We start from the raw sequence: 57,671 nt of genomic DNA on the forward strand, positions 1-57,671 counted from the left end.
AGATTGCTCATGTCACCGCTCCGTTTTCGGATCCGTGAATCACGCAGCGCTCGGAAAATCAATGCATCCTGACCCTAATATGGAAAGGCACGGTAAGCGCGAGGACGCCAGCGGCCAGCGTCGCCGGGTGCGAGATGAAGCTCCCCTGGTATTTGGCTCGCTTGACCTCGTAGAAGCTCGCAAGATGCACATGCAGGGAGTCAAGCAATCGGGCCGGTCGGCATGTCTCCATGCGCTCGTTCAATTCCCGACAGGCCTATTGGATGGTGCCAGTCAAAAAGATCAACGGGCGATGCTCGATCACGCCGTCGAGTTCCTCAACGGGTTTCACGGTGGAGATGCGGTTTTTGCCGCACGCCTGGATCGTGATGAGAAGGGCCGACACACAGTCGATGCTTTCCTGCTCCCGCGATACGAATTTCGATACAAAGACGGGCGCACGGCGAGGAAGGCAAGTGTATCGAAGTTCACGAAGGCTGAAGCAGTGCGGCGTTTCGGCAGAGATGATCGGCGCTCGCAAGGATCAGCGCTGCAGGATGCGTTCTACGAGCATCTGCGCGACAGGATGGGCCTTGAAGGTGTCTTGCCTCCAGAGCGCAAGAAGACAACCACTAAAGACAGGCTGGAGCCAGAAGTGCTTGCCCTGCGGAGAGACCGCAAAAGGCTGCAAGATAACGCCAGAAGCCTCCTCAAGGCAGATCAGGCTGCGCGGAGACGCAATGACGCCAAGGCTGCGAAACTCGCCCAAGACCTGAAGGCATTTGCCGTCGAAAGAGCGGAAGCGACACCGGTTCTCATCGAGGCGCAGCGGCTCGCAGGGCGGCAGGGTGATCAGGCAAGGGCAGAGAAGCTGAAGGGGCTGTTGGGCATTCTGAAGCGCCCCAGCGGTGCGCCCTCCAGCCCGAAACTGGCGCGGGCGGCAAAGACGCTACGGATCGTAGACGAAGCATTCAAAGCAGCAGAAGGAGATGAAAGCAGATGAGAGGCAGGAAAATCGACCCGGTGACATATACTGCGGAGATGAAATTAGCATTGGAAGTCATACTGAAGGAGAGAGACCCAAAGAAATCGTCATCGCAAAGAGCAGCGTTGGCGCTCTATCGTGAAATCCGGAAACTCATGCCGAACGCTCGGGCGAAGGAGGTCGGGGCAGAAGCTATCTGGATTGGCCGTGAAGAATACCCGGCACAGGATGAAGAACTGGCTTGGCTCCGGGATCGTGCCATACGAAAGGCAATTTCGGTTCCGCTGGCGATTGATCGAGAGAAGAAGGTGAGCGCCCTGGTCAAATAGACCAAGGCGCAGGAACGATCAGATAACGGTATCTTCTGCGATCGGCTTTCCAAAAGCCATGAATTGCTCAAACGCTTCGGCATGTGCAGTGTTGCCTGGAGGGATCAGAGCGAATTCCGCCGTCAGATCATGTATCACCTGCGCGGCCCGATCACGGTCAACACGATCAAGGTCCTTCCACTTTGGCGAGCTCAGACCTGCCGAAGTGACTACATAGGCTGCCGCCAGCTGCTTACCATCTGTTTCTCGCACCACACGCACCGCTCCTACCGCTCCCTCTCCATCCAGAACGATCTCAACATTTGCAGGGTGACCTGAGATCAGCCCGCAGTCGCCGATTGTGGGAAATCCATGGACCCGAGATTGAAAGATTTTCAGCTTAAAGTCGGCGAGGTCGAGCATCTCTTTCAGTTTCTTCATGTCCGCATATGTGTAGTGCTTTCCAATAGTTGTCTTGGAAGTGTGGCCGATTATCATCTGGCGGTCAGACTCGCTTACCCCGGCGCGCCATAGCGCCGAAGACAAGGACATGCGGAGTGCATAGAAGTCTTCGCTGTGATCCAAAAGTCCAAGGTTTTTACGAACGGTCCAGAATCTTTTTGTGAATGTCTGGTCGGTGTGTTTGGGGTTTCTTTTGAAAATCTCTGGAAACAGAAGATTGCTGGCGTCAGCACCCTTCTTTTTGATCCATTCTACCAACCCGAGCTCAAGCAGGACCTGGGGAATGGGAACCACACGCCGGCTTGGCACGGTTTTGCCGTCTTGCTCTACGGACCATGCAAAGCGCAGGCAAAAAGTTCCATCCTCATGCCAGATCAGATCACCTGCTTTGAGCTGCAGTACCTCGGTAAGGCGTGTACCCATTGTCATGATGATCAAAGGCACCCAGTAGATGGCGTCTCGGATGATCTTTTTCCCGCTGCGCGTACGCCGGGCCGTGCTGAAACATCCTCGATAAATCGGCGACGTTAGCAGTTTCTTCACGCGCACACCGCTCCAACGAGAACGAATTTTCGGGCGCGTCATGCGAAGAAATAGGGGTTCTGATTTTCGCAGTTGCTCATTGTAGGCCTTCATTTCCTGGGCGAGGCTGGCATATGTCAGGGCCTTTGTTTCGCCCGAGTAGCCAAGACCCTTGGCCGCAGCGCGAAGAATGTCATGGATGCGATCCAGGTGGCGCTCCATGTTGGTCTGAGTCATGCGGATTGAGAGCATGTCCGGAAGCTTTGCCAGTTGCTGACGTTCGCTGGTATCTGGGATTGCGCGAACCCTTGCATAACACTCAGCGTCGTGTGCATCCGCCTCAGCGATCAAATCGCGTTTTAGCGGGGTTTCGCCTTCTTGCTTGTGGCGGTTTTTCCCGTGCTTTTGACCGTGATCTCGCGGCAGTCGATGTAGAAAGCGGCAGAATTCCACGACACGCCGAGGCACCTGCTCCAGGGAAATATTCCCGAAAAACTCCAGCAATAGCCTGCCGGTCGCATCCAATTTACGGCACATCTCTTCAGTCTTTCCTTGCTTCGCAATCTCCATGGCTTTGGCAATCGACACGAACGGCGGAATTTGCCCACCCTGCGGAACAATATGGAAGCGCTCAAAGAGCGTGCCCGCTACAGACAACGGATCCTCAAATTCTTCCAACACAGTGAGCTCTGCTTTCCAGGCTGCTTTCAGGGTTGTCGCAAACTGCCTTGCCGCTCCAGCATCCATTGGATTCGCAGGTTTTTCTCCAATCCGGACTGCGACTTCTTTTGCCAGTCGCATGGGCTGCGAAAAGTCTCTGCCCTTCAGCTCCGTCTGGAGCAAGTCCAGTTCAGAACCCAAATGCGAGATTCGCGCCTCGGCATCGAAGGCGGGGTTGGACAGGTTGCCAAGCAACTGTTCGAAATGGCTTCGAACAATCTCACGCGAAATGGCGTGGACGGCTTCAGGCATAGCGGGCGTAGTGGGTTCAACGAAAATCTTTCTATCTCCTTCCTCGGGCACCGGATCGCGGGTCTCCGATGCAAGTGTTGGAAGGACGTGAGTCTCGTTGTGTTCAGACGGAAACGAGTTTGAATGCTGGTTTGATAGCTTCGCAGGCTTCCTCAAAGGGCTGCTGTCGACGTTCGCAACCGGGCTCTCGCGCAAAAGCAACGCGATGGCCACAGCCTCAACTCGAAGCTGATCTACTGATTTTATTGAGTTTTTCATGGAAAGTGGCTGGGGTGGTAGGATTCGAACCTACGATACACGGTACCAAAAACCGCTGCCTTACCACTTGGCTACACCCCATCGGTGAACGGCCTTCTAAAGCGAGTTCGAAAGCGGCGCAAGGGGTTTTTGAAAAAATCTGGACAGGTTTTTTCGCCTTGCACCGTCCTCCGGTTTCGAAAGGGTTAATTCATTGAGATCTCTGAGATTTGCAGCAGTACCGCACCGCTGCGAGCGCCGCCTTCCACCGCCTTGTGGGCCGCGGCGGCTTGATCCATCGGGAACACCTTTTCGATCGGAACAGACAGGGCACCCTCCTCCAGGGCGCGGGTGAGACGCGCCACTGTGGCCTGCCGTTGCGGCGCGGTCAGGAGGTAAATCAGGGCCATCTCAAGCGTCACGGCCTTGAACATCAGCGGGTAGAAGGGCAGCACCGGTTGCATGGCCTTCGCGGACCCATAGGCGGTGATCCGGCCATTGGGGGCGATGACGGTGGTATCGACCTCTGCATTGACGCCGAACTCCACCTCGACGATCAGATCGACCGGCTGCCCCTGGTTTGCCGCCAGGATCTGCTCGGCAAGATCCGAAGCCGCATAGTCAAGCACCACATCGGCGCCTGCGGCAAGGACACGATCCATCGCGGCAGGGGCGCAGGTGGCGATCACCCGTGCCCCACCCCATTTGGCCAGTTGCACCGCAAGAAACCCCACCGTTCCAGCACCGCCCTGAACGAGGACCGTCTTTCCCGCCACCTCGCCGCCGGAGAACACCGTATGACAGGCGGTCAGCCCCGGTATGCCAAGGACAGCGCCGGTTTCCAGGCTGACACCCTCAGGCAGCGGGACGGCCTGTTCCTGCGGCAGGCAGATCTCGGTTGCTGCGGTGCCAAAGGCGCGCTGCCATTGCCCGTTCCAGATCCACACACGCTCGCCGATCCGCGCCGGATCCACACCCTCGCCCACCTCGCGGATCACCCCGGCGCCATCGCTATGCGGAACAATCGCGGGGAAGGGCAGCTCCGTCACCCCTGCCCGCGCCCCTGCACGCGCCTTCACATCCGACGGGTTTACCCCGGAAAAGGCAAGCTCGACCCGCACCTCTCCGGGGGCGAGGCTGGGGGACGCCAGCGCTTCCAGTGACAGGACATCCTCTGCGGTTCCAAAGGCGCGATATACGACAGCTTTCATGGGGGCGCTCCCTCTTCTCTCTTTGCCTCAGCCCACATCGGGGCAACGCGCACAGAGAACGCCAAAGCAACGCCTGGGTGCAAGATGTTTCGCGCCCCGGCTTATGAACCACAGACTGCCAAAGCCGCGGTTAGTCGGGTACTCCAGCCCGTTTCAACGCATCCGCCCATTCTTCGCCCACTCGGCCGACAGCGCCCGGGTATTCGGAGCGGTATTTGGACAGGCTGAAGGCGGGGGCCACGGCGAGCAGATCCTGAACCGTCTCGCGCGCTTCGGCACCGCGCCCGGACATTTCGAGGGCAATCGCCTTGGCCCGCAGGCTGGTTGGATAGCTGGCGTTGGCCTGCAGCGACCGATCAGCCAGTTCGATGGCCCGGCCGTAATTGCGCGCAGTCAGGTTGGCAATCGCGGATTCTGCATCGAAGTAATAGCGTTGCGGACCGAGCGGAGACAGGCGGCGGGCGGCATCGGTCAGCTTGACCGCCTCTTCCGGTCGGTCCTGATAGGCCCGCGTGGCCCCTTTGAGCAGCACCGCCAATGCCTCGTTCGGGTTGTCCTTCAGGGCCAGGTCGTATTCGTTTTGCGCCAGATCGAAGTGGAACAACAAGTGGCTGGAAATCACCCCCTTCAACGTATGGGCAAGGGAGAAGGCCGGATCGGCGTCCAGTGCCGAGGCTGCCAACTGGCTTGCCAGATGGGTATCCAGCTGCCGGTCGGTCGACAGGCCTTTCTGCACCCTCAGCACATGCCAGAACCCCATCCAGGTCAACGCCAGCGGATGGCGGGGTTCCCGCCCCAGAAGCACGTTCAGGATCTCGCGCGCCTTTTCAAAGGATGCCGGATTCATGTCCTGCATCAGGGAGATCGCCGCCATGAGAAGTGTATGCCCCTCCAGGCTTGCCAAGGGTCGGAAACCCGCGAGGCGCACCGCCTCCCCCACCAGGGTCTGGCCGATCTGACGCGTCGCATCGCGCAGCGCCTCGCTCTGGCCGGTCATCAGATCCGCCAGAGGCCCTTCGAAACTCCGGGACCAGATCACCTTTTCGCGCACCGCATCGTGCAATTCGATGTCCGCGATCATCTTTTGACCGCGCACATGAACGACACCGGACACCAGGTATTTCACCCCCGCCACCGATGACACTTCGGAGGGACGAATGCGGATCGGATCAAACTGCCGAGACGCCAGATAGGAGGTCACCGTGAAGGCCTGGCTGCGCGCCAGGCACCGGGACAATTCCTCCGACAACAAGGATCCCAGCGGCGAGGTATCCTCGCCCGGGGTGTGTTGCACAAAGGGGAGCACCGCGATCGGCGGCAGAAGATCGTCATGCAGCACTCGGCCCTGCGGCGCCTTGGCGCCCTCGTAGTGGTCGGTCTGCTTGGCTTCGAAATCGGCCCGCATCTGCGCCAGCCAGTTTTCAAAGCGGGTTTCGTGGGGCAGTTCGAACCCTTCCATGAATTCCGCGTTGGCTTCCGGTTCGATGAACTGAACCCGCGAGAGATCCAGGGTCACGCGTTCGCGGTTGGCCGTAATGGCCTTGGCCGCCTCGGGCCCCAAATGTCGCTTCAATGTGGAGAGCGCCGTGCGCAGGCTGGCTTTTGCCTGTTCAGGTTGAGCCAATCCCCACAGGGTGTGTTCGAGAAAGGCGCGCGTCCTGATGCCGGACCCCGAGGTGGACAATAAGGCAAGAAGCGCCTGGTGCTTGGCCCCCAAGGGGACACTGCTCCCATCGGCACGAAACACACCAAACGCGCCGAACTGATTTAACCTGATCGAAATACTCATAATTTCACCCAATCAACCGTGATCGTAAGGTCAAATTACAGCAATTTTACGCAAAGATGTAGTAAAAACGTATATTTTCAAAAAATGAAAACAATTAATGGATTGATTAACTCCTTAAGCTGATGGTTTTGCAATCAAAGATTGAGCAAAATGCAGGGCAGCGCCAAGCCGAACAGCCTGACCTCCCCCTGAAGTCTAAATATGATCCTTAAATGGCGCCAGGAACACCACGGAGCGACATAATCTTCCAAAACTATAAATTAAGTTCTGCCAAAAAGTCAGAGCGGAACAAACCTGTAACTGTCACCGCTGCGCTCGACCTGTCCCAAGCCCCCGTCGGGCAGATGATAGCCGATAACGCGCGTCTGTTCCTGTGCCAGTTGGTCAAGAAGCCTCACCCGTGTGGCCGCAGCGACCTGCGGATCGTGGTCTGTCCCCACATGCCAAGACGGTTCGGCAAAGCTCACGTGATGATTGCCGATGGCATCGCCCAACACCATCACGCTCTCGCTGCCCGAACGGAGCTCGAAGGACATATGCCCCGGCGTATGACCGAAGGTCGCCCGCGCCGCAACGCCGGGCAGAATTTCCTCACCATCCTTGAAACGGGTGATCTGATCTTCCAGGATCTCCATCCGGCGATATGCGCCAGCGGCCATCGTCGCGCGTTCATCCCCGATGGAATCGATCAGACCGGCATCGAACCAGTAATCCCACTCCTGCTGTCCAATCATATGTTCGGCATTGGCAAACAGCGGGTCGTCGAAATCATCCAAGACGCCCCACAGATGGTCCGGATGACCATGGGTGAAGACGACATGTGTCACATCCTCGGGAGAGAGACCTGCCGCATCCAGCGCCGCAGGCAGTTCCCCGGCACTGTCCTGGAAGGCCGCCCCGGATCCTGCATCAAACAGCACCACATGATCCTCACTGCGCAGCAGGGTCACGTTGAGCGGTGGCTCCAATGGATCCTTGGTCAGCCCGTGGCGGGTCAGGATCGGTGCCAGTTGTTCCTCGCTCAGATCCGGGAACAGAAACCCCTTGGGCAGAAGCAGATTGCCATCCGACAGGGTCTGAACGGTCATCGAGCCAATGGTCAAAGGACCGGTTCCGGCAGAAACGGCAGTCCCCAGTCCGGGGTAGATCCCTGCCAGCGCAGCACCGGCACCGGCTTGTTTCAGAAAGTCCCGCCGTTTCATGATCATACCGCTCCCGCATGTTGTGGCCTTGGCGAATGTCGCGGTCCTAAGACTATCCAGCTCAGGGCATTACATTCACTTCCCTGAATTTATATAGGCCCAGGGCAGACCGTGTAAAGTAAAACCGAAACTGCCTGGCCTGCATTGCTCGCCGCAAAAAGAAAACCGGCGCGCCAGACCGCACCGGTTTCCCTGTCTTCGTCTGTTTTCCGCGATTTACTGGCGGGCCAGCTCTTTCCATTTGCCGTTTTCGACGATGGAGATCACGATATCATCCGCGCCACGGTGATCATCCGCCGCATAGGTGATATTGGTGTCGGTCAGGTCGTCAAAATAGGTCAGGCTCTCCATCCCCTTGATGAAGCTTTCGTGGGTCAGATCCCGGCCTGCCGCCTCTGCCGCGCGAATGAGCGTGTCGGCCGCAGAATAGCCCAGCATCGCAAAACCACCGGCGGGCTGGCCGAACTTCTCTTCATAGGCCTTGATGAAGGCGGCCGGCACCGGTTCATCGGCGCGGGCGACCAGGCTGACCCAGCCGGAGGCTGCATAAAGACCATCGGTCACGCCACCCGGGACCGCTGCAACCACGTCAAGGAAGCCTGCGGAGGTGTTCAGGAACTTCACGTCGGTCCAGCCAAGCTTCTTGGCAGTGCCGACGACGGTGATGCCCTGACGCACACCCAGCGCCATGGTGACGACGTCACAGCCAGCCGACTTCAGCTTGGTGAGCGAGCCGACGAAATCCAGCTCGTCCGGCTTGTGCGAGGTTTCAGCCGCATAAGACAGGCCAAGGCTTTCCGTGATATCCTTGGTGCTTTCCTGGATTTCCTTGCCGAAATCCGAAGGAATGTACATCGCGCAGACTTCCTTGGCGTCGAACTCGCCTGCGAGGTATTTCACCCCCACCTGCACCTGATCATAATAGCTGGAAAAGCCAATGAATTTGTTATCCATCGGATCTTGCAGCATCTGGCGCGCCGCCGAAAGCGGACCGAGGTTCGGGATGCCCTTGGGATCCATCAGCTTGAAGCCGGCCACATTCATCGGCGTGCCCAGCGACAGCAGCATGGCAAAGGCCTTGTCGCGGTTCAAAAGCTTGTTGTAGCCCTGCATCGCGCGCGGGATCTGGTAGCCGTTGTCCTCGACCACGAACTTGATCTGGCGCCCGTGCACGCCGCCGGCGGCGTTGAGTTCATCAAAGCGCATGTTGGCGCCATTGACCGCCGGCACACCAACCGCGGCAAAGATCCCGCTAAGATCGTTGACCGAACCGATGACGATTTCCGTGTCGGAAACCCCTTGCGTTTCGGCCTGTGCGGCGGTTGCGCCCGCAAGCGCCATCGCGGTCACTTTGAGCGCGGATGTCAGTTTCTTCATTTTCGCTTCCTCCCTGGATATGCGTTCGGCGTCCTTTTGCATGCGCGCCGTCAGTACATGTCGTCGATAAGTGCCTTGTGCTTCTTCTCCACGAAACTGCGCTTCAGCTTCATCGTTGCGGTCAGCTCGTCGTCCTCAGCGGTGAGCAAAACGTTGATCAGGCGGAAATCCTTGATCTGTTCGACCCGCGCGAACTCCTTGTTGACCGCTTCGACCTCTGCCCCGATCAACTGCACCACCTCCTCCGCGGCACAGAGCGATGCAAAGTCGCTGAAAGGTATCTTGCGGTCCTGCGCGAATTTCTCAACATTTTCCTGATCGATCATGATCAGACAGGTGAGATATTTGCGCGCATCGCCGATCACCACCGCATCCGAGATATAGTGGCTGAACTTCAACCGGCTTTCGATCTCGGCCGGGGTGATGTTCTTGCCGCCTGCGGTGATGATGATGTCCTTGATCCGGCCGGTGATGGTCAGGTTGCCCCGGTCATCCAGCCGCCCGACGTCGCCGGTGCGCAGCCAGCCATCCTCGGTAAAGGTCTCGGCGGTCTTTTCGTTGTTGCGCCAGTAGCCCTGGAAGTTGTTCAGGCCCATGGTCTGGATCTCGCCATCCTCGGCAATGCGCAGCTTGACGCCGGGAACAGCCGGCCCAACGGTCCCTGGCGCATTGGAGACGAATGTATTGGTCGTGGACAGGCCCGCGTTTTCCGTCATGCCGTAGCCTTCGATCAGTGGCACACCGATGGACCAGTACCAGGTCAGCAGCTCCGGCGAGATCGGCGCCGCCCCGGTGCCGCCCCGGCGCATCCGGTCCATGCCAAGCATCCGGCGCAGATTGCGCAGCACCAGAAAATCCCAGATCGCATAATTGGCCGCCACGCCTGAGGGCACGGGCTTGCCATGCATCACATATTCGGCCCGTTTTCGCCCGGCCTGAACCGCCTTGTGGAAGGCCAGCCGCCCGATGGGGGTCGCCTCCTGCGCAAGGACCAGAACGCGGGAATAGACCTTTTCCCACACCCGCGGCACCGCAAAGAAGGTCGCAGGCGACACCTCCTGCATGTTGTCGAACACGGTTTCCGGGCTTTCGGCGAAATTCACCGTGCTGGTCGCGGCCAGCGGGAAATAGACCGACACGTTGCGCTCCAGAATATGGCACAGCGGCAGGAAGCAGAGCTGTTCGTCATTGCCGGTGAATTCCAGCGCCCGCGCGCCCGCCTCGACCGAGGCCAAGACATTCTCGTTGCTCAGCATCGCCCCCTTGGGCATGCCAGTGGTGCCCGAGGTGTAGATCAACAGCGCCGTATCCTCGGGCCGCGTCTTGGCGATCTCTGCCTCGTAGACGCCCGGGTGGCGGACCTCATAGGCCTTGCCCAGCTCATAGAGATCCTCGATGAACAGGCATTGATCGTGGTTGAGATCGTGCAGGCCTTCACGTTCGTAGATGATGACCTTCGACAGCCCCGGCACCTGATCTGCGATCTCCAGATACTTGTCCAGCTGCTCGTCGTTTTCGACGAACAGGAAGCGACTGTCGCTGTCATTGATCAGATAGGCCAGCTGTGAAGACGAGTCTGTGGTGTAGACACCGGAGGCAATGCCCCCGACCCCCTGCACGCCCATGTCGGAATAGAGCCATTCACGCCGGTCTTCGCTGAGGATCGACACCACCTCGCCGCGCTTGAGGCCCAGCGACATCAGGCCAAGGCCGATCCATTTGGCATGGTCCCAGTAGTCCTGCCAGGAATAGGCCTTCCAGATGCCCATGTCCTTTTCGCGGTGAGCGGTGCGCTGTCCCTGCGCCTCGCAGCGCTGCTGGAACAGTTTGGTGATGGTATCGCAGCCATCCACGACGACCGGGCGCTGTCCCGGTTCGGCATTGAAGGAGACACCGTTGATGACGACCTGCGGGTGTGTGGTCTGTCCAAGGTTTTGCATGTTCATCCCTTCCCCCTTTATCGCCAGGTCTTCTTGCGTTTCCAGCGCTTCTCGCCGCGCTGACCTTCTTCCTGGTGGCCCAGGTAGAAGGACTGGATATCCTCGGACTGCATCAGCCGGTCGGCGGTGCCGTCCATCACGATGCGGCCGATCTCCATCACATAGCCGACATCGGCCAGGTCCAGCGCGATGCGGGCGTTCTGTTCCACCAGCATCATGGTCACATGTTCTTCCGCATTGAGCCTGCGCAGGATGGCAAAGATCTCCTGCACCAGGAGCGGCGACAGACCCAGGCTCGGCTCATCCAGCAGCATGATCTTGGGCCGCAGCATCAATCCGCGCCCGATCGCCAGCATCTGCTGCTGGCCACCCGACAGCGTGCCCGCCTCCTGATCGCGCCGTTCCGCCAAGATCGGGAAATAGTCGAACACCATTTCCCGGTCGCGTTCGATCTCGGCTTTGTCCGAGCGCGTGTAGGCGCCAAGGCTGAGATTCTCGTTCACCGTCAATAGCGGGAAGACCTCGCGCCCTTCGGGCACATGCACGATGCCGCGGCTGACGATCTTATGCGGCTCTTCGCCCTGAATGGGCGTACCGCCGAACAGCACCTCACCCTTTTCCGGGTCCATGATGCCCGAGATCGTCTTCAGCAGCGTGGATTTCCCGGCGCCATTGGCGCCCAGAACGGTGACGATCTGCCCCTTGTCCACCTTCAGCGACACGCCCCGGATCGCCATGATCGGCCCGTAGAAGCTCTCGAGGTTCTTGATTTCCAGCAAAGGCTCTCCCATCAGACCGCCCCCGCACCAAGATAGGCCTCGATCACGGCCGGGTTGGATTGCACCTCTGCCGGGGTGCCCTCGGCCAGTTTCGCGCCATCGGCCAGGGCCAGAACCCGGTCGGACACGCCCGACACCAGCCCCATGTCATGTTCGACCATCAATACCGTGATCCCCATCTGTTTGCGGATATCATCGATCCACCAGCGCATGTCCTGCGTTTCCTCCACCGAAAGACCCGATGCGGGTTCGTCCAGCAGCAAAAGCCGCGGCCCCGAGGCCAGCGCCCGTCCCAACTCCACAACCTTGCGCACCCCGTAAGGCAGGCCCGCGATCATCTTGTTGCGGTAGGGCTGCAGATCGAGGAAATCGATCACCTCTTCAACCGCCTCGCGGTGGCGGTGCTCCTCGGCGCGCACGCGGGGCGCAAAGAACAGCTCTTCGATCAGCGTGGACTTGCGATGGCGGTGGCGCCCCACCAGAAGGTTCTGCAAGACAGTGGCATGTTCGAACAGTTCGATGTTCTGGAAGGTGCGCGCGATGCCGAGATCGGCAACCTCGTCCGGCGCACGGTCCAGAAGGTTCTGCCCGTCGAAGGTGAACTGCCCCGCGAAAGGTTCGTAAAAGCGCGATATCAGGTTGAAGACGGTGGATTTACCGGCCCCGTTCGGCCCGACGATGGCATAGACCTCGCCCTCTTCGACCGAGAAGGACAGATCGTTCACGGCCACCACCCCGCCGAATTTCAGCGTGGCATTCTTGATTTCCAGAAGGCTCATCTCAACCGCTCCGTCTTCAGGTAGGATTTCTGGCGGCGGAACATGTCCTTGCGCGCGAATGGGAACAGCTCGAACCAGATGCGGATCTTCAGCCAGCGGCCATAGATGCCCATGGGTTCGAACAGGATGAACAGGATCAGGATCATCCCGAAGACGCCCGTTTCCAGACCCGGAATGGCAACGCCGCCGCCGATCAGACCATCCTTCAGGATCGACAGGCCCTGCGGCAGGAAGGCCACCACGACCGCGCCAAAGAAGGCACCATGGATGGAGCCCAGCCCGCCAATCACGATCATCATCAACAGGGTGATGGAGATCACGATCGAGAAGGTCTCGTTGTTGAAGGTGCCCGCATAGTAGCCCATCAAGGCCCCGGCCCAGCCGGTGATCATGCAGGAAAGGCCAAAGGCGGTTGCCTTGGTGCGAGCGATGTGAACGCCCATGGCGGTGGCCGAGACCTCACTGTCGCGCACCGCCGCAAAGGCACGGCCCAGGGGCGAGCGCAACAGGTTGCGGTAGAACAGCGTGCAGATGATGGTGACGACCAGAACCAGGTAGTAGAAGCGTGTCGGCATGGTCCAGCGCTCGATCTCCAACCCGAAGACGGTGATCATTTCCGGGAACTTGCCAGAGACACCGCCGGTCCAGGGCTCCAGCAGCACGATGATGTCATCGGCCAGGATCGACAGGGCGATAGTCGCAATCGCCAGGTAGATCCCATGCAGCCGCAGCGCCGGAATGGCGATGATGGCACCGACGACGCCGGTGATGATCCCCGCCAGCGGGAAGGCCACGATAAAGGGCAGCCCCTGCTCGATCAGGATCGTGTTGGTGTAGCAGCCGATGGCGAGAAAGGCCGCATGGCCGAGGCTGGCCTGGCCGGTCTGACCGGTCAGCAGCATCAGACCCAGCCCGGCGATGGCCCAGATCAAGACGTTGGTGACCTCACCGATATAGAACTCGTTGATCAGGTAAGGCAGGGCAAAGGCCAGCAGAATCAGCGCGCCATAAACGCAGGCCGTCCACAGATCGGGAAACAGGCGGATATCCTGTTCGTAGGTGGTTTTGAAATGAATACGCATGCGATCAGACCTTCTTCACTCGGACCTGGCTGAACAGCCCGTGCGGGCGGAACACCAGCACCGCGAGGAGCAGCGCATAGGGCGCGATCTGCGAGTAGCCGGCCGCAAGGTAGCGCGCCGCGAAGGGTTCGATCACACCAACGATGAGACCACCTGCAAGCGCGCCCGGAAGCGAGCCGAAGCCACCGATGACCGCCGCCGCAAAGGCCTTGATGCCCAACAGACCCGCATTCGGATCAATGGCGCCCTTGGAGGCAAACAGGATCCCGGCCACAGCCGCCGTGGCCCCGGCCAGGCCCCAGATCAACCCCTGCACCCGGCGCACCGGAATACCCATGAAATAGGCCGCCATCTGGTTCTGGCTGGCCGCCTGCATCGCCAGCCCCAGCTTGGTGCGCTGGAAGAACTGGTAGAGCGACCATGTGAGCAGGAAGGTCACCACGATCACGGCCACGTCGGCCATGCCCAGCACCACGCCGCCCAGCTGCACATCCCCCAGTGCCAAGGGGCTTTCGAGCGTCTGCGGCTCATGCCCCCAGATCAGCCCGGCGACGAAGCGCAACACAAAGCCCAGCGCGATGGTCAGGATGACCACTGCGGTCTGACTCTGCCCGAACAGGTGCCGCAGGATGAAGAAATCCAGCAGGTATCCCAGAACCGCCATGATCGTGATCGCCAGCGGCGCCGCGATCCAGAACGGCAGATCCAAATACTCTGCATTGGTGAGGCCAAGGGTCACAAAGGCCCCCAGCATCATGAAATCGCCCTGAGCGAAATTGACCGCCTCTGTGGCCTTGTAGATCAGCACGAAGCCGAGCGCGATCAGGCCGTAGACACAGCCATTCGCAAGCCCGCTGACCAGGAGCTGCAATACTTCCAAAATTTCCTCCCCCCGCCCGGAATGGACGGTTTCTGACCCGAACATTGCCGGGCGAATGCGCCTATTTTACTGGGTTTGCGCGGTGCCTCCTCAAGCGGCGCAACCCTCTGGCGTCCAAAACAGACTACTGAGTATGTTTTTCCTCTGTCAATTGGTAAGACCCAGCGTCAGAATGGCAAAAAGCGGCTGTTTTTTGAGCAAGTGCCGTCCTAATGTGCGCCCCCCGATTTTTGCCGGTGTGGGGCCGTCACAGGGGACGGACAGCAGGCTCGGCCAGCCGCTTTGACACGAGTGAAACAACAACAGGCCTTGCAACATGCTAGAGCAAATCAGCGCCTCAAAAAGCGAAATCCTGGATGCGGCAGCCCTTTGTTTCATGACACTGGGGGCCGATGCGGCCTCGATCGATGATATCGCGGCCAGCCTGGGATCGACCAAGGGACGGATATATCACCATTTTCCCTCGAAGGGCGCATTGCTGGCGGCGGTTCAGCTCCGGGCAGCACGGTTTACCTATGAGGCCGTGCATAAGGTCATCGACGATTCCCTCGCCCCCGAAATCTGCCTGCGGCGCATGGCGCGGGCGCATGTGCTGGAGGTGCTGCGCTCCCTGCCCTACCACAAGGTGATTCTCCAGACTTTCACCGGCGCCCGCGGCAAGACCCCGTCGAAAGCAGCCGAACAGGGGCTGCTGGCCCAGGTGCGTGCCGAACAGCGGCAGTATACCGAATTGTTCGCGACGCAGGTCTCGCGCGGCATGGCAGCGGGCACCTTTGCCGATCGCACCCTGCGGATCACGGTTGCGGGGCTGATGCTGACGCTGAACTCACCGGTCTTCTGGTATCAACCGGGGCGGGGCAACGAGGAGAGCTTTCGCAACACCGTGGCGGATGATCTGGCCGATATGGCCCTTGCCAGCCTGCGCGCCTGAAAGCCATCCCCTAGCCTTCGCAGATGCCCCTCAGCGCGGAACAGAATCGCGCTGCCGCCGCCGAAAGCTGATGTTCGCTCCGGATACACAGCCCCACGGGGCCAAGGGTGCTGTCGGTATTGAGCGGCAAAAGCGCCAGGACCCCCTCTTCCAGATCGGCGCGCACAACCCCGTGGCTGATGATCCAGATCGCCTGATGGCACAGCGTGAAGCGGCGCCCGAAGGTGGCCGAGACCGTCTCGATCGGAAAACGTGGCACCGTCAGCCCCTGCTCCAGGAACATGCGCTCCACCAGGGGGCGGATGATCGATCCTTCCGAAGGCATCAGCACCGGATAGCTGTCAAAGGCCTCTGCGGGCAGCGGCCCTGCCCCGGCAAGCGGGTGATCCCGCGCCACCACCGCCACCACGCGTTCCCGGAACAGGGGATCGAAATCCAGCCCCACCATGTGATCCGGCGCGGGCAGCCGCCCCACCACCACATCCAGATTGCCCCGCCTGAGCTGATCCAGCAGGTAGCGGTTGTCACCCGACACCACCGAAAAGCGGCTGTGGCTGCCCTCGGCGCGCAGCTGTGCCAGCGCATCCGGCACCACCGTGGCAGACACGGTTGGCAGCGCCCCGATGGCGACCCGTGGCCCCTCGGCCGCGTCCAACCCCTGCAACATCGCCACCCCGTCGCGCGCCAGCGCCAGGCTGCGCCCGGCATGATCGCGAAACATCTCCCCATAGGCCGAGAGGCGAATGCCGCGCCCGTGCCGCTCCACCAGCGGTTTGCCCACCACGCCCTCCAACTCGCGCAGGGTGCGGGTCACCGCAGGCTGGGTCATGCCCAGCGCCTCGGCGGCCTGGGTGACGCTTTCCTGCCGGGCCACCTCGACGAAAACCTCAAGGTGGCGCAGCTTCAGCTGGGCAGATAAACGCATATCATATCCGGTATGAAAATATCCAACTCATGGCATTATACAGACCTATTTTGATATGTGATAGTATCTGTAGATCAAACGAGGAGGACGGGATGAGCGAGAGCCGCTTTGACCAAGGCATGAGCGTGCGCCGATCCGTGCTGGGCGATGCCCATGTGGACCGCGCCGAAGCCGCCAAGACCGAGCTGGACGAGGCCTTTCAGACCCTGATCACCGAAGGCGCCTGGGGCACTGTCTGGGCCTCCGACGGGATCAGCCGCCGCGAACGGTCGATGCTGACGCTGGCGCTTCTGGCGGCAATGGGTAATTTCGAGGAAATCCCGATGCACATCCGCGCCACCGCCCGCACCGGCGCCAGCCGCCAGGATGTGATCGAAGCCTTTCAGCATGTGGCGATCTATGCGGGCGTGCCCCGCGCCAACCATGCGCTGAAACTGGCGAAACAAACCTACGCCGAGATGGATGCCGAAGCCGCATCCCAAGCGACCAAGGCCTGAGGAGGAAAACCACCATGACCAAACCCAATCAGAACATGGCGGAATACTACCAGCGCGACCGCCGCTGGCACCCGCCCGCCTACGCCAAGGATTACAAGACCTCGGTGGCGCGCTCGCCCAAGTTCTCGCTGATCAGCCTGGAGAACACGCCGAGCGAGATCACCGGCCCGCGCTTTGGTCACAATGACCTTGCCCCCACCGACAACGATCTGATCTCGAACTACGCCCAGCCCGGCGAAAGCCCGATTGGCGAGCGCATCATCGTGCATGGCCGGGTGCTGGATGAAAACGCCCGCCCGGTGCCCAATACGCTGGTGGAGATCTGGCAGGCCAACGCAGGTGGGCGCTACCGCCACAAGAAGGATACCTATCTGGCGCCGATCGACCCCAACTTCGGCGGCTGCGGCCGGACCATCACGGATGAAAACGGCTACTACTACTTCCGCACCGTGAAACCGGGTGCCTATCCCTGGCGCAACTGGGTCAACGACTGGCGCCCGGCGCATATCCACGTCTCGGTCTTTGGCTCCGCCTTTGCCCAGCGCCTGATCACCCAGCTCTATTTCGAGGGCGATCCGCTGATCAAGAGCTGCCCGATCGTCTCGACCATCCCGGACCCCGACGCCATCGAGCAGCTGATCGCGCGCCTTGATATGAACGCGACCATTCCGCTGGATACCATTGCCTATAAGTTCGACATCGTGCTGCGCGGCCGCCGCTCGACCCTGTTCGAAAACCGCCTGGAGGGGAACTGATGCCACAACAGCTTGATTACCTGAAGGAAACCCCTTCGCAAACCGCTGGTCCCTACGTCCATATCGGCCTGGCACCGGGTGCCGCCGGTTTCCAGATCTACGATCAGGAACTGGGTCAGGACATCGCGGGCCCCAACGCCGCAGGTGAGCGGATCCGGGTCGAAGGTCTTGTCATCGACGGCATCGGATCGCCGGTGAAGGACGTGCTGCTGGAGGCCTGGCAGGCCAATTCCGCCGGGGTCTACGCGCATCCCGAACATGGCGGTGAGGTCGAGGAAGGCTTTCGCGGCTGGGGCCGTGTGATCACCGATTTCGAAACCGGGGAATGGGCGTTCGAGACCGTGAAGCCCGGCCCGGTGATGGGCCGCAACGGCCAGATGATGGCGCCGCATATCAACCTCTGGATCGTTGCGCGCGGCATCAACATCGGCCTCAACACCCGTCTTTATTTCGAAGATGAAGCCGAGGCCAATGCCTCTGACCCGATCATCAACGTGATCGAATGGGAGAAACGTCGCGAAACTTTGATCGCCAAGCGCAGCGAACGGGATGGTCAGACGGTTTATCGTTTTGACATTTGCCTGCAAGGTGAAGATGAAACCGTATTCTTCGACATCTGAGGAGCAACAGCGTTGAGCAAACCCTGCATCATCTGCGTGGCGATCACCGGCTCGGTGCCGCGCAAGGAACACAACCCGGCGGTGCCGATCACCATCGAAGAGCAGATCGAAAGCACCCAGGAGGCCTTCGAGGCGGGCGCGACGATTGCCCATTGCCACGTGCGCAATGACGATCAGACGCCGACCTCGGACCCGGAAAAGTTTGGCCGCCTCCTGGAAGGTCTGAACAAGCATTGCCCCGGCATGATCGTGCAGCTGTCGACCGGCGGCCGCTCCGGCGCCGGCAAGGAGCGCGGTGGCATGCTGTCCCTGCGCCCCGATATGGCGTCGCTCTCGGTGGGGTCGAACAACTTCCCCACCCGCGTCTACGAGAACCCGCCGGATCTGGTCGATTGGCTCGCCTCGGAAATGCGCAGCTATGAGGTGAAGCCCGAGATCGAGGCCTTCGACCTCAGCCATATTCACCAGGCGGTGAAGATGAGCCGTGAAGGTGCCATTCCCGGCAAGCTCTATGTGCAATTCGTCATGGGCGTGAAGAACGCGATGCCGGTGGACAAGGAGACCTTCGATTTCTACGTCCAGACGGTGAAGCGCCTTGCCCCCGATGCCGAATGGTGCGGTGCAGGGATCGGACCGGGTCAGATCGTGCTCAATGAATGGGCCATTGCTGCAGGCGGTCACACCCGCACCGGACTTGAGGACAACCTGCGCCTGGACCGCAACACCAAGGCGCCGTCGAACGCGGCGCTGGTCAAACGCGCGGTCGAGCTCTGCGAGAAATACGAGCGTCCCGTCGCCACATGGCAGCAGGCGCGTGAGATCCTGGACCTGCGCCCGGCCTGATTGGCCTGACTGGCCTGGTTGAGTTCACTGGCCATACTGGCCGAGCACAAGCATATGTAACGGCCTGCTCCGTTTCCGGGGCGGGCCGTTACGTCATTTTGAGCCTTTATCCCTTGCGGTTCATGCAGGGAAGACTAGGTAGATGCTGCGCGCGGCGGGGCTGTTTCGAGCCGCTCCTCCCTCGGCGCTGCCTGACCCCGCGTCAGCGACAGCCCCTCGCCGCGCGTGATCTCCTCCATCCTCACGGGCTGTGATCTCTGCCCCCGGGTGGCCCGCTTCACCTGTCACAGAACCATCATCAAAAGCAGCTACTGGCCGGGAAACACGGACAGGAGATCCCCATGCTGCACCCCGCCTTTGCCGCCCCCGGCGCATTCTATCGTGGCAATCTGCATTGCCATTCAAACCGGTCCGACGGTGTGCTGGATCCAGGCGAGGTCTGCCGCCGCTACAAGGCGGAAGGCTATGACTTCATTGCGCTGACCGATCATTTCGTTGGCCGTTTCGACTATCCGATCACCGACACGACCTCCTTTCGGGACGAGGTGTTCACCACCCTGCCCGGCGCCGAGCTGCATTCCGGTGCCATGGAGAACGGCGAGCTGTGGCATATCCTTGCCGTCGGCCTGCCTTCGGATTTCGCGCCCTCGCATTCCCCCGACTTTCACCCCGTCGAGGGACAGGAAACCGGCCCGGAGATCGCCCGGCGCGCCCGCGATGCCGGGGCCTTTGTCGCCATTGCCCATCCGCATTGGTCGGGCATGACGCCGGCCGATGCGCGCGGCATCGACGCCGCCCATGCGGTTGAGATCTACAACCACACCTGCGCCGTCGGCACCGATCGCGGCGAAGGGGGCCATATGGCCGATCTGCTGCTGTCGGACGGGCAGGATCTGAGCCTGATTGCCACCGATGACGCCCACTTCAAAGGCCCCGACCACTTTGGCGGCTGGGTCATGGTCAAGGCCGAAGCCAACGAGCCCGACCTGCTGCTGGAGGCGCTGAAGGCCGGGCATTTCTACGCCTCGCAGGGCCCGGATCTGAAGGCTGTTGCCCTAAATGACGGCCATGTCGATGTGAGCTGTTCTGCTGCAACCACGGTACTGGTTCAGGGCCATGGTTCGGCAACGGCGATCGCGCATGGCGCCGCGCTGACCCAGGCGCGGATCCCGCTGGAACGGCTCAAGAACAGCCCCTGGCTGCGCGTGACGGTGGTCGACCGCGCGGGCAAGCGCGCCTGGTCCAATCCGATGGCAAACCCGATCTACGGCTGACGCAAACGAGTCACGGGCGGGGCTATTCCCCCTCCCTGCCCTGCGCCCCGGCACCCCCGCACAGCTCACCGGACAGATCCTTCAGGATCGGGCAGTCCGGTCGGTTGTCCCCGGCGCAGCACTGGACCAGCTCGGTCAGCGTATCGCGCATCGCCTGAAGGTCGGCAATCTTGGCCTCAATCTTGCCAAGGTGCTCCTGCGCCAGCTGCTTCACATCGGCGCTGGCGCGGCTTTCATCTTCATAGAGCGCCATCAGCAGGCGACAGTCCTCGATGCTGAACCCCAGGGCGCGGGCCCGACCCAGGAAGGCCAGCTTGTGCAGGTCCGCCTCCTCAAAGCAGCGATAGCCATTGGCGCTGCGATGAGGTTTGATGAGACCGATATCCTCGTAGTAGCGGATGGTCTTGGCAGGCAGGCCGGAACGCCTCGCCACATCACCGATGTTCATGCGGTCACCTCCTTGCCACCAACCGGACCTGCAGCACCGGCAACGGCTGTGGCTTTGCCCATGGCCGGCTTCAACCCGTAAAGACGCAGCGCATTGCTGAGCACGAAGACGCTGGAGCAGGCCATCGCCCCCGCCGCCAGCACCGGCGACAGCATCGGCCCGCCAAAGGGATAAAGCACGCCCGCCGCCACCGGAACCAACAGCACGTTATATCCGAAGGCCCAGAACAGGTTCTGACGGATATTGCGCAGGGTGGCGCGGCTTGCGGTCAGCGCATTCACCACGCCGCGCAGATCGCCCGAGACCAGCACCACATCCGCTGCCTCGATCGCCACATCGGTGCCGGTGCCAATCGCCAGCCCCACATCCGCCGCCGCCAGCGCAGGCGCATCGTTGATGCCGTCGCCGACAAAGGCCAGCGCGCCATGATCTGCGCGCAGCTTCTCCAGGGCGGCGACCTTGTCCCCCGGCAGGCAGTCGGCCACCACCAGGTCGATGCCGAGATCGGCGGCCACCGCATGTGCCGTCGCCGCGCCATCGCCACTGATCATGGCGACCTTCAGACCTTCGGCATGCAGCGCACGGATCGCCTCGGCGCTGCCCTCTTTCACCGGATCCGCGACCGAGATCAACGCTGCGGCCTGGCCGTCCAGCGCGGCAAAGAACACGGTCTCGCCGCGTGCGGCCAGTGCCTTGGCCTGCCCGTCCAGAGCGGTGATCTCGACGCCTTCTCGCTGCATCAGGCGGGCGGCACCGATCAGCACCTCACGCCCCTCGACCCGGGCTTTGAGACCAAAACCCGGAATGGCCTCGACGCTTTCAGCCTCGGGAATGCCCTTGCCCGCAGCCGCAACCAATGCGCGGGCGATGGGGTGCTCGGAAGAGGCTTCGGCCGCCGCCACAAGCCGCAGCACCTCTTCGCGGGTAACCCCGTCTGCGCAGATCACATCGCGCAAGGCCGGGCGGCCTTCGGTCAGGGTGCCGGTCTTATCCAAGGCAACCACGCGCACCTCTTCCAGCCGCTGCAGCGCATCGCCCTTGCGGAACAGAATACCCATCTGCGCGGCGCGGCCGATGCCCACCATGATCGAGGTGGGCGTCGCCAGACCCATGGCGCAGGGGCAGGCGATGATCAGGACGGAAACCCCCGCCACCAGCGCAAAGGGCAAGGCAGGCGACGGGCCGAAGACGGCCCAGACCAGCACCGTCAGCGCCGCCACAGCCATCACTGCCGGGACGAACCACAGCGTGATGCGATCGACCATGCCCTGCACCGGCAGCTTGGCGCCCTGGGCCTGTTCCACCATGCGGATGATCTGCGCCAGGACCGTCTCGCCGCCGACCTTGGTGGCGCGGAACTCAAGCGGGCCATTGCCATTGATCGTGCCCGCCGTCACCGGATCACCGCTGGATTTCTGCACCGGGACGGGTTCTCCGGTGATCATGCTTTCATCAAGATAGGACGTGCCCGAGACCACCTCGCCATCCACCGCGACCCGCTCACCGGGGCGCAGACGGATAAGGTCGCCCGGCGCGATGTCATCCACCGCGGTTTCCACCGCCTCGCCGCCACTGACCACAAGGGCAGTCTTCGGCTGCAACCCGATCAGCGCCTTGATCGCCGCCCCGGTACGTCCCTTGGCGCGGGCCTCCAGATAGCGGCCCGTCAGGATCAGCACCACGATCACCGCAGCCGCCTCGTAATAGACGTTGGCCGTGCCTTGGGGCAAAATCTGCGGCAGGAAGGTCGAGATCACCGAGAACACATAGGCCGCCGCTGTGCCCAGCGCGACCAGAGAATTCATGTCGGGCGCCCCGCGCAGCAAGGCCGGAAACCCCTTGCGGTAAAACTGCAGACCGGGGCCGATCAGAACCAGCGTGGTCAGCAGGAATTGCAGGTAATAGCTTTGCTGGTGACCGATCACATCCATCACCCACAGGTGCACCCCTGGGATCATGTGGCCGCCCATTTCGATCACGAAGACCGGCAGTGCCAGGGCGGCGGCGATCAGAACCTCGCGGCCCAGGCTGCGGATCTCATCCGCCTTGCGTTGGCTGTCCTCTGCGGCCTCGTCCATGCCCTGGCCGCGCAACCGCGCCGGATAGCCCGCTGCCGTCGCGGCACGGGCCAGATCGGCACCGCGGGTGGCGCCGGTCAGATAGGTGACCTCGGCCCGCTCTGCCGCGAGGTTCACATCCGCGGCCAGAACCCCGGGCACGGCCCTCAGAGCCGCTTCGACCCGTCCCACGCAGGAGGCGCAGCTCAGCCCTTCGATCTGCAAGGTGACCGTGCTTTGCGCCGCCGGATAACCGGCGCGCACCAAGGCCTCGGTCAGATCCGACAGCGGTAGATCCGACGACGCGCTGACCTGGCCCTTGGCCGTCGCCAGGTTGACCGATGCGGATGTGACCCCTGCAACGCCCGCCAGGGCCCGCTCGGCCCGGCCCGCGCATCCGGCGCAGTTCAAGCCAGTGATCTGAAGCGCGATTTCCGTGTCATGTGCCATTTGAGACTCGTGGGTTATTTCTCCAGTGACGCTGGATATGGACCTTCCAGTCAAGGGAAGGTCAAGGGCAGGCCGGTAACATTTTTTCATTCCCCCTTTTCGCCCCCCTTTGATGGCGGAGACAGACCCGTTTCAGCCGGAATTGAACCGCAGCCTGCCATCAGACCGGAATAGAGTTGCGAGGGATGCTTGCGCCCCGCAGTGGCCCATGCCACGCTGGCACAAGCCGGGCCGACTGGTCCGCAATGAAAAAAACAGGCAGCACATTTTAAATCCTGCCACGCAACTGGCCGTCACAGGGCCAGCAGACAGAAGCGAAGGAAACCACAGATGATCCGCACCCGCGCCGCCGTTGCCCTAGCCCCCGGCAAACCGCTTGAAATCATGGAGGTGAACCTCGAAGGCCCCAAGGCAGGCGAAGTCCTGGTGGAAATCAAGGCAACCGGCCTGTGCCACACCGATGAATTCACCCGCTCGGGCGACGATCCCGAAGGCATCTTCCCGGCGATCCTGGGTCACGAGGGCGCCGGCGTGGTGATCGAGGTCGGCGAAGGCGTCACCAGCCTGGAAGTGGGCGATCACGTGATCCCGCTTTACACGCCCGAGTGCCGTGAATGCGAATACTGCCTCAACCCCAAGACCAACCTCTGCCAGTCGATCCGCGCGACGCAAGGCCAGGGCCTTCTGCCCGATGGCACCACGCGGTTCTCGATGCTGGATGGCACCCCGATCCATCACTACATGGGCTGCTCCACCTTCGCCAACCACACCGTTGTGCCGGAAATCGCGCTGGCCAAGGTCCGCAAGGACGCGCCCTTTGACAAGATCTGCTATATCGGCTGCGGCGTCACCACCGGCATCGGCGCGGTGATCAACACCGCCAAGGTCGAAATCGGCTCCACCGCCATCGTCTTCGGTCTCGGCGGTATCGGCCTCAATGTGATCCAGGGGCTGAAGCTTGCAGGCGCCGATCAGATCGTCGGCGTGGACCTCAACCCCGGCAAGGTCGAGATGGCCAAGCATTTCGGCATGACCGACTTCGTGAACCCCGCCGAGGTCGACGGCGATCTGGTGGCGCATCTGGTCGAACTGACCGGCGGCGGCGCCGATTACACCTTTGACGCCACCGGCAATGTGCAGGTGATGCGCACCGCGCTGGAAGCCGCGCACAAGGGCTGGGGTGAAAGCATCATCATCGGCGTGGCACCCGCCGGGGCCGAAATCTCCACCCGCCCCTTCCAGCTGGTCACCGGGCGCAGCTGGCGCGGCACTGCCTTCGGCGGCGCCTCGGGCCGGACCGATGTGCCCAAGATCGTGGACTGGTACATGGACGGCAAGATCGAGATTGATCCGATGATCACCCACAAGCTGACGCTTGATCAGATCAACGAGGGTTTCGATCTGATGCACGAGGGCAAGTCGATCCGAGCCGTGGTGGAATTCTAAGGTCAGTTTTGACCCCAGACTGCAACAAGCACAGCGCCGCAGGTCCAAAGCCTGCGGCGCATATTCATTCAGTGGCCAATTCCTGCATCGCCTCTTTGCCCTCCTCACTATAGATATATATAGGAAAGCCGGTTCCCCTTGGTGCGAAAGGCAGAAGCTTGCAACTTCAGGTCCCCGATATCTCCAACCGCGAAAGTGCCGCGACCGTCATCGTCGAGGCCCTGCGCAAGGCCATCATCGAAGGCGAGCTGCGCGATGGCGCGCCGCTGCGGCAGGAGGAAATCGCCAAGGCCTTCAACACCTCCCGTTTTCCGGTGCGCGAGGCGCTGAACCGGCTGGAACAGCAGGGTCTGGTCAAGGCCCAGCGCTACAAGGGCGCCGTGGTTGCGACCCTGTCGATGCAGGAGGCTGGCGAAGTCTTCGACCTCCGGACCCGATTGGAATCGGATGTGATCCGGGCGGCCGTGCCCAAGATGACCTCCGATATCTTTGATCAGGCACAGGACTATCTGGACCGCTTTGCGGCCACCGACGATCCCATGCTCTGGGGCGAGCTCAACCGCAAGTTCCATGGAGTACTCTATAGTGCCAGCGGGATGCCCTACCACATCCAGGTGATCGAGAACGCCATCGACCGGATCGACCGATACCTGCGGGCGCAGCTGGTCTTGAGCGGCGGCGTGAACCGCAGCACCGAGGAGCACCGCGCGATCCTAGCCGCCTGCGTGGCGGGCGACGCCGAGGAGGCCGCCCGCCTGACCCAGGCGCATATTCAGGACGCCAAGGCGTCCCTCCAAGAACAGCTGCGATCTTCCACCCGGACCTAGCCGACGATCATCAGCTCTTTTGGAAAGGTGGTCAGGCTCCGGCAGCCCTCTTCGGTGATCAGCACGTCGTCTTCGATCCGAACCCCGAACTTGCCCGGGGCGTAGAGTCCCGGCTCGTTGGTGTAGACCGTGCCTGCAGGCAGCACCTGGTGATTGCCCCGCATGATATAGGGCGCCTCATGCACATCGCGGCCCAGCCCGTGCCCTGTCTTGGTGCGGATCCGGTCGGCATAGGGGGACGCCTCCAGCACCCCCGTCACCACATCGTCGATCTGATGGGCCGTCACCCCGGCGCGGGTGACCTCGAGCCCGGCCAGATTGGCGCGCAGGACAGTGTCATAGACCGCACGGCCCTCCTCGCTGACGTCGCCGACAAAGACTGTGCGGGTGATATCGGCGCAGAACCCGTCTTTGCGCGCGCCAAAATCGAACAGCAGCGCGTCGCCCGGCTGAATGCGGTAGCCCGCGCGCGCATGGGCATGGGGCCGCGCAGAATTGTCCCCGGCAGCCACAATGGGCGAGAAAGCCAGATCATCGGCCCCTTGTGCAAACAAGGCCTGGATCAGGGCGGCCTCGACCTCCTTTTCACTCTGCCCGACACGCACCCCGTCCAGCACATGCGCCAGGGCACGCTCCGACAGGGTGATAGCCGCCTCAAGTGCCGCGATATCCGCCGCTGTCTTGATCATCCGCAGACCGGAAATCTCGCGCTCTGCGTCCAGGATCTCCAGATCCGGCATCGCCTGTTTCAGCGCGTGATGCACGAAAACCCGCATGACCTGCCCTTCGACAGCCAGGCGCTGCATTGGCAGATGCGATGCCAGCGCGGCAAAGGCCGCCGCGTACCCGTCCTGATCGCGCCAATCAAAGACAGCACCGGCAAAGCCCACCTGCTCCCAGGAGCCCAGTTCCAGGTTCGGAACAATCGCCACCGGCGGCGCCTCGGCGGGGATCACCAGAACAAAGGGGCGTTCATGGCTCATGAACCCCTGCCCCAGCGCCCGGGTGAAATTCGGCCCCGGCACCAGCGCCAGCGCATCCACGTTCAAGCCAATTGCAAGCTGGCGATAGTCATTCAACCCATCCGACATCGGGCATCTTCTCCTTCACGCTGCACCACGAGCGCAGCTCTTCCGCGGCGCGGCGCCGCAGCCCCACGTTAACCTTTCGCTAAGAACTGGCGCAAAAACGCTACAAATTTCCCTAAAATTTTAATTTCTGCGGCCAAACGGGCACAAATCTCCCCGTTTCAGCGCTTGCCGTGCTATTCCAACTCTAGACAGAAGACTAAAAATAGTCGCATCATGTCCAAAATTATGCCGCAAAGACGGCAATTGGGCAAAACATACAGGCAATAGTCCAGGTGATCGCTTAGTCAGCGTTTGCCGGGCATATAGGCGAGCAGAAAATGAGTACTGTTGGATATATTTCCCGTGACATGACGGGAACCACGCTGCAGGGCGTGTTTCCTGAAGGCAATCCCGCGCAGCTTGATGTCAGCCGTGCCAAGGACATTTCCCTCAATCTTGGGCGATCCGAAATCGAGAGTTTTGCCCGCCGTGGCGCCGATCTCCATATCGTGCTGGCCAATGGCGAAACGCTCGTTCTCGACAACTACTTCAGCTTTTCGGGCACCGGCGGCAAGAACCTGTTCCTCAGCACGGACGGGCAGTTCGTCGAGGTGGTTCTTGAGGACAAACCCGACGGCATGCTGTTCGCCAGCTACGAAACGCTGGATCTGAGCGGAAAATGGAGCGCATACGACGATCTTGTTTTCCTGGATGTGGATCGCATTGAGCCGGTGATCGCGCCGATCGCCGCGCCCCTCTTGGGCGGGCTGGGCACGGCCGGTGTAGCCGCAGGTGTCGTCGGCACTGCCGTTCTGGTCAATGATGACGGCACACCAACCTCCAACACGCCGCCCGCCATCCAGCCGACGGTGGATGACCCGGATGCGTCTTATCCTATCGCTGGCTCCTCCACCGATCCGGTGGTCATCACCGGGACCGGCACCCCCGGGTCCGAAGTCCGCGTTCTGATCGGCGATCACACCGAAACCGTCATTATCGGCGACGATGGGACATGGACCGCAACGATTGCCATCGAAGATCTCCCGCCGGATGGAAACTACGACACCACGGTTGAAGTCACCGATCCCGACGGCAATGACTTTGATCTGGACGGGCCTACAGTGGTCATCGACACCACCCCGCCCGAAGCCGAGGTGACCAGCGGCACCCAGTCCACCGGCGATATCGTCAACGCCGTCATCCAGGCCGATGGCCCTGTGATCTCCGGCACCGGCGAGCCCGGTGCGAGCCTGAATGTGCGGATCAATGGGGTGACCGAACGGACCACCGTGAACGATGACGGCACCTGGTCCGTCACCTTTGACCCTGCCGACATCCCGACCGGGGAATATGAAACTTCGGTCCGGATCCGGACGACCGACGAGTTTGGCAACCGCAACACCTATCACGATGTGCTGGTGGTCGATACCGTTGCGCCTCCGATTGGCATCGATACCGTCGAGGGTGACAACAGCATCAACTTCATAGAGGCCTCTGACGGTGTCATCTTGACCGGCACCGGCGAGGCTGGCGCCACGATTTCCGTTGAATTCCAAGGTGCGACCAGAACCACCACGGTCGGTTCGGACGGCACCTGGTCGGTGCGATACGGCACCAACGCAATTGCGGAGGGTGTCTACGACAGCACCATTGAGGTGACCTCCACCGATGCGGCGGGCAATAGCTCCACCGAGACGCATACGGTGCATATCGACACCGAAACCCGTGTCATCATCGACACGCCGGTGGCCGGTGACAATGTGATCAACGCCACTGAACAGGCAGGCGGGGTGACGCTGACCGGTCTCGCCGATCCGGGCGCAACCGTCGAGGTCACCTTCCAGGGCATCACCCGGACGGTCACCGCTGATAGCTCCGGCAATTGGAGTGCAGCCTATGCCGCCTCGGAAATCGCCGATGGCGAATATGACGCAACCGTATCGGTCACCGCGACCGACACCAGCGGCAATACCGAAACCACAAGCAGCACCGTGCATATCGACACGGAAAACGCGGTGACGCTTGATACTGGTTTTGCGGGCGGCGACAACGACATCAACTTCATCGAAGCCTCCAACGGCATCACGCTGACCGGCACGGGTGAGGCTGGCGCCACGATTTCCGTTGAATTCCAAGGCACAACCCGCACCACCACGGTGGCCTCCGACGGCACCTGGTCCATGGCCTATGACGCCAGCGAGATCGCCAGCGGCATCTATGACAGCACCATTGAGGTGACCTCCACCGATGCAGCGGGCAACAGCGCCACCGCATCGCATACGGTGCATATCGACACGGAAACCCGCGTCACCATCGACTCGCCGATTGCCGGTGACGACGTGATCAACAATGCCGAACAGGCAGGCGGGGTGACGCTGACCGGTCTCGCGGATCCGGGCGCCACCGTCGAGGTCACCTTCCAGGGCATCACCCGGACGGTCACCGCTGATAGCTCCGGCACTTGGAGTGCGGCCTATGCCGCCTCGGACATTGCCGATGGCGAATATGACGCAACCGTATCGGTCACCGCGACCGACTCCAGCGGCAATACCGAAACCACAAGCAGCACCGTGCATATCGACACGGAAAACGCGGTGACGCTTGATACTGGTTTTGCGGGCGGCGACAACGACATCAACTTCATCGAAGCCTCCAACGGCATCACGCTGACCGGCACGGGTGAGGCTGGCGCCACGATTTCCGTTGAATTCCAAGGCACAACCCGCACCACCACGGTGGCCTCCGACGGCACCTGGTCCATGGCCTATGACGCCAGCGAGATCGCCAGCGGCATCTATGACAGCACCATTGAGGTGACCTCCACCGATGCAGCGGGCAACAGCGCCACCGCATCGCATACGGTGCATATCGACACGGAAACCCGCGTCACCATCGACTCGCCGATTGCCGGTGACGACGTGATCAACAATGCCGAACAGGCAGGCGGGGTGACGCTGACCGGTCTCGCGGATCCGGGCGCCACCGTCGAGGTCACCTTCCAGGGCATCACCCGGACGGTCACCGCTGATAGCTCCGGCACTTGGAGTGCGGCCTATGCCGCCTCGGACATTGCCGATGGCGAATATGACGCAACCGTATCGGTCACCGCGACCGACTCCAGCGGCAATACCGCATCCACCAGCACGACCGTGGGCATCGATACGCAAACTTCGGTGACGCTTGATGCAGGATCTGCCGGTGGCGACAATACCGTCAACCAGGCCGAAGCGCAGGCAGGCCTGACCCTGTCCGGCGTTGCCGAACCCGGCGCCACCGTCGATGTGACCCTGGCAGGCGTCACGCGTCAGGCCACCGTGGATGCAAATGGCAACTGGAGCGCCACGTTCGAAGCAGGCGCCATCGCCCCCGGTGAATACAACACCGCGATCACGGTGAATTCCACCGATGCCGCGGGCAATACGGCTGCGGCCTCTGCGGCGTTGCGTGTCGATACCGTGGCGGGCACCGTGACCCTGTCGCCCGACCCGGTCGAACTGGACGATATCATCAACGCCACGGAACGCGCCAACGGTGTTGAAATCAGCGGCACCGCAACCCCCGGCCTGACCGTAACGGTGGGGCTTGGCGCGGCGACGAACCAGGTGGTCGCGGATATAAACGGCAACTGGAGCACAACCTTCCTGCCCGCGCAGGTTCCCACGGGCGAAGCCCAGCTGCCGATCACGGCCTCCATCGTCGATTCCGCCGGCAATACCGCCAGTGTCTCGGACAGCGTGGCCCTGGATACGCTTGTCGATCCTCTGACGATGAACACCACCGGCATCGAAGGCGACAATATCGTCAACGCGGTGGAACACAGCAATGGTGTCACCCTGACCGGCACGGTCGAACCCGGCTCTGCCGTACAGGTCCAGATGGGCAGCGTGACCCATAACGCCGTGGTCGACAACTTCGGCAATTGGACCGCAAGCTTTGCCGCCTCGGACATCCCGACCGGCACCTATGATGCGGCGATTTCCGTGCTGGCGACCGATGCGGCGGGCAACACCGCGACCACCTCCCACACCCTGGCCATTGATACCGAAATCGCCCCCTTCACGGTGGTTGCGGATCAAACCGCGGACGACGTGGTCAACCTTGCCGAGCGCAATGCGGGCGTCACCCTGACCGGCACCGTTGAAACCGGCTCCACGGTCGAGGTCACAATTGGCGGTGTCACCCGCACCGCCACTGTCGATGGCTCGGGCAACTGGAGTGCCGATTTTGACGCCGCCGACATCCCCCTGGGGGATTACTCGGCGACGGCCACGATCACCGCGACCGATGCAGCGGGCAATACGCAATCCCTGACCGAAAGCTTCGCGGTCGACACCATCTACACCACTCCGGATGTGGACTCTGTCACCTTCTCCAGCGGAGATGTGCGCCGGATCAGCACCGAAGGCGTGACCGACAGCTACACCGTGAGCGCCCTGGAAAGTGACGGCAGCGTAACGGTTCCGACCGCCACCATCACTCAGGATCCGGTGTTCGGCACCGAGTTCACCTTCTCCACGCCGGTCCCGGATGGAACCCATCTGGTGATCACCAGCGAGGATACCGCAGGCAATGCCTCCAGCACATTGGTGGTGCTGGAAGACAACGCCACCAACAGCGGCACGATGGATCATGCGGGCCTGTCGCAGTTCAACATCGACGATCTGCACCTGGGCTACGCCTCTGATGTGTCGCTCAGCCTGACCGAATCCGACATCAAGGCATTGTCCGGCAACTCCAACACGCTGACGGTGCATGGCGGTTCGGGCGATACCCTGACCGTGGCCGGGGCGGCGGCGGCAGGCACCCAATCCGTGGATGGGCAGGCCTACAACGTCTACACCATCGGCAACGATGGCACCACGCTGCTGGTGGATCAGGACATCAACGTTCTTATCTGACTTTAAGTGTCCGGCAGGCGGTCAGGACTGGCTGCCGGACCAAAAACAATAAGCCGAAAAGCGGCGTACGAGTAGAAGGGTGAGGGCAGGATGCTGTTGGGACGATCCGCTGGAGTGATTGCGCTGTTGTGCAGCCTGTCGGCCTGCGCCGAGCAATCCCCCTTCCTGGTGAAAAACAGCGACGGATCGGTGTCCCGCACCGCCAGCAGTTTCCAGCAAGCCGAGGGCGAAGCCTCTTCCGAGATCATATCGTCGCTGATGCAGCGCCGCTCCCTGCTGGAAGAGGGCAGCATCTACCGCCAGGTCGGAGAAGCCGCGATCACCGCGTCCTCCCGCGCCTCCGAAGCCGAGCTGATCAGTGCCAAGCTGCGCGCGGAAGCAAAATCGAAAAACTGGCTGCCCACCATTGGCCCTTCGGTGAGCCTGACCGATCTTGGCGATCTGGTGGCCGGGCTGCTGATCGAACAGATCCTGTTTGACAATGGCCGCCGCAAGGCCGAACGCGAATTCGCCGCCGCCGATGTGGAGGTTGCCGCCGTGAACCTCTCCATCGACATGAACACACGGGTGGAAACCGCGGTGGCGCTCTATTCCGCGGGCCTGCGCGGCGATGAAAAGGCCGCCTATCTCGGCCGTGCCATCCACCAGATGAGCGAATTCCGTCGCATCGTCAGCGGCCGTGTCGAGGGGGGATTGAACGACCAATCCGACCTCAATGTGGTGGACAGCAAGATCTCCGGCCTGCGCACGGCCAAGGCGACGGCTGCGGATTCCGCCTCTACCGCGCGGGCCGAATTGCAGGCGATGACCGGGCAACGGTTCCCGGACAAACCCCAGCGTCTGGATCTTGGCACCCCTCCGCAGCAAACCGCCTTTCTGGACGTGATGAAGGCGCAGGCCGAAGCCGAGCGCACCATTGCCGAAGCCAAGGCCGGGCGCGCGGGTCTGCTGCCGCAGGTGGCTGCTGCAGGCAATGTCACCTCCGATGGCTCCGGTGCCGGGCTGACCGTCGATCTGGCCACGCCCTTGGGTCTGGGCACCCCGGCCGCCCTGCAGGCGCTGGAGGCCAGCAAGGAAGCCGCCCGCCGCACCATCGGTGAGGCCGAAGAAGACTCCCGCCGCACCTACGCGCGCCAGATGCAGCGCCTGGCCTCCTACATCCGCCAGGAAAGCGAAACCGCCTCGCTCGCCCGGGCCAGCCGCGAAACCTACAAGCTGTTCAAATCGCAATACGAGGCCGGTCAGCGCCCGGTGATGGAGGTGGTCTCCATCTACGAGGAACTGATCCGCCGCGAACAGGCACATATTGACGCAAAATACGAGGTCATCCTGATCCAGCTGGAGCTGTCGCGGGATATGGGCCTGTTGGCAGATGGGAATAAGATATGATCAGGTTCCCCGGAAAATTCCGCAAACCCCGCAAGGCCGCTGAGGATGCGCCTGTCGCCAAGGCCGTGCCGGTGGCCCCTGCGCCCGGTCTTGATGATGTGACACCGCCCACCCCGGTTCCATTTGAGCCGATGCCGTTCATTCCCCGGGCAGATGCCGCGCCCAAAACCACACCGGATGTGGCCACCTTCATCCCCGCTCCGCACCGGCAGCAAGACACCGGCAACGACCGGTCAGAACCGCTGATGCTCACCACGCCCGAGGTGACGCCCGCGCCTGCAGCCGTGCACCCCCGTGAGGATACGCCCGAGGCCGAGGCCGCGCCCGTGGTGGAGATTGCAACCTTTTCGCAGACCGGCAGCCTGCCCAAACCCCGGCTCGAACCGAGGCCCGAACCGCAGGTCGCCCCCCAGGCGGCCCCCAGCCTCGAACCAAAGGCAGAGACCGCTGACATCCTGCAGGACGAGGCACAGATCCTGCAGCCTGAAGCGGAGGTTGAAAACCACGCACCTGCCGCGGAGCAGGCGGAGGAAGCCAACACGGCAGAGGCTGGCCCGGACGTGACCCGGGCCACTGAGGAGCGTGTCCAGCACCGCGCCGACCTGATTGCAACCCTTGCCGCCCTGAAGGGCACGCAGACGCAAGCCAGCGATATCGCGGCCTTCCTGTGGAAGACCGCCAAAGGGGACACCGCTCCCAAGGCCCTGAAGAAGGCGCTGCAGTCCACCGGGTTGAAGGCCCGGTTGCAGAAGGTGAAGGCGATCACCCCCGAGGTCTGGCCAGCCCTTGCCATGATGCAGGGCGGTCAATGCGTACTGGTGCTGGAACAGAGCGATGATGTGCTGTTCATCTACGACACCACCTGCCCTGACAACCGCGCCGAAGTACCGCTGGCAGAGTTCCAGCCCTATTTCACCGGTCTCAGCCTCGGCGCACGCCCCGCCCTGTCGCAGATGGCCCAGCGCCACACGCCGCAACTGGACAAATCCCATTGGTTCTGGGGCGAGTTTCCGAAATTCCGCCGTCAGGTCGGGGAAATCATGCTCGGCTCGCTGGTGGCCAACGTGCTGGCGGTCTCTGTGGCGCTGTTTTCGCTGCAGGTCTATGACCGGGTGGTGCCGCATCAATCCCATGCCACGCTCTGGGTTCTGGCCATTGGCGCCTTCCTGGCCATCACGCTGGAGGCCTGCCTGAAAATGGCCCGCGCGCGGCTCACGGACAGCGCCGGGCGCCAGGTCGAACTGACCGTGCAGCACAATCTGATGCGCCGCCTCATCGGCATGCGCTCGGATCAAAAGCCGATGCCGCCCTCGGGGCTGTTTGCGGCAATGCGCGATTTTGGCTCGGTGCGCGAGTTCTTCACCTCCTCCACCCTGTCGACGCTGGCCGATATCCCCTTCATCGCCGTCTTCCTGATCCTGGTCTATTCCATCGCCGGGCCGATCGTCTGGGTTCTGGTCGCAGGCGGCGTGCTGATGCTGCTGCCCGCCTATTTCCTGCAGAAACGCATGATCTCCCTCACCCGTCAGACGCAGGGTGCCAATGCCAAGGCAGGCCACCTGCTGCATGAAACCCTGAGCGAGCTGGACACGGTGAAGACCCAGCGCGGCGAGGATCGGGTGATGCGGCTCTGGGACGAGCTGAACATTCTGTCCTCCCATTCCTCGACCGAGCAGCGCCGCCTGTCGAGCGCGCTCACCTACTGGTCACAAGGAGTGCAGCAGGCAACCTATATCTGCGCCGTGGTGCTGGGCACGTTGATGGTCTTTGCCGGTGAATTCACCGTCGGCACCATTATCGCCACCGGTATCCTGACCAGCCGCACCCTGGCGCCGCTGACGCAATTCGCAGGCACCCTGGCCCGCTGGAGCAACGTCAAGGCGGCCCTGGAAGCGCTGGACGCCATCGCCGCCGCCCCGCAGGACAAGGACGAGACCCGCAGCTATCTGCGCCGTGACAGCCTGAGCGGGCGGTTCGACCTGCGCGAAGTGGTGTTCCGCTACGATGCGGATGCCGCCCCGACGCTGGACGTGCCCGCCGTCGCCATCCTGCCCGGCCAGAAGGTCGCGGTGCTGGGCGTCAACGGCTCTGGCAAATCGACGCTGCTGAAACTGCTCTCCGGTCTTTACGCGCCGGAAAAGGGCCGCGTCATGCTGGATGGCACCGACATTTCACAAATTGATCCGCGCGACCTGCGCCGCCATATCGGCTACCTCAGCCAGGACGTGCGCCTGATGACGGGCACCCTGCGCGACAACCTGAACCTAGGCCAGCTGGAGCGCGACGACAGCCGCCTGATGGAGGCGCTGGAATTCGCAGGCCTCGGCGCCTTTGTGCGCGGCCACCACAAGGGTCTTGATCTGCAGATCGCCGATAGCGGCAGCGGGCTGTCGATCGGCCAACGCCAGTCCATCGGCTGGGCACGGCTGTGGCTGCAGAACCCTTCGATCGTGCTGCTGGATGAACCCACGGCTGCGCTGGACCAGACGCTGGAGCGCACCATGGTCAGCCGTCTGGAAAGCTGGCTGGCGGGCCGTACCGCGGTCATCGCCACCCACCGCATGCCGATCCTGTCGCTCACCAACCGCACCCTGATCCTGCAGGCGGGCCGCATGGTGGTGGATGGGCCGCGCGATCAGGTTCTGGCCCATCTTGCGGCAGGAGAGAAGAAATGACCGCGATCACCGATTTCGACTTCACCGAGAACACCCGCGGATCGGGGCGGATCATCTACCTTGTGGCCGCCGCCGTGGTGATTTTCCTGACCTGGGCCGCCTTTGCCTCGGTCGATGAGATCGTGCGCGGCGAAGGCGAGGTAGTCTCCTCCTCCCGCGCGCAGATCGTGCAGAACCTTGAGGGCGGCATCCTGGCGGAACTCTTCGTGCGGCAAGGCGACACCGTACAGGCCGGGCAGGTCCTGGGCCGGTTGCAGGATACCAAATTCCGCGCCGCATCGGACGAGTTGCAGGAACAGATCGACGCGCTGGAAATCAAGCAATACCGGCTTGAGGCGGAAATGGGCGGCGCCTTCGACTTCGAGGTCCCTGCCCCGCTCGCCGAACGCTCTGGCGAGATCCTCGCCTCGGAACGGGCGCTGTTGAAGGCGCGCCAGACCGATTTCAACAGCCGCCGCGACAGTGCCCATACCATCATGACCCAGCTCAATGACGAGCTGGAGAACCTGCAGCGGCTTTATAAGACCAATATCGTGGCCTTGACCGAGGTCAACAAGGCGCAGAAGGCGGCCACCGATGCCTCGGCCAAATACACCGAGCTTGGCACCCAGAACGAACTGGACCTGGCAGAGGAGTATTCAAAGGCGCTGCGAGAACTGGCCTCCCTCCGTCAGGAGCTGCGCCTGGCCACGGACCAGCTGAACCGCACCGTGATCACCGCCCCGATGAGCGGCATCGTCAACAGCCTGGCCGTGACCACCATCGGCGGCGTTGTGCGCCCGGGCGAAGAGATCTTCGAAATCATCCCCCTGGGCGAAGAGCTGTTCGTCGAGGCCCGTGTGAACCCCAAGGACATCGCCAGCGTCGAGCCCGGCCAGGATGCAACGATCAAACTTTCGGCCTATGACTACACCATCTACGGCGCCTTGAAGGGCAAGGTAGACTTTGTCTCGGCCGATACCTTTGAAGACGAGCGCAACCCGCGCGTGGAACCCTTCTACCGCGTCACGGTGCGCGTCGATCGCTCGGGCTTTACCGAGCGGCAACAGGCGATCGAGATCCGACCCGGCATGCGCGCCACGGCAGAATTGCAGACCGGTTCAAAGACCGTCCTGAACTACCTGCTGAAGCCGCTCTACAAGTCGCGCGAAGCCTTCCGCGAACCCTAGGGGAGCGATCTTTCAAAGGTCAGATTTTCGGGGGGTGTTTCGGCCCGTTTTAGGCCCGCATCCAAGACGTCATCCCGTCTAGGTGCCTGTCTTATTGTACTTGCCCAGAGCCGAGCCAAAGGCAGGTCTGCGCGAAACTTCTTTTCGCACGTTTGATCTGACAGTCGTCAGCCTGCGCGCTGCATCAGCGCACGAAGGGTTCCATCCAGAACCGTCCCCAGCGAGACGCGGCGCGAACCGATCGCCGCCTTGGACGAGATCACCGACACAAGGCGCGGTGCATGGCCTGCGGTGACTTCGATCACCGGCGACCCGGAGGCGCCGAAATCCACACGGCAAGAGGTCACCAGGGTCTGGTTCTGCTTTGCCAGCACCTGACAGCCACGCTGCAGGCTGGGCCGGGTCGCATGGCTATGCGAATAGGACAGAACGCCAACGGTGTCCCCGCGGTCGGCATGCCAGGCCAGACGAAGCGGCCGGATGTCCCGGCTGTTGATCGGGCTATCCAGACGCAGGACCGCGATGTCGGTGCCGATCTGAGCGATCCCACCATTGCCGAAACGGTAACCGGGATGCAGAACCGCCTTGGCAACCCTGCGCGAGGCCTTGACGGCCTGACCGTTCAAACCGGCCTCGAATTTGATCTGGCCGGGATCCACCCGGCGCCCGGTAGCCGGATCAAACAGGCAATGGGCCGCGGTCAGAACCAGGTTCTGCGCAATCAAGGATCCCGTACACATATTGCGCCCGGCAATGTTCAGGCGGCCCACGGCCTCCCACCCCGGCATTGTACTGACGCTTTGGCGGCTCTCATCCGCCTTCGCGCCGCCGGGCAGGCCTAGTGACAGGCACACCGCCGCGGCTGCAGCTTTTAGTCTCATCATAGTCCACTCCACTTTCCACTCTTACACTCTGGTTGAGAGCTGCGGCTGGAATGCGGCTCAATGCAGCCGGGAACGGACGAAATGATGGACAGAATATGACGCAGTAAACAATCTATTAACCCCCCGGTTATTCCCCCTCTACAATGAACAAAACCTTAGGAAATGCCTAACAAAGCTTTTCGATTGTCCGTAAATTTTAACCAAATGCCCGAAAAACATGATGGAAATCGCGAAATCTGAGCGGCGTTTCTTGCCGATTTTCCTGCTGAAGCGCGCAATACGCTCCGGAATCGGCGGCTGAGAGGGGCGAATATGGCGAATCTTTGCCCTCGGAGGCGATGGAATCGGCACCCGTAGCCCCGGTTCACCGCCACGCGAAGGCCGCATTTCGTTAACGCGTCGGCGCCACTCCAATCAGGGGGCATCACGCCCCCAGCCGCACACCGCTTTGCCCGTCAAACAGCACCGCCCGATCCAGATCGATGCAGAACTCCATGGTGCCTTCCAACAGGCGGGCATAGCCAGAGGTGCCCCGTGCCAGCACCTCCTTGCCATTCCAGGTCAGAACGCAGAGCGTATCGGCCCCGGTGGCCTCCGTCACATCGATCTCTGCCGCAACCACCTGCCCGGATCCATCCGACCCTTGGGTGATCATCTCCGGCCGCAGGCCAAGGACCAGCTTTTGCCCCATGCGCGTCTCCAGACGTGCGGCATGGGCGCTGAGGTCCAGCAGCAGCGGATGCTCTTGCCCATCGGCCCGGACGATGATTTCCGCCACCACCCCCTGATCCGAATGCTGCGGCACGATGTCGATGAAGTTCATCGGCGGTGAGCCCACCAGACCAGCCACGAACATATTGGCAGGCTGCTCGTAGATTTCCGCCGGAGAGGCCAGCTGCTGCACCTCGCCATCCTTGAGAATGGCAATGCGATCCGCCAGGGTCAGCGCCTCGATCTGGTCATGGGTCACATAGACCATGGTGGCATTCAGGCGCTTGTGCAGGCGCTTGATTTCGGTGCGCATCTCAAGGCGTAGCTTGGCGTCCAGATTGCTGAGCGGCTCGTCGAACAGGAACACCTCGGGATCGCGCACCAGGGCGCGCCCCATGGCCACCCGCTGACGCTGCCCACCCGACAACTGGCTGGGCTTGCGATCCAACAGGTGATCCATCTGCAGCAGTTTGGCGACCTCAAGCACCCGCTGCTGGCGCTCGGCCTTGGGCATGCCGCGCATTTCAAGACCAAAGGCAATGTTCTGCGCCACCGTCATGGTCGGGTATAGCGCGTAGGACTGGAACACCATGGCGATATCGCGGTCCTTGGGATGGACGTCATTGACCACACGCCCGCCGATACTGATTTCGCCCTCGGTGACGCTCTCCAGCCCTGCGATCATGTTCAGCAGTGTGGATTTTCCGCAGCCAGAGGCACCCAAGAGCACCAGGAACTCGCCATCTCGAAGGTCGATCGACACGCCCTTCAGCACCTCGACCTGGCCATAGCGTTTCACGGCATTGTTGATTGTCAGAGAAGCCATCTGCCTGTCCTCATCCTTTGACCGAGCCGGCGGTAAGCCCGCGCACGAAATAGCGGCCCGCGACGATATAAACGAAAAGCGTGGGCGCCGCGGTGATCAGTGCCGCCGCCATGTCCACATTGTATTGTTTGACCCCGGTGGTGGTGTTCACCAGGTTATTGAGTGCCACGGTGACGGGCTGCGCACCGCCGGTGGTAAAGCTGGCGCCGAACAGGAAGTCGTTCCAGATCTGGGTGAACTGCCAGATGACGGACACCACGATGATCGGCGGCGACAGCGGCAGGATGATCCGCCAGAAGATGGTGAAGAACCCTGCCCCATCGATGGTGGCCGCGCGCACCAGCTCATCCGGGATGGTGACGTAATAATTGCGGAAAAACAGCGTGGTGAAGGCCAGCCCATAGACCGAGTGCACCAGGATCAGACCGTAGACGGTATTGGTTATGCCGAGTTTCCCCAAGGTCTGCGCCATCGGCAGGATCACCACCTGGAAGGGCACGAAGCACCCGAACAGGATCAGCGCAAACACCAGGTTGGCGCCACGGAAACGGAATTTCGTCAGGGCAAAACCGGTCAGCGCCCCAAGCATGGTCGAGATCACCACCCCAGGCAGGGCCATGCGCACCGAGTTCCAGAAGTAGGGCTCCAATCCCGTGCATTCGACCCCGATACAGGCCTCGCTCCAGGCATGACGCCAGGCGGCAAAGTTCAGCTCGTGCGGCAGCGCCAGAAGGGATCCGCCGCGGATTTCCTCCAGATCCTTCATCGAGGTGCCCACCACCACATAGGCGGGCAAAAGGAACCACAGGGCAAAGAGGATCAGAACGGCCCACAGGAGCAGACGCAGGAAAATCTGGCTGCCGGGCCGTGCGCCGGAGATGTGCAAGCTATCAGACATGTTTCTTGCCTCTCAGCTCGGAATAGAGATAGGGCACCATGATCGCAGCCACCGTCGCCAACATCACCATGGCCGAGGCCGCGCCGACGCCGATCTCGTTGCGGCGGAAGGTCATCTCATACATGAAATTGGCCGGCAGGGTTGAGGCATAGCCGGGCCCGCCCCCGGTCAGCGCCACCACCAGATCGAAGCTCTTGATCGCCAGGTGCGCCAGGATCACCACCGCGCTCATGAAGACGGGGCGCATCGAGGGCAGGATGATGCGCAGGTAGATCTGCCAGGGGGAGGCGCCATCCAGGCTGGCCGCCTTGATGATATCCTGATCGACGCTGCGCAGGGCCGACAGGAACAGCGCCATCACGAAGCCTGCGCTTTGCCAGACGGCGGCCATCACCAGCGCATAGACGGCAAGGTTCTCATCCACGGTCCAGCCAAAGCGGAATGTCTCCCAGCCCCAGCTGCGCACCACGGTTTCCAACCCCAGCGAGGGATTCATGATCCATTTCCAGGCAGTGCCGGTGATGATGAAGGAGATCGCCATCGGGTAAAGGTAGATGGTGCGGATGAAGCCTTCGGCGCGGATCTTCTGATCCAGGAGCACCGCCAGCAGGCAGCCAATCACGATGGCCACCGCGATGAACAACACCCCGAATATGAACAGGTTGTCGATCGCCACCGACCAGCGGTCCATCTGGAACAGGCGCTCATACTGGCGAAATCCGGTGAGGGTATAGTTCGGCAGCATCTTCGACTTGGTCAGCGACATATAGCCGGTCCAAAGGATGAAACCGTAGACGAAGAACAGGATGGCGGTAAAGCCCGGCGCCACCACGATCTGCGGCAGCAGGCGGGCCAGACGGTCCATCAGGGTGACAGGAGGGCGGGACACGGCGGGTCTGCTTTCGGTGCGATAAGTGGATTTGCGCGGCCCCCTTTTGCAGGGGCCACGCCGTTAGGAAGCCACGGATAGGCTTACATTGCCAGCTTGATCGCCTTGACCAGCTTCTCGGTCGCCTCGGTGGAGGACATGTCCGAGTTGAAATGTGCGGTCACCACATCGATGAAGGCGCCGCGCACCGCACCGGCCTGGGCGATCTCATGCGCCATCGACCCCATCAGCGTTCCACCTTCGGCCGCCGAAACCATGTCGTCCATCGATTTGATCGCGCAGGCGTCAAAATCGCCGCGCGGAACATCGGTGCGCGCCGGGATCGAGCCCTTGAACAGGTTGAAGGTCTCCTGGAACTCGGTGCCGAGGATCAGCTCCGCCAGCAACGCCTGCCCCTGCACGTTGTCGTCCCCCTTGACGTTGAACATGGCAAAGCTGTCCGAATTGAGGATATAGCCGCCATCCGAGGGCGTGGAGGCACAGACGTAATCCTTGCCCGGCTCAAGACCCGCAGCGGCGAATTCGCCCTTGGCCCAGTCGCCCATGATCTGCATCGCCGCCTCGCCGCGCATCACCATGGCGGTGGCAAGGTTCCAGTCGCGGCCCGGGAAATCGGGATCCACATATCCGCGCATCTTGCGCATCTGGTCAAAGACCTTGACCATCGTGTCGGACCCCAGCGCGTCCATGTCGAGATCGACCAGCGCCTTTTGGTAGAAGTCGATGCCGCCGACGCCCAGAACCACGGTTTCAAACACGGTTGCATCCTGCCAGGGCTGGCCGCCATGCGCGAGCGGGATGATGCCCGCCGCCTTCAGTTTCTCGGCGGTGGCGTTGAATTCATCCCAGGTCTTGGGGACATCCGCACCGACCTTGGCCAGAACCGCAGGGTTGGCCCAGATCCAATCGACCCGGTGCACGTTCACCGGCACCGCCACGTAGTGACCGTCGTGTTTGACGATATTCTGGATGGTTTCGGGCAGCACCTTGTCCCAGTTCTGCGCAGCGGCCACATCGCTCAGGTCGCCCAGTGCGCCTGCCTCGGCCCATTCCTGGATGTTCGGCCCCTTGATCTGCACCGCAGCCGGGGGATCGCCCGCCAGCACGCGGGCACGCAGAACCGCCGCCTGCGCATCGCCACCGCCACCGGCGACCGGAGCATCGACCCATTCACCGCCGCGCGCCTTAAAAGCCTCCTGCAGGGCCTGCACCGCCTTGGCCTCCCCGCCGGAGGTCCAGTAGTGCAGCACCTCGGCCTTGGGCTCTGCCACCGCAGGGGCAGCAATGGTGACGGCCAGCATCGACGTGGCGCCGAGCAGCGCCTTTGCAAATCTCTTCATGATATCCTCCCAGATCATGCCTGTCTCCTCAGGCACCTGAGATAGCACTCTACCGGAACTTGCGTGTGCCCGATCTCTTCAATTTGTTGCGATTTGTTGCGTTCTACGCCACTCTCGGACGCCGGGCGATACACTCTGATACAGAACCGCCACTCCATTGGCCAAGCCAGGCCAGCACTGACCAGACCAAGGACCCCCGCCCCGTGCCCCGTGTGCATATCGTCGAAGATGACAGCGAGATTTCCGACCTCCTGTCCACCTACCTGTCAGGCAGCGGATTTGACTGCACGGTGGCGGCCTCTGCCGAAACCGCGCGGCAGATCCCCCCCGAGACCTTTGACATCTATGTGGTCGATGTGATGCTGCCGGGCGACGATGGGCTGTCGCTGTGCCGCTGGCTGCGCCAAGATTCCCAGGTGCCCATCATCATCCTGTCGGCGGTCAAGGGTGACACCGAGCGCATCACTGGCCTGGAGCTGGGCGCCGATGACTACCTGGAAAAACCCTTCAACCCGCGCGAGCTGCTGGCGCGGATGAATGCCCTTTTGCGGCGCAGCACCACCCCGGCCAAGGCCAGGCCGACGAGCGGCACGGTGGCCTTCCTGGGCTGGCGACTGGATCTGAACAGGCAGAAACTGCACAGCCCGGCAGGCATGCTGGTGCCGCTGTCCTCGACCGAGTACCGGCTGATCACAGCGCTGATCGCATCCCTGCCCGAGCCCCTGTCGCGCGAGGTGATCGGTCGCGACATCTTTGGTGTCACGCTTGGCCCCGAGGACCGACGCGTCGATATCCTGGTCAGCCGCTTGCGCAAGAAACTCTTCGCCGCCGATGGGGATGCGGATTTCATCAAGACCGTGCGCAACCGGGGCTACCAGTTCTGCGCCCCGATCAACGGCTAGCGGCATGGGTTTGAACGCCCTCCTGCTCCACGCCCTGCGCCAGTTGCCGGGCTCTCTGGCGCAGCGCCTGCCGCTGCTGGTTGCCCTGTCCTTTGTGGCGGGCACCCTGGTCTCGGGCTGGACCCTGCATCGGATCTTCGACCGCCGCGCGGCGCTGCTTATTGCCGAGACCTCGGGCCCGGCGCTGTTGCAGATCATCCGCAGCGCGAAGGACACGACATCCGGACGCCTCGCCCCCTATGCATGGCAGCAAACACCCGGTGACTTTGCCGCCGAAGCCGCCCATACGGTGCCGCTGATCCTGATCCTGGACGGTCAACGCCTGCGCGCTGCCGCCGTGTTCGATGCCCCGCCCAAACGGCCCGATGCCCTGCGCGCCGCTGTCCTGCCGCAATCGCCTGAACGGCGGCTGGGGGACCTGTCGCGCGCCTTGACCCGGCAGGACAGCGGCGCCAGCCTGGCGATTTTCCAGACCGATGGCAGGGTGTTGTCGATCTCCGCCCCGGACCTGTGGCGCAGCCGGTTGGAGGAAACCAAGGTGGCGCTGATCGGTCTGGCCGCCTTTCTGATCGCCATCGCCGCCATCGTTCCGCTTGCGCTGAACCTGGCAGCGCCCTTTCGGCAATTGGCGCGACGTGGGCCAACCCCGCTGCCGCCGCTGGCCTCGCTCGAGGCGGTGCAGGTGCGCGACCGGATCGACCAGTTGAAAGAGCGTTTTGCGGCAGAGCAGGCCGAAAAGGCGCAAGGCCTGGCCGCCATTTCCCATGACCTGCGCACCCCCGTGACCCGGCTGCGGCTGCGCAGCGCATTGCTGACCGACGAAGACCTGCATGGCAAGTTCAACGCCGACCTGGATGAGATCTCCCGCATCATCGATGGGGCGCTGGACCTGCTCAGCATCCGCCACCAAAGCGAGCAGAGCCATCAGTTCGCCCTGTCGAGCCTGGTGGAAAGCCTGGTGGACGACTATCGCGACACCGGGCGTGACGTGGCATTCCTCGGGCGAAGCCCGCTGCACCTGCCGGGCGTGCCCACCCTGTTCGGCCATAGCGCGGCGATCGATATCGGCCCGATCGGACAAAGCCTGATGCGCGGGCAACCGGACAAGCTGCGCCGCGCCCTGAGCAACCTGATCGACAATGGCCTGGCCCATGGCAGCCGCGTCACGGTCACAATCGGCAGCCTGGGATCTGACGCGCTGGAGGTGGTCATCGAAGACGATGGGCCGGGCATTCCGCCAGAGCGGATCGACGCCATGCTGCGCCCCTTCGCACGCGGACACAGCGGTGGCGGCGGTGTCGGCCTGGGTTTGGCCATCGCCCAGGAAATTGCCGAGCTGCACGGCGGCGAGCTGCAGCTTGAGAACAGCGGCGCGGGATTGAAGGCCAGTCTGCGGATCGCACGCGGGCTTTGACCTCTGGCGCAGGGCGCTGAAGGGTCTCAGGCCCGCGTCTTGCCCGTCTTCACCGGCCACAGCCGATGCGCCAACAGGGTGCCCGCTCCGGCAATGGCCGCCATGACCAGAAAGGTGCCCGACACCCCCAGCCACTGCCCCAGCCGTCCGGCCAGCGGATAGGCCAGCAGCCAGGTGGCATGGGAGAGGGCGAACTGGGCGGCAAACAGGGCGGGTCGGTCTTCCTCTGCGCAGGAGCGCATGATCAACAGCCCCGATGGGGTCTGTATCAACGACGCCCCGGCCCCAAGCAGCAGCCACAGCAGCAGCCCCCCCAGCATCCCGGGCGCAAACACCCCGGCACAGGCCATGCCCGCCGTCAGGATCGCTCCGCCCGCCATCACCACCGGTCGCACCGGTCGCTCCGCCAGCAGGCGGGGCAACAGGATTGCCACCATCATCGACCCCACGCCACTGGCCCCATAGAACAAGGCCACCATGTCATCGCCATGGCCCAGGTCCGATTTGACATGCACGACCGTGTTGACGATCACCATGGCCGTCCCCGTTGCCACCGCCAGATAGAGCGCCAACAGCCCCCGCAACCGCGGCGTGGCCAGATAGATCCTGAGCCCGCGCGTCACCCTGTCGCCAAAGGGCCGCTGAGTGGTCCCTGCCGATCGGTCGGGAAAAACCGCCCGGCGCACCAGCAACGCCGATCCCAGGAAACCAAGCGCCGTGCCCAGGAACAGCATATGAAAGGAGGCCACCATCAACACCAGCCCGGCCAGCATCGGCGACAAGAGCGCCTCCAGATCGTAGGTCAGCCGGGAATAGGACAAGGCCTCGGTATAGTCTGACTCATTGGTCAGGATGTCGGGGATCACCGCCTGAAAACTGGGGGTGAAGGCTGCGGACAGCGCCTGAAAGCTGAAGACCAGGACATAGATCTGCCAGACCTGGGTGACAAAGGGTAACAGCAGGACCAATGCGGCCCGCAACAGATCCAGCGTGATCAGGAAGGGTTTGCGCGGCAGCCGCGCCGAAAGCGCCGCCGCAACCGGGGCCAAGCCCACATAGGCCACCATCTTGATCGCCAGCGCGGTGCCCAGCACAGCGCCTGCGGCCTCCCCGGCTAGGTCAAAGGCCAACAGCGCCAGGGCAATGGTCGTAAGACCCGCCCCCAGGACCGACAGGATCTGCGCCCCGAGCAGCCGCCGGAAATCGACGTTCAGCATGGCGCCGGACATCAAGGCAACGGGCATGATCTTCATCAAACGGCTCCTTCCAACAGCCCGCAGGATACCGGCAATTGAATTGGCTTGTCATCGCCTTGTCGCATCACGCCCTGTGATCGGCCACAAGCAGGGTCCCGGGCAAGGTCATTCCACGGCTTCCCTGTGCCACGGGGATCAGCCTATGATCCGGATATCGGAGGCCGCCCATTTGCGTTTGTCACTTCAACAGCTGATCATCAGATACGCGGGGTTTGCGGTGATCGCGACCTTTGCCAATCTCGCCATGCAGCGGATCGTTCTGGCGGCAACCGATGGCGGGTTCTTTGCCGCTTTGATGGCGGGAACCCTGGTCGGGCTGGTGGTGAAATACCGGCTTGATAAGCGCTGGATCTTTTTCGATGAACATCGCGGCCTGCGCAGTGAAACACGCACTTTCAGCCTGTACACGCTGACAGGCATCGGCACGACCGCGCTGTTCTGGGGCAGCGAGACGCTTTTCTGGTTGATCGGGCAGACCCAGACCCTGCGCGAGCTTGGCGCGCTCCTGGGGCTGACGGCAGGCTATGTGATCAAGTACAACTTGGATTACCGCTTCGTGTTTCACACGGCGGGTGCCGCGGATGAGGCCAAGCTAGGCCGCCAGCAATAGCAACCCCGCCCCCGCCGCCACCAGAGCCAATCCGGCGCGGTCGTGCAGCAGGAAGCGGACCGGATCATAGTCCTCGCGCCCGGCGATGCTGAGGCGCACCATGCGAAACAGCCACAGCACAGCCGGTATCACTGCCATGGCAGCAACCAGCGGCGCCGAATAGAGGCCTGCCGCATTTGCATCCATAACATAGACAAGAAAGGCCGCACCGGACAGGCCGACCCCGGTATAGGCCGCTCGCTCCAAAGGGATCAGATCGCCAGGCGCATAACCGCGCCCGGGCAGATGAGCCCGTGTGGGCATTCGGCTCAGCGCGGTCAGCCGCTTGACGCAGGCCAGGGTGAAAAAGACCACAAAGCCCAGCGCCAGCAAATGCGGGGTCACGATGACCCCGGCAGCCACCGCCCCCGTCAGGAGCCGCAACAGAAACAGCCCCGTCAATGCAAGCAGATCCAGCCAACGCCGCTTTTTCAGCCACAGCGAATAGGACAGGCTGCCCGCCATATAGGTCAGCGTCAGCAGGGCGACGGAGGGATCGACCAAATAGCCCAGGCTCAGGGCCAGCAGGATCAGCAGCAGGCTTATTCGCATCGCCGCTGAAATCGGCAGGCGTCCTGCTGCAATCGGGCGAAAGCGTTTTTCTGGGTGGCGCCGGTCCGCTTCAAGATCCAGGAGGTCATTTAGAACATAGATCGACGAGGCCCCCAGGCTGAACGCCGCCGTCGCCAGTAACACCGCAAGGAAGGCCCCTGCCGAAAAGGTCTGGCTGATCAGAAGCGGCACGAAAAGCAGCAGGTTTTTCACCCATTGGTGCGGTCTGAGTTCCCGCACCACCTCCGAAGCGCCCCAGCCGTCCGGGAGGATCTCCACCGGCTTGCCCAGCGCCTTAATCTGTTGCAGCAGCCCCCTGTCCGGTTCCACCGCAATGATCTTTCTTGCCTCACCCCAGGATTTCAGATCGGCCCGCGCATTGCCGACATAATCGTAGCCGCCCGATTGGAATTGCTCGACCAGGAACGCCGCCTTGGTCGCATCGGTCAGATTGCGGTCACGGTCCGAACCGTAGTGGTCGCCCGGCAGCTCCAACACCTCTGCCAGAGCGTCGATCAAGGCCTGATTGGAACCTGAGACAAGATGCACCGGGCGCCCGGCCTGCACAGCCGCGCGCGCCATCTCCAGAACGGGCTCCCGCACCGGAAGCAACTCAATGGCTGGCCTGTCGATTTCGATCAGGGCCTGCTTCAATCGCTCCGGGCGCCGCCAGTTGCTGACGACCCCGCGCAGGGTCGCCACCACATCACTGCCCAGTGCGGCCCAGAAGGTTTCATAGAGAAGATCGGTTCGCAGCAGGGTTCCATCGACATCAAGAACCAAAGGCACATTGGCATCGTGCAAATCGTCAGAGCGGTTGGTCATGGTCGGTTTCATCGCCTGCAAGGGAAAGCCCAACGGGCCGGTCATGGCATGGATCGCATGGGATCCAGTGTAACGAGAACCGAACAGGGCTCACGTTGACCCAGATCATGGGAGGTTTGCGATGGGTGCCGCATCCTGCCCTTGGGCCCGAGGTTTCAAAACGGCACGGACACAGGGGCTCACGAACACAGGCGCACGTGAGAAATGGACAAAAAACGTTTTCTAGTAACCGGTGGAGCCGGTTTCATGGGCATCAACCTGGTGCGGTACCTGCTGGACAAAGGCCATGCGGTGCGCAGCTATGATATCGCCCCCTTCAGCTATCCTGAGGCGGACCGGATATCGGTGCTACAGGGCGATATTCGCGACCTCTCCTTGCATGACGCTGCATTTGAGGACGTTGATATCGTGGTCCATTGCGCCGCGGCGCTGCCCTTGGCGGAACATGCGGAAATCATGTCCACCAATGTCGATGGCACCCGCCTGATGCTGCAGGCGGCGCTGGATCGCGGTATCGACCGGTTCATCCATATCTCCAGCACGGCGGTCTACGGGATCCCGGATCACCACCCCTTGGTGGAAAGCGACCCGATGGTCGGCGTCGGGCCCTATGGGGAGTCCAAGGTGCTGGCCGAACATCTTTGCGCCGAGTTCCGCGACAAGGGGCTGTTGCTGCCCGTGCTGCGCCCCAAAAGCTTTGTCGGGCCCGAGCGGCTGGGCGCATTTGAACTGCTTTATGACTTTGCCAATACCGGTCACAATTTTCCGGTTCTGGGATCCGGCGACAATCTTTATCAACTGCTGGATGTCGAAGACCTCAATCAGGCGGTCTACCTCTGCGCGACCAAGCCGCCCGATCTGGTGAATGATACATTCAATGTCGGGGCTGCAGAGTTCGGATCACTGCGCCAGAGCTTTCAGGCCGTCCTGGATCGCGCCGGACATGGCAAGCGCATCATCGGCCTGCCCGCCGCCCCGGCGATCTGGACGCTCCGTCTGCTGGAGGCGCTGCATTTGTCGCCGCTTTACAAGTGGATCTACGAAACCGCCTCGAAGGACAGTTTTGTCAGTATCGACCGCCTGACTGAGCGGCTTGGCTATGCACCTGCCCATTCCAACGAAGAGGCGCTGATCCGCAATTACGAATGGTATCTGGCGAACCTGCCGTCCATTTCCGCGCAGGCAGGGGTGACGCACCGCGTGCCTTGGAAGAAAGGCGCGCTGGCGCTGGTGCGCGCCGTCATGTGACACAAACGAGGGAGAGATCAGGATCATGGCTCAATCACCCCCCCTGTTGTTCGGAGGCGGTCTTGGCCTGGTGCTGGCCGCTGGCCTGGCCTCTGCCCAGACGCCGGAAACACTGGCTGCACAGCGCGAGGCCTATGATGCGGTTCGCGCCAAATCCGTTCTGGACCTGCAATTGTTCCGAACCACGCAAACCGCAGTGGAACCGGAGACCGGCCGCCATCTGACCTGGATCTCCACCAATCCGGCCGTGGGCGCCTGGTATGTGCTGGAGCTACGGGACGCCCCGGAAAGCAAAGCGACCTCCTATCACCTGGAAAATCCGGATCCCGCGACGCAGGCCCTGCGGTTCGACGATGGCCCCCTGCCCGCGCTTGAGATCACCACCGCCAAAGGATCTGAACGCTGCGCGCCCTGGGCCGACGAAAGCGCGGCCCTGACCGCGGCACGACAGAGCAAACTGGCCTATGCGCCGCTGTGTGATGGCAAGCTCTACTTGCGCAACCGGGTAACCGGTGCGCGAACCAATATCGAAGCCACAACCGATTTCCTGCGCGACAACGTCTGGGGCGGCGAAACCATCGTGCGCTTTGTCCGGGACACCTTCTTCCGCGATGCAGAGCTTGAAACCAGCGAAACGGTCGGTAACGGCGGCGCCGATGGTGCCCGGAACGGGCCACCGCCGATGAAGGGCAAGGTTGCCCCAACGGATCAGCGCGTCATCTCGACCCTGCTGACGCTGGGCATTGCCGGGACCACTCCGGGACGTATGACCATTGGCAGATGGTATCCCATCGCCGGTCTGGAGGGGGTCTTTGCCAGCGCCTTTGAACCCAGGGCGATCAGCGACGAGATCCTGAAAAGCCCCGGAGCCAACCGGCTGGACAGTGTCGAGGCCAAGGCCACCGGCTATATGACCGCCTTTGACATGAGCCTGTTTGACATCGGCTATGCGGTTGGCACGGATCATCCCGCGCTTGGCTGGTCCTCTCGTCCTCCGGCATCGGTCCGGCCCCGGGGATTGCCCGGTCCCGATGGGATCGAGAGCGCCAAACCGCTGGTGACGCTCGGCATGGTGAACCCGGTCATCGCCAGCAATGCGGTGGCGACCTTTACCGCCGGGTTCAAACGCCAACACGGCGCCTTCAAGTTCGGAGACATGGCGACGGCCAACCTCGGCCATCACTACGGCTTCATCGAAAAGGGCGTGATCCTGAGCAAGCTGCAACCGGGTCTTTCGACGCTCTACGGGCTGACCGATGGCAGCATCGGCATGAAGACCTGGACGGAAGAGGACAATGCCCTGCTGCCCCGTATCCGGTTTGCCCGGCAAAACGGCGTGCCGCTGGTGGAGACCGACCCCAAGACCGGCCAGGTGATACCGGGGGATCGGGTTACCAAGTGGGGCCCGGGCAATTGGTCGGGCTCTGCCAAGGCCGAGCTGCGCACCCTGCGCGCCGGGGCCTGCATGGTATCGGACCGGGGGAAGGATTACCTGCTCTATGGGTATTTCTCTACCGCGACGCCCTCGGCCATGGCGCGGACCTTTCAGGCCTATGGCTGCAGCTACGCGATGCTCTTGGACATGAACGCGCTGGAGCACACCTACATGGCGCTATACGTGTCCCAAGGCGGTGAGGTCCATGTTGAGCATCTGCTGCCGGGCATGTCCTTGATCGAAAAGAAGGCCCGCAACGGGACCATCATCCCCCGCTTCATCGGTTTTGCCGACAATCGCGACCTGTTTTACCTCACCCGAAAGGAGCGCACCCGATGAAAGCTGTTCTCCTGTCGCTGTGCCTCGCCTGGCTTGGCGCCCTTCCTGCCTTGGCGCAGTCCGCCCTGCAGCAGGCCAATGACGCGCTGTTCCGGCAGATCCAATCCGTTCATGGCCTCAGCGCCGCCGAGATGTCCCGGCTGAAAACCATTTTCGCCGGATCACGGGTGATCGGACAGGGCAATCCCGCGATCACGCGCCACCCGATGACACCGGACCAGTGCAAAGCGAAAATCGGTGGCATTGCGCGCTACAGAAATGCGCAGAACAAGCGGATATGCGGCGATGAATACATGGCGCCGCTTTATGATCCGAGGGTGGAAAAACCCTCTGATGCCAAGGCCTGCATCGATATCTTCGAATTCCCCAACATCCCCTGCACCTATCCGGTCGTCTGGACCCGCGCCCGCGAGGCGGCACAGATCTGCGCCGCCGTCGGCAAGCGGATCTGCGACGCCCATGAATGGGAAGGCGCCTGTGCCGGCGCGCTGGAGCCGCCGGATTACTTCTTTGGCCGTGGATCGGTCGCAGCGATGCGCAGCGCCCATAATGCCAAATACAGCGGTGCCAAGAACTGGGCCTATGGTGCGACCTATCAAAGCGGCATCTGCGCTGCCAACAGCACCAAAAGCGCCTCTTGCGGGGGCGGTGGCTTCAACAGCTGCGGGTCAAACACCTATCCCACCGGCGCCTTTCCGGGCTGTGTCAGCGCCCTTGGCGTCTACGATCAGCACGGCAACGCGGCCGAACATATGAACCTGCCGATGACCCCCCGCGAGATGGCCAGCACCGGCAGCACCTCATTGGGTGTCACCGAAATGAAAGGCAGCTGGTTCATCTGGGACAAATACCGCGCCCACCCGGATTGGTGCCGCTGGCGCGCGCCCTATTGGCATGGATCAAGGGTGATGAGCGCCAGCAGCCATGAGAATTACCACCTGGGATTCCGCTGCTGCAAGTCGCTGGAGTGATCCTGACCCCGCTCTGATCCCTGATCGGATCGCGGGATCAGGGCCGAGATCAGAACTGGGTGGCCAGCAGGCCTGTCGCATCGGCGATCGGCCCTTCAGAGCTGACAATGCCCGCCAGCTCACGATCCGCCATGATCTCCGCCAGGCTGGTCGGCCGCCCATTCACAAAGGCGGTCTGGCTCACCAGGCGAACGCCATGGCTGTAATCGGCATATTCCGCCCCGTGAACCGTGCTGAGCGGCTGGATCGGGCGTCCGTTCTGCCGATGCCAGCCATAGATGGCCACGCGCCCCGGTTTGCTGCGCAACCGATTGGTCAGCACAATGTCCTTCTTCTGGCCCGATGTCAGCGCGGCCAGGACCGACGGGCTTTGGGCGCGTTGCGCATCGATGATCTGATCGTGCCGCATCAGATAGTCGGTCGACTCCATCTGTGCTGTCGGCTTCATCGGGCGCGGCGCAAGCCGGATCTGCGCGCGGTTGTAGATCGCATCAACCATCTTTGGCGTCGGCAAAAGGAAACCCAACTCGCTGGCGATCCGCGCCGCCGAAGCCAGGCCCATCGGCACCCGCACGAAATCCCGGTTGTCGCCAACCGCAAGGTATTCCGGCATGACGCAGATGGTCACCAACATCCGCTCTCCATTGGCAAGCACCCCGGCAATATCGACCGGCACCAGCTTGCGCAGGAAAGGCGGCAGGTTTCCTGACAGCACCTGCTCCATCACCAGATCGTCGCGCTGCCTGCCCTGGAGGCCCTGCAGGGCCTGCATCACCTCACTGCCACGCGGCGCCCTGCCCTGCCGTTTGGGCACCCCTTGGGTAAGCGGCGCCGGGCATTGCACGGCAGCGGCCCGACCGGCCTGGGGGAGTGACGTGGAAACGGTAGCGGTTACAGCGAATGCCAGCGCCGAACGCAGGACTTTCCGACCAATCATGTGTTCTGCCCTTGTTACTTGTTATTCTGACTCAAACTGCCTCTGAGGTACTCGGCCTTGCTGAGTCTCATTGTGATCATCTTTCACAAGATCGCTTATTGCAGCAAGCCAAGCCGAACGGCTCGGCAGGAACCCGCTTCTTGGCCCTGAGACCAGACGACAGCGTCCCGCAGCTTGGCGGCCCCGGAGGGGACAGCACCAAAGACGACCCTTCACGATATGAGGGGGATCAGAGCTCAGACAATGGGATGCGACAAAAGAGTCCAGCCCCAGAGGGAGGCATGTCCTGGAGTGGCGGCACCCGCTTCAAGCATCACCGGGATGGCGCAGGCAGCACCATCCCGATCAGTCGTCAGCCGACGATCAATTGCTTCATTTGCAGGGCTTCATGCTCCAGCTGGGTCAGCCGGAAGTTTACGACATCGCCAATCGTGATCATGCCCGTCAGCTTGCCGTCTTCTGTCACCGGCATGTGGCGGAACCGGCCCGCCGTCATACGCTTGAGCACCGACAGGAGCGGATCCGCCGGGCTGCAGGTTTCGACCTTCCGGGTCATCACGTCCCGAACCAGCTGCGGCAGGGTGCGGCCCGGCGCATCGGCCAGCTTGCGAACGATATCGCGCTCGGACAGCACCCCGCACAATGCCCCCGTTTCGTCGGTGGCCAGCAAGGCGCCGATACGCTTGTCCCGCAACAGCTCCACCGCTCGATGCAATGTCTCGTCAGGGCTGATCGAGAACACCTCGTTGCCCTTCCCGTTCAGGATATCGGCCACGGTCGCCATCGCAGGCTGCAGGTTGGAAGAGGGCGTCTGGCTATGACCGCCTTTCTTGTCCTTATCCTTGCGCATCGGTGCCTGATAGGAGGTGGGCATGGGGCGGCTCCTTTAAGCTGCGGTTGTCATTCATGACAGCCTGCAGCATAACGCAGCGTCTAGTAAAGTGGAGATCGCAGTGCCCCTGATTACCCTGTCCCCGCTGATCGCCACGGTGATCTTCGTGCTGGCCTGCCTGTCCGGCTACCAATATCGGCGGGTTTGGAAAATGGAAGGGCCGCGCTGGCAGCTGTGGCTTTTCGGCCTGTTGGCCGCAGCCGGGCTGCTGGTTCTTGGATTTGTTCCGCTGTCGACGGGAGGTTAGGCGCTTTTTTCCATGCGCTGCGCCTGTTCCATGATCTGACGCTTGCGCGGACATTGCAGCCGGTCGCGCAGCGGGCTGTCGGGGTCGATATCCTTGCTGCAGACAAGGCATTTGTCGGCACCGCTGATCGCATTCAAGCCGCCACAGCTTCCCTTGATCGTCTTGTTCATCAGGATCACGCCAAGGGCCATGCCCAGCATGATCAGCAGCAACAATCCAAACGTGAAGAGGAACGTGGTCATGGCGGCTTGCTCCGTCAGAACTTAGCTTGTCAGCGCAGTGAAGCGACCGCTTGCGGCCGTCTTGAACCGCAGGTCGGAGGCATCTTCGTCCCGCTCCACGAAGAGGACCGCCAGATCGTGCTGCTCGGCAATCTCAAGACCCCGTTCACGTCCCAGGATCAACAGGGCCGTGGCCCAGGCATCCGCCAGCATGGCATTCTCCGCCAGCACCGTCGCCGAGGCGGTCTTGTGGGTGATCGGGCGTCCCGTGGCGGGGTCGATCAGGTGCGAATAGCGCTGCCCGTCCTTTTCGAAGTAGTTGCGGTAGTCGCCCGACGAAGCAACACCAAGACCGGACACACCGATCAGGTCCAGCACGCCACCCGACAGGGCCGCGGGCTTTTCGATGCCGATCTGCCAGGGCAGGCCGTCCGCGTTCTTACCCGAGGCATAAAGATCGCCGCCGATTTCAACCATGTAGTTGCTCAGGCCGAGGGATTCGAGCGCACGGCCAACCGCATCTGCCCCAAAACCCTTGCCGATGGCCGACAGGTACACCTGCGTATCGGACTGTTTCTTCTGCAGGCTCGATGCGCCCACATTCAGCGTTGCCGCATGGCCGGAACGCGCCTTGGCCTCAGCGATTTCTGCATCGCCCGGCATGCCCGCCCCCGTGTTGGCGCCAAAGCCCCAGAGCTCGATCAGCGGCCCCATGGTAGTGTCGAAACGGCCTTCACTTGCGATGTGAACCGATTCGGCGGCCTGCATCACCTTGGCCAGATCAGCCGAGACCGAAACCGCCTCGGTGCCGGTATTTGCATTGAAGCGGGAAATCTCAGACGTGGCGTCCCAGTTCGACATCTGCCGATTCACCAGCGCCAGGGCCGATTCGATCTGCTGTTTCGCCTCTGCTTCGCTGACCGAGTTGGTCGCGTCGACAGCCACCACATTATATGTAGTCCCCATCGTCAAGCCTGTGATTTTTATAATGTTTTCACCAGGCTTACAGGCGGCAAGCGCCATCGACATCAGGATGAAAGAACGGCGGGACAACGCGGTCAGATCAGACAAGGAGACACTCCCTTTTGGGTCGAGGCGGCCAAGGCGGTTTATCGGGACAGCTTTTCAACGAGTTTGCTGGGCAGTTCAACAGATAAAAGGCCGCGAAAGATAAAGTTTCCCAGGAGCCATATTTCCACTTTCACCCAAGGCCTGCTTGTCGCATAAGCCAAGAAATTTTCGGCAGAGGTGAAGAACGTTGCAGCGTTTCCCGCTAAGAAAAGGTTTGGATGTCCCCATCTCGGGCGCACCAAGATCAGAAATCGAAGTTGCTCCGAACTCGCAGACCTGTGGCATTCTGGGCGACGACTATATCGGCCTGAAACCGCGCGTCCTGGTTGCTGAAGGCGATGTGGTGGGGGCCGGTACTCCAGTGCTGATCGACAAGAACTTGCCGCAGGTGCAGATCGTCTCGCCCGTCGCCGGACGGGTCAAGGCCATCAACCGTGGCGCCCGCCGCAAGCTGGTCAGCATCGAGATCGACGTCGATGACAGCGCCGCCGCGCCCGTAGATTTTTCGGCGGTGGGCGATGCCACAACCCCCGAAGGCCTGGCCGAGCGGCTCTGTGCTGCCGGGCTGTGGACCTCCTTCCGCACCCGCCCCTATTCAAAGGTGCCCGATCCTGCCACCCGGCCTGCGGCGATTTTTGTCACCGCGATGGATACCGAGCCACTGGCGGCCGATCCGGCCCTGATCATCGCCGAAGACGCCGAGGCCTTTACCGCTGGTCTGGCTGCTGTGGCCTCGCTCTCGCAGGGCAAGACCTATCTCTGCCAGGGCGACGGCGCTGACATTCCGGGCGCCGACCTGCCCGGTGTCGAGGCGGCTGCCTTCTCCGGGCCCCATCCCGCCGGCCTCGCTGGCACCCATATCCATTTCCTTCAGCCCCTCAAGGCCGACACACCGGTCTGGACCATCGGCTATCAGGACGTGATCGTGATCGGTCGCCTGCTTCTGACCGGAAAACTCGACGCCTCCTGCATCATTTCGCTGGCCGGTCCGGTCTGCGCGGATCCGCGCATGGTGCGCACCATTGCAGGTGCGTCGATGGCCGATGTTGCCCAGAATGATCTGCCGACCGATCTGCCGGTGCGGATGATCTCGGGCTCCGTGCTGAGCGGGCGCGCCGGTGAAGGCGAAAGCGGCTATCTCGGTCGCTATGCGCGCCAGATCACCCTGATCGAGGAAGACCGCAAGCAGATCCCGATGGGCTGGATCCGCCCGATGTTTACCAAATACGCGGTTCAGCCGGTGCTGGGCTCGGCCCTGGCACGGCGCAAGTTCCCGCTGACGAGCAACCTCAACGGCGGGCGCCGGGCCATGGTGCCGATCGGCACCTTCGAAGCCCTGATGCCGCAGGATTTCCTCCCTACGCAGCTGCTGCGCGCGCTGCTGGTGATGGATACCGATCAGGCCCAGCTGCTGGGTGCGCTGGAGTTGGACGAAGAGGATCTTGGCCTGGTCGGCTTCGCCTGTCCGGCCAAGTATGAATACGGGCTGGCCTTGCGCGACTGCCTGACCAAGATCGAGAAAGAGGGGTAAACAGTGGGCCTGCGTAATTTCTTCGATCGGATCGAGCCGCACTTTGAGAAGGGCGGCAAGTACGAAAAGTACTTCCCCATCTACGAGATGGTGGAGAGCTTCCTTTACACCCCCAAGACGGTGACCACGGTCGCGCCGCATGCACGGTCCTACGTGGATATGAAGCGGATCATGACCTATGTGGTGATCGCCACGATCCCCTGTATCCTGATGGGGCTTTATAACACCGGCTACCAGACCAACCTGGCGATTGCCGAATTTGGTGCCTCGGGCTGGCGCGCCGCCATCATCGACATGCTGGGCATCGGCTTCAATGCCGCCAACCCGCTGGCCAATATGGCGCATGGGTTGCTGTATTTCCTGCCGATCTACATCGTGACCCTGGTTGCGGGCGGCATCTTCGAGGTGATCTTTGCCACCGTGCGCAAGCACGAGGTCAACGAAGGCTTCCTAGTCTCCTCGATGCTATATGCGCTGATCGTGCCCGCCACGACACCGCTGTGGCAGGTGGCGCTTGGCATCATCTTCGGCGTGGTGATCGGCAAGGAAGTCTTTGGCGGCACCGGCAAGAACTTTCTCAATCCGGCCCTGACCGGGCGCGCGTTCCTCTATTTCGCCTACCCCGCACAGCTGTCGGGCGACAGTGTCTGGGTGCCTGTGGACGGCTTTACCGGCGCCACCGCGCTGGCGGTATCGGCTTCGCAAGGCTTCCAGGCCCTTGCCGCCAACGGCATGAGCTGGTGGGACAGCTTCTATGGCTTCATCCCCGGATCCTTTGGCGAGACCTCGACCCTGGCCTGCCTGATCGGCCTGGTCTTCCTGCTGGCAACCAAGATCGCCAACTATCGCATGGTG

Annotated in this window: 48 protein-coding genes and 1 tRNA gene (1 of these 49 running past the window's edge); 23 read left to right on the forward strand and 26 right to left on the reverse strand. The window is 62.1% G+C overall.

The features are described 5' to 3' along the window. Together PXK01_RS16885 and PXK01_RS16890 are read left to right on the forward strand one after the other, a co-directional pair. Window positions 1-982, forward strand: a 982-nt coding sequence (locus PXK01_RS16885) for a hypothetical protein (RefSeq protein WP_274861000.1), incomplete at its 5' end; no start/stop codon positions are given. Continuing rightward, window positions 979-1,293, forward strand: coding sequence for a hypothetical protein (locus PXK01_RS16890; RefSeq protein WP_274861001.1), 315 nt, complete (start codon window positions 979-981; stop codon window positions 1,291-1,293). The genes PXK01_RS16885 and PXK01_RS16890, both read left to right, overlap by 4 nt. A gap of 18 nt (window positions 1,294-1,311) precedes the next feature. Here the strand turns inward: PXK01_RS16890 and PXK01_RS16895 are convergent, their stop codons facing one another. The 11 genes from PXK01_RS16895 to PXK01_RS16945 form a co-directional block, all read right to left on the reverse strand. Next, the gene (locus tag PXK01_RS16895) at window positions 1,312-3,486 is read right to left on the reverse strand and encodes a tyrosine-type recombinase/integrase (RefSeq protein ID WP_274861003.1); all 2,175 of its coding nucleotides are present in this window, start codon (window positions 3,484-3,486) and stop codon (window positions 1,312-1,314) included. 6 nt (window positions 3,487-3,492) lie between these two features. Continuing rightward, window positions 3,493-3,567, reverse strand: a tRNA-Gln gene (locus PXK01_RS16900). Between the two features lie 104 nt (window positions 3,568-3,671). Further along, window positions 3,672-4,676: an NADPH:quinone reductase gene (locus PXK01_RS16905; protein WP_274861005.1), complete on the reverse strand. Its 1,005-nt coding sequence runs from the start codon at window positions 4,674-4,676 to the stop codon at window positions 3,672-3,674. A gap of 130 nt (window positions 4,677-4,806) precedes the next feature. Beyond that, window positions 4,807-6,465 carry a transcriptional regulator gene (locus PXK01_RS16910; protein WP_274849661.1) on the reverse strand — a complete coding sequence of 553 codons (1,659 nt, stop codon included), beginning with the start codon at window positions 6,463-6,465 and terminating at the stop codon, window positions 4,807-4,809. 278 nt (window positions 6,466-6,743) lie between these two features. Then, the gene (locus tag PXK01_RS16915) at window positions 6,744-7,673 is read right to left on the reverse strand and encodes an MBL fold metallo-hydrolase (RefSeq protein WP_274849660.1); all 930 of its coding nucleotides are present in this window, start codon (window positions 7,671-7,673) and stop codon (window positions 6,744-6,746) included. A 210-nt stretch (window positions 7,674-7,883) separates the two neighbouring features. Continuing rightward, window positions 7,884-9,044, reverse strand: a complete 1,161-nt coding sequence (locus PXK01_RS16920; protein WP_274849659.1) for an ABC transporter substrate-binding protein — start codon at window positions 9,042-9,044, stop codon at window positions 7,884-7,886. 50 nt (window positions 9,045-9,094) lie between these two features. Then, window positions 9,095-10,990, reverse strand: a complete 1,896-nt coding sequence (locus tag PXK01_RS16925) for an AMP-dependent synthetase/ligase (RefSeq protein ID WP_446728462.1) — start codon at window positions 10,988-10,990, stop codon at window positions 9,095-9,097. Window positions 10,991-11,001: 11 nt separating this feature from the next. Continuing rightward, window positions 11,002-11,775, reverse strand: coding sequence for an ABC transporter ATP-binding protein (locus PXK01_RS16930; protein ID WP_274849657.1), 774 nt, complete (start codon window positions 11,773-11,775; stop codon window positions 11,002-11,004). Beyond that, window positions 11,775-12,542 carry an ABC transporter ATP-binding protein gene (locus PXK01_RS16935; protein ID WP_274849656.1) on the reverse strand — a complete coding sequence of 256 codons (768 nt, stop codon included), beginning with the start codon at window positions 12,540-12,542 and terminating at the stop codon, window positions 11,775-11,777. The genes PXK01_RS16930 and PXK01_RS16935 overlap by 1 nt, the downstream gene beginning before the upstream one ends. Further along, window positions 12,539-13,624: a branched-chain amino acid ABC transporter permease gene (locus PXK01_RS16940; RefSeq protein ID WP_274849655.1), complete on the reverse strand. Its 1,086-nt coding sequence runs from the start codon at window positions 13,622-13,624 to the stop codon at window positions 12,539-12,541. Before PXK01_RS16940 ends, PXK01_RS16935 begins: the two co-directional genes overlap by 4 nt. 4 nt (window positions 13,625-13,628) lie before the next feature. Continuing rightward, on the reverse strand, window positions 13,629-14,504 hold the full coding sequence (locus PXK01_RS16945) for a branched-chain amino acid ABC transporter permease (RefSeq protein WP_274861007.1): 876 nt from the start codon (window positions 14,502-14,504) through the stop codon (window positions 13,629-13,631). 316 nt (window positions 14,505-14,820) lie between these two features. On the opposite strand from PXK01_RS16945, the gene PXK01_RS16950 reads away from it, so the two are divergent. Beyond that, a complete protein-coding gene (locus tag PXK01_RS16950) occupies window positions 14,821-15,435 on the forward strand; it encodes a TetR/AcrR family transcriptional regulator (RefSeq protein ID WP_274861008.1) in 615 nt (204 codons plus the stop codon). 10 nt (window positions 15,436-15,445) lie between these two features. On the opposite strand, the gene pcaQ is transcribed toward PXK01_RS16950, so the two are convergent. After that, window positions 15,446-16,360, reverse strand: coding sequence for a pca operon transcription factor PcaQ (gene pcaQ, locus PXK01_RS16955; RefSeq protein WP_274861009.1), 915 nt, complete (start codon window positions 16,358-16,360; stop codon window positions 15,446-15,448). A gap of 92 nt (window positions 16,361-16,452) precedes the next feature. Between pcaQ and pcaC the strand changes: the two genes are divergently transcribed. The 5 genes from pcaC (at window position 16,453) to PXK01_RS16980 (ending at window position 20,349) form a co-directional block, all read left to right on the forward strand. Then, the gene (pcaC, locus tag PXK01_RS16960; RefSeq protein ID WP_274849651.1) at window positions 16,453-16,857 is read left to right on the forward strand and encodes a 4-carboxymuconolactone decarboxylase; all 405 of its coding nucleotides are present in this window, start codon (window positions 16,453-16,455) and stop codon (window positions 16,855-16,857) included. Window positions 16,858-16,871: 14 nt separating this feature from the next. After that, window positions 16,872-17,612, forward strand: a complete 741-nt coding sequence (gene pcaH, locus PXK01_RS16965) for a protocatechuate 3,4-dioxygenase subunit beta (RefSeq protein ID WP_274861010.1) — start codon at window positions 16,872-16,874, stop codon at window positions 17,610-17,612. Further along, window positions 17,612-18,232, forward strand: a complete 621-nt coding sequence (gene pcaG, locus PXK01_RS16970; protein WP_274849649.1) for a protocatechuate 3,4-dioxygenase subunit alpha — start codon at window positions 17,612-17,614, stop codon at window positions 18,230-18,232. Before pcaH ends, pcaG begins: the two co-directional genes overlap by 1 nt. 12 nt (window positions 18,233-18,244) lie before the next feature. Then, window positions 18,245-19,075, forward strand: a complete 831-nt coding sequence (locus tag PXK01_RS16975) for a 3-keto-5-aminohexanoate cleavage protein (RefSeq protein ID WP_274861011.1) — start codon at window positions 18,245-18,247, stop codon at window positions 19,073-19,075. Window positions 19,076-19,416: 341 nt separating this feature from the next. Next, complete coding sequence (locus tag PXK01_RS16980) at window positions 19,417-20,349, forward strand: CehA/McbA family metallohydrolase (protein WP_274861012.1); 933 nt, start codon at window positions 19,417-19,419, stop codon at window positions 20,347-20,349. Window positions 20,350-20,371: 22 nt separating this feature from the next. Here the strand turns inward: PXK01_RS16980 and cueR are convergent, their stop codons facing one another. Next, the gene (gene cueR, locus PXK01_RS16985; protein ID WP_274849646.1) at window positions 20,372-20,797 is read right to left on the reverse strand and encodes a Cu(I)-responsive transcriptional regulator; all 426 of its coding nucleotides are present in this window, start codon (window positions 20,795-20,797) and stop codon (window positions 20,372-20,374) included. Further along, a complete protein-coding gene (locus PXK01_RS16990) occupies window positions 20,794-23,304 on the reverse strand; it encodes a heavy metal translocating P-type ATPase (RefSeq protein WP_274861013.1) in 2,511 nt (836 codons plus the stop codon). The genes cueR and PXK01_RS16990 overlap by 4 nt, the downstream gene beginning before the upstream one ends. A gap of 330 nt (window positions 23,305-23,634) precedes the next feature. Between PXK01_RS16990 and PXK01_RS16995 the strand changes: the two genes are divergently transcribed. Together PXK01_RS16995 and PXK01_RS17000 are read left to right on the forward strand one after the other, a co-directional pair. Beyond that, window positions 23,635-24,750: an S-(hydroxymethyl)glutathione dehydrogenase/class III alcohol dehydrogenase gene (locus PXK01_RS16995; protein ID WP_274861014.1), complete on the forward strand. Its 1,116-nt coding sequence runs from the start codon at window positions 23,635-23,637 to the stop codon at window positions 24,748-24,750. A gap of 158 nt (window positions 24,751-24,908) precedes the next feature. Beyond that, complete coding sequence (locus PXK01_RS17000; RefSeq protein WP_274861016.1) at window positions 24,909-25,577, forward strand: GntR family transcriptional regulator; 669 nt, start codon at window positions 24,909-24,911, stop codon at window positions 25,575-25,577. Here the strand turns inward: PXK01_RS17000 and PXK01_RS17005 are convergent. After that, a complete protein-coding gene (locus tag PXK01_RS17005; protein ID WP_274849643.1) occupies window positions 25,574-26,668 on the reverse strand; it encodes a M24 family metallopeptidase in 1,095 nt (364 codons plus the stop codon). The genes PXK01_RS17000 and PXK01_RS17005 overlap by 4 nt on opposite strands. Window positions 26,669-26,985: 317 nt before the next feature. Between PXK01_RS17005 and PXK01_RS17010 the strand changes: the two genes are divergently transcribed. The 4 genes from PXK01_RS17010 to PXK01_RS17025 all read left to right on the forward strand — a co-directional run bounded on the left by PXK01_RS17010 (window position 26,986) and on the right by PXK01_RS17025 (window position 36,778). Continuing rightward, complete coding sequence (locus tag PXK01_RS17010) at window positions 26,986-31,545, forward strand: Ig-like domain-containing protein (RefSeq protein ID WP_274861018.1); 4,560 nt, start codon at window positions 26,986-26,988, stop codon at window positions 31,543-31,545. 90 nt (window positions 31,546-31,635) lie between these two features. Continuing rightward, a complete protein-coding gene (locus PXK01_RS17015) occupies window positions 31,636-32,934 on the forward strand; it encodes a TolC family protein (RefSeq protein ID WP_274861019.1) in 1,299 nt (432 codons plus the stop codon). Further along, window positions 32,931-35,609: a type I secretion system permease/ATPase gene (locus PXK01_RS17020; protein WP_274861021.1), complete on the forward strand. Its 2,679-nt coding sequence runs from the start codon at window positions 32,931-32,933 to the stop codon at window positions 35,607-35,609. Before PXK01_RS17015 ends, PXK01_RS17020 begins: the two co-directional genes overlap by 4 nt. Further along, window positions 35,606-36,778, forward strand: coding sequence for an HlyD family type I secretion periplasmic adaptor subunit (locus tag PXK01_RS17025; protein ID WP_274861023.1), 1,173 nt, complete (start codon window positions 35,606-35,608; stop codon window positions 36,776-36,778). Before PXK01_RS17020 ends, PXK01_RS17025 begins: the two co-directional genes overlap by 4 nt. A 167-nt stretch (window positions 36,779-36,945) precedes the next feature. On the opposite strand, the gene PXK01_RS17030 is transcribed toward PXK01_RS17025, so the two are convergent. From PXK01_RS17030 to PXK01_RS17050, 5 genes are all read right to left on the reverse strand, one after another. Beyond that, on the reverse strand, window positions 36,946-37,659 hold the full coding sequence (locus PXK01_RS17030) for a trypsin-like serine peptidase (RefSeq protein WP_446728404.1): 714 nt from the start codon (window positions 37,657-37,659) through the stop codon (window positions 36,946-36,948). A 427-nt stretch (window positions 37,660-38,086) separates the two neighbouring features. Next, the gene (locus tag PXK01_RS17035) at window positions 38,087-39,199 is read right to left on the reverse strand and encodes an ABC transporter ATP-binding protein (protein WP_274861025.1); all 1,113 of its coding nucleotides are present in this window, start codon (window positions 39,197-39,199) and stop codon (window positions 38,087-38,089) included. Between the two features lie 10 nt (window positions 39,200-39,209). After that, window positions 39,210-40,097, reverse strand: coding sequence for a carbohydrate ABC transporter permease (locus tag PXK01_RS17040; protein ID WP_274861027.1), 888 nt, complete (start codon window positions 40,095-40,097; stop codon window positions 39,210-39,212). After that, complete coding sequence (locus tag PXK01_RS17045; protein WP_274861057.1) at window positions 40,090-40,962, reverse strand: carbohydrate ABC transporter permease; 873 nt, start codon at window positions 40,960-40,962, stop codon at window positions 40,090-40,092. The genes PXK01_RS17040 and PXK01_RS17045 overlap by 8 nt, the downstream gene beginning before the upstream one ends. 107 nt (window positions 40,963-41,069) lie before the next feature. Continuing rightward, on the reverse strand, window positions 41,070-42,326 hold the full coding sequence (locus tag PXK01_RS17050; protein ID WP_274861030.1) for an ABC transporter substrate-binding protein: 1,257 nt from the start codon (window positions 42,324-42,326) through the stop codon (window positions 41,070-41,072). A gap of 203 nt (window positions 42,327-42,529) precedes the next feature. Here PXK01_RS17050 and PXK01_RS17055 point away from each other — a divergent pair, with 203 nt between their 5' ends. Then, window positions 42,530-43,228 carry a response regulator transcription factor gene (locus PXK01_RS17055; RefSeq protein WP_274861031.1) on the forward strand — a complete coding sequence of 233 codons (699 nt, stop codon included), beginning with the start codon at window positions 42,530-42,532 and terminating at the stop codon, window positions 43,226-43,228. Window positions 43,229-43,232: 4 nt separating this feature from the next. Continuing rightward, complete coding sequence (locus tag PXK01_RS17060) at window positions 43,233-44,642, forward strand: sensor histidine kinase (RefSeq protein ID WP_274861032.1); 1,410 nt, start codon at window positions 43,233-43,235, stop codon at window positions 44,640-44,642. A gap of 26 nt (window positions 44,643-44,668) precedes the next feature. Here PXK01_RS17060 and PXK01_RS17065 read toward each other — a convergent pair whose 3' ends face one another. Continuing rightward, complete coding sequence (locus PXK01_RS17065; RefSeq protein ID WP_274861033.1) at window positions 44,669-45,895, reverse strand: MFS transporter; 1,227 nt, start codon at window positions 45,893-45,895, stop codon at window positions 44,669-44,671. Between the two features lie 145 nt (window positions 45,896-46,040). Between PXK01_RS17065 and PXK01_RS17070 the strand changes: the two genes are divergently transcribed. Continuing rightward, the gene (locus PXK01_RS17070; protein WP_274861034.1) at window positions 46,041-46,508 is read left to right on the forward strand and encodes a GtrA family protein; all 468 of its coding nucleotides are present in this window, start codon (window positions 46,041-46,043) and stop codon (window positions 46,506-46,508) included. On the opposite strand, the gene PXK01_RS17075 is transcribed toward PXK01_RS17070, so the two are convergent. After that, window positions 46,491-47,969 (reverse strand): UbiA family prenyltransferase, encoded by a 1,479-nt coding sequence (locus tag PXK01_RS17075; RefSeq protein ID WP_274861035.1) that lies wholly within the window; start codon window positions 47,967-47,969, stop codon window positions 46,491-46,493. The genes PXK01_RS17070 and PXK01_RS17075 overlap by 18 nt on opposite strands. Window positions 47,970-48,128: 159 nt before the next feature. On the opposite strand from PXK01_RS17075, the gene PXK01_RS17080 reads away from it, so the two are divergent. Genes PXK01_RS17080 through PXK01_RS17090 form a run of 3 tightly spaced genes read left to right on the forward strand, consistent with a single transcriptional unit; the run spans window position 48,129 to window position 51,917 of the window. Further along, window positions 48,129-49,172, forward strand: a complete 1,044-nt coding sequence (locus PXK01_RS17080; RefSeq protein ID WP_274861037.1) for an NAD-dependent epimerase/dehydratase family protein — start codon at window positions 48,129-48,131, stop codon at window positions 49,170-49,172. Window positions 49,173-49,197: 25 nt separating this feature from the next. Beyond that, a complete protein-coding gene (locus tag PXK01_RS17085) occupies window positions 49,198-50,946 on the forward strand; it encodes a hypothetical protein (RefSeq protein WP_274861038.1) in 1,749 nt (582 codons plus the stop codon). Continuing rightward, a complete protein-coding gene (locus PXK01_RS17090; RefSeq protein WP_274861039.1) occupies window positions 50,943-51,917 on the forward strand; it encodes a hypothetical protein in 975 nt (324 codons plus the stop codon). The genes PXK01_RS17085 and PXK01_RS17090 overlap by 4 nt, the downstream gene beginning before the upstream one ends. A 49-nt stretch (window positions 51,918-51,966) precedes the next feature. On the opposite strand, the gene PXK01_RS17095 is transcribed toward PXK01_RS17090, so the two are convergent. Further along, complete coding sequence (locus tag PXK01_RS17095; RefSeq protein WP_274861041.1) at window positions 51,967-52,854, reverse strand: hypothetical protein; 888 nt, start codon at window positions 52,852-52,854, stop codon at window positions 51,967-51,969. 352 nt (window positions 52,855-53,206) lie between these two features. Next, entirely contained in the window at window positions 53,207-53,728 is a 522-nt protein-coding gene (locus PXK01_RS17100) for a CBS domain-containing protein (protein WP_274861043.1), read from the reverse strand. A gap of 79 nt (window positions 53,729-53,807) precedes the next feature. Here PXK01_RS17100 and PXK01_RS17105 point away from each other — a divergent pair, with 79 nt between their 5' ends. Continuing rightward, complete coding sequence (locus PXK01_RS17105) at window positions 53,808-53,993, forward strand: hypothetical protein (RefSeq protein ID WP_274847102.1); 186 nt, start codon at window positions 53,808-53,810, stop codon at window positions 53,991-53,993. Here the strand turns inward: PXK01_RS17105 and nqrM are convergent. Both nqrM and PXK01_RS17115 read right to left on the reverse strand, forming a co-directional pair. Continuing rightward, window positions 53,990-54,235: a (Na+)-NQR maturation NqrM gene (gene nqrM, locus PXK01_RS17110; RefSeq protein ID WP_274847103.1), complete on the reverse strand. Its 246-nt coding sequence runs from the start codon at window positions 54,233-54,235 to the stop codon at window positions 53,990-53,992. The two genes, PXK01_RS17105 and nqrM, sit on opposite strands and share 4 nt — an antisense overlap. Window positions 54,236-54,256: 21 nt before the next feature. Beyond that, window positions 54,257-55,180: an FAD:protein FMN transferase gene (locus PXK01_RS17115; protein WP_342456203.1), complete on the reverse strand. Its 924-nt coding sequence runs from the start codon at window positions 55,178-55,180 to the stop codon at window positions 54,257-54,259. A 292-nt stretch (window positions 55,181-55,472) separates the two neighbouring features. Here PXK01_RS17115 and PXK01_RS17120 point away from each other — a divergent pair, with 292 nt between their 5' ends. Both PXK01_RS17120 and PXK01_RS17125 read left to right on the forward strand, forming a co-directional pair. Further along, window positions 55,473-56,816 carry a Na(+)-translocating NADH-quinone reductase subunit A gene (locus PXK01_RS17120; RefSeq protein WP_274861044.1) on the forward strand — a complete coding sequence of 448 codons (1,344 nt, stop codon included), beginning with the start codon at window positions 55,473-55,475 and terminating at the stop codon, window positions 56,814-56,816. Between the two features lie 3 nt (window positions 56,817-56,819). Next, a protein-coding gene (locus tag PXK01_RS17125) for an NADH:ubiquinone reductase (Na(+)-transporting) subunit B (protein WP_274861045.1) crosses the window boundary here: on the forward strand, window positions 56,820-57,671 show its 5' portion. The gene runs 348 nt beyond the window's last position; the window shows 852 of its 1,200 coding nt (coding positions 1-852); it begins with the start codon at window positions 56,820-56,822; its stop codon lies off the right edge, out of view.

This window comes from Phaeobacter sp. PT47_59 (assembly GCF_028890025.1).
Taxonomy (GTDB): domain Bacteria; phylum Pseudomonadota; class Alphaproteobacteria; order Rhodobacterales; family Rhodobacteraceae; genus Phycobacter.

Bases quoted from the DNA above. Each gene is read 5' to 3' on its own strand.
- PXK01_RS17095 (WP_274861041.1), bottom strand. From the start codon at position 52,854: ATGATTGGTCGGAAAGTCCTGCGTTCGGCGCTGGCATTCGCTGTAACC.
- cueR (WP_274849646.1), bottom strand. From the start codon at position 20,797: ATGAACATCGGTGATGTGGCGAGGCGTTCCGGCCTGCCTGCCAAGACC.
- PXK01_RS16935 (WP_274849656.1), bottom strand. From the start codon at position 12,542: ATGAGCCTTCTGGAAATCAAGAATGCCACGCTGAAATTCGGCGGGGTG.
- PXK01_RS17100 (WP_274861043.1), bottom strand. From the start codon at position 53,728: ATGCCCACCTCCTATCAGGCACCGATGCGCAAGGATAAGGACAAGAAA.
- nqrM (WP_274847103.1), bottom strand. From the start codon at position 54,235: ATGACCACGTTCCTCTTCACGTTTGGATTGTTGCTGCTGATCATGCTG.
- PXK01_RS17030 (WP_446728404.1), bottom strand. From the start codon at position 37,659: ATGAGACTAAAAGCTGCAGCCGCGGCGGTGTGCCTGTCACTAGGCCTG.
- pcaQ (WP_274861009.1), bottom strand. From the start codon at position 16,360: ATGCGTTTATCTGCCCAGCTGAAGCTGCGCCACCTTGAGGTTTTCGTC.
- PXK01_RS17065 (WP_274861033.1), bottom strand. From the start codon at position 45,895: ATGAAGATCATGCCCGTTGCCTTGATGTCCGGCGCCATGCTGAACGTC.
- PXK01_RS17085 (WP_274861038.1), top strand. From the start codon at position 49,198: ATGGCTCAATCACCCCCCCTGTTGTTCGGAGGCGGTCTTGGCCTGGTG.
- PXK01_RS17015 (WP_274861019.1), top strand. From the start codon at position 31,636: ATGCTGTTGGGACGATCCGCTGGAGTGATTGCGCTGTTGTGCAGCCTG.
- PXK01_RS17080 (WP_274861037.1), top strand. From the start codon at position 48,129: ATGGACAAAAAACGTTTTCTAGTAACCGGTGGAGCCGGTTTCATGGGC.
- PXK01_RS16905 (WP_274861005.1), bottom strand. From the start codon at position 4,676: ATGAAAGCTGTCGTATATCGCGCCTTTGGAACCGCAGAGGATGTCCTG.
- PXK01_RS17050 (WP_274861030.1), bottom strand. From the start codon at position 42,326: ATGAAGAGATTTGCAAAGGCGCTGCTCGGCGCCACGTCGATGCTGGCC.
- PXK01_RS17040 (WP_274861027.1), bottom strand. From the start codon at position 40,097: ATGTCTGATAGCTTGCACATCTCCGGCGCACGGCCCGGCAGCCAGATT.
- PXK01_RS16980 (WP_274861012.1), top strand. From the start codon at position 19,417: ATGCTGCACCCCGCCTTTGCCGCCCCCGGCGCATTCTATCGTGGCAAT.
- PXK01_RS16950 (WP_274861008.1), top strand. From the start codon at position 14,821: ATGCTAGAGCAAATCAGCGCCTCAAAAAGCGAAATCCTGGATGCGGCA.
- pcaH (WP_274861010.1), top strand. From the start codon at position 16,872: ATGACCAAACCCAATCAGAACATGGCGGAATACTACCAGCGCGACCGC.
- PXK01_RS17115 (WP_342456203.1), bottom strand. From the start codon at position 55,180: ATGGGGACTACATATAATGTGGTGGCTGTCGACGCGACCAACTCGGTC.
- pcaC (WP_274849651.1), top strand. From the start codon at position 16,453: ATGAGCGAGAGCCGCTTTGACCAAGGCATGAGCGTGCGCCGATCCGTG.
- PXK01_RS17035 (WP_274861025.1), bottom strand. From the start codon at position 39,199: ATGGCTTCTCTGACAATCAACAATGCCGTGAAACGCTATGGCCAGGTC.
- PXK01_RS17060 (WP_274861032.1), top strand. From the start codon at position 43,233: ATGGGTTTGAACGCCCTCCTGCTCCACGCCCTGCGCCAGTTGCCGGGC.
- PXK01_RS16995 (WP_274861014.1), top strand. From the start codon at position 23,635: ATGATCCGCACCCGCGCCGCCGTTGCCCTAGCCCCCGGCAAACCGCTT.
- PXK01_RS17010 (WP_274861018.1), top strand. From the start codon at position 26,986: ATGAGTACTGTTGGATATATTTCCCGTGACATGACGGGAACCACGCTG.
- PXK01_RS16910 (WP_274849661.1), bottom strand. From the start codon at position 6,465: ATGAGTATTTCGATCAGGTTAAATCAGTTCGGCGCGTTTGGTGTGTTT.
- PXK01_RS17005 (WP_274849643.1), bottom strand. From the start codon at position 26,668: ATGTCGGATGGGTTGAATGACTATCGCCAGCTTGCAATTGGCTTGAAC.
- PXK01_RS16890 (WP_274861001.1), top strand. From the start codon at position 979: ATGAGAGGCAGGAAAATCGACCCGGTGACATATACTGCGGAGATGAAA.
- PXK01_RS17045 (WP_274861057.1), bottom strand. From the start codon at position 40,962: ATGGACCGTCTGGCCCGCCTGCTGCCGCAGATCGTGGTGGCGCCGGGC.
- PXK01_RS17070 (WP_274861034.1), top strand. From the start codon at position 46,041: ATGATCCGGATATCGGAGGCCGCCCATTTGCGTTTGTCACTTCAACAG.
- PXK01_RS16990 (WP_274861013.1), bottom strand. From the start codon at position 23,304: ATGGCACATGACACGGAAATCGCGCTTCAGATCACTGGCTTGAACTGC.
- PXK01_RS17090 (WP_274861039.1), top strand. From the start codon at position 50,943: ATGAAAGCTGTTCTCCTGTCGCTGTGCCTCGCCTGGCTTGGCGCCCTT.
- PXK01_RS16895 (WP_274861003.1), bottom strand. From the start codon at position 3,486: ATGAAAAACTCAATAAAATCAGTAGATCAGCTTCGAGTTGAGGCTGTG.
- PXK01_RS17020 (WP_274861021.1), top strand. From the start codon at position 32,931: ATGATCAGGTTCCCCGGAAAATTCCGCAAACCCCGCAAGGCCGCTGAG.
- PXK01_RS17025 (WP_274861023.1), top strand. From the start codon at position 35,606: ATGACCGCGATCACCGATTTCGACTTCACCGAGAACACCCGCGGATCG.
- PXK01_RS16940 (WP_274849655.1), bottom strand. From the start codon at position 13,624: ATGCGTATTCATTTCAAAACCACCTACGAACAGGATATCCGCCTGTTT.
- PXK01_RS16915 (WP_274849660.1), bottom strand. From the start codon at position 7,673: ATGATCATGAAACGGCGGGACTTTCTGAAACAAGCCGGTGCCGGTGCT.
- PXK01_RS16925 (WP_446728462.1), bottom strand. From the start codon at position 10,990: ATGAACATGCAAAACCTTGGACAGACCACACACCCGCAGGTCGTCATC.
- PXK01_RS17075 (WP_274861035.1), bottom strand. From the start codon at position 47,969: ATGACCGGCCCGTTGGGCTTTCCCTTGCAGGCGATGAAACCGACCATG.
- PXK01_RS16920 (WP_274849659.1), bottom strand. From the start codon at position 9,044: ATGAAGAAACTGACATCCGCGCTCAAAGTGACCGCGATGGCGCTTGCG.
- PXK01_RS16930 (WP_274849657.1), bottom strand. From the start codon at position 11,775: ATGGGAGAGCCTTTGCTGGAAATCAAGAACCTCGAGAGCTTCTACGGG.
- pcaG (WP_274849649.1), top strand. From the start codon at position 17,612: ATGCCACAACAGCTTGATTACCTGAAGGAAACCCCTTCGCAAACCGCT.